Genomic DNA, 57,204 nt, shown 5'->3' with positions numbered 1-57,204 from the left:
GCCGCCAACAGTGGCTTGCCAATGATGTACAGGTCGCCCATGGCGTCCAGGATCTTGTGTTTGACGAACTCGTCGTCGTAGCGCAGCCCGTCGGCGTTGAGCACCTTGTAGTCGTCCATCACGATGGCGTTGTCCAGACCGCCGCCCAGGGCCAGGCCGTTGGAGCGCATCATTTCCACGTCTTTGGTAAAGCCAAAAGTGCGCGCCCGCGCAATGTCGCGCGAGTAGGAACCCGTGCTCAGGTCAAACTCCACGCGCTGGCCGGTGGAGTCCACCGCGGGGTGGTTGAAGTCGATCTCAAAGCTCAGTTTGTAGCCGTGGTAGGGCTCAAGGCGTGCCCACTTTTCGGTGGGACCACTGCCCTCGCGCACTTCCACGGGCTTCGTCAGCCGGATAAAGCGGCGCGGCGCATTCTGCATCTCGATGCCCGCGCTTTGCAGCAGGAAGACAAAAGACGCCGCCGAGCCGTCCAGAATCGGAATCTCCTCGGCCGTGATGTCCACAAACAGGTTGTCCACCCCCAGGCCGGCGCAGGCCGACATCAGGTGTTCCACCGTGTGCACCTTGGCATTGCCGCAGGACAGCGTGGACGCCAGGCGCGTGTCGGTCACCGACTCGGCCGAGACCACAATGTCCGGCGCATTCGGCAAATCCACCCGGCGAAACACGATGCCCGTATCCGGCGCCGCCGGGCGCAGCGTGATTTCCACACGCTGGCCGCTGTGCAAGCCCACGCCTACGGCGCGGGTCAGGGATTTGAGGGTTCGTTGTTTCAGCACGGGTCTATTGTAAAAGTAGCGCAAATAACCTCCGGAGCGCGTGCCTCAGGCCAGAAACACCGTGGAACCGGCTAGGCCGGGCCACAGGTGTTGCCCCCTGCAAGGGGGAAAGCGGCCACACGCAGTGGGCAAGCCGGGGGGTGTGCCCGATCAGTCTGCCTGCTTGCGCAGGAACGCAGGGATTTCGTAGTCATCCATGCCACCGCTGGACAGCGCGTCCACCTTGGCCGCCGCTTGTGTGCGGTTGGTGCGCCACACGCTGGGGGTGGCCATGCTGCCGTAGTCGGGCTGGGCCGCGCTGGCACCTGTGCCACCCAAAGCCGTTGCCGCGCCGGAGGGCGATGCAATGGTGTTGAGCGTAGGCACATGGAACGGCACATTGTCAGTACCGGTGCGCAGCACTTGCAGCGGGGGGGCAGTACGGCGTGCGCCTTGGCGGCTCAAACCGGTGGCCACCACGGTCACGCGGATTTCTTCGCCCAGCGAATCGTCATACGCGGTACCGTAGATCACGTGCGCGTCGGGCGACGCGTAGGCACGGATGGTGTTCATCGCCAGCTTGGACTCGGACAGCTTCAGGCTGCCCTTGGCTGCGGTGATCAGCACCAGCACGCCCTTGGCACCCGACAGGTCGATGCCTTCGAGCAGTGGGCAGGCCACGGCCTGTTCGGCGGCGATGCGTGCACGGTCCGGGCCCTTGGCCACAGCGGTACCCATCATGGCCTTGCCGGGCTCACCCATCACGGTGCGCACGTCTTCAAAGTCGACGTTCACATGGCCGGGCACGTTGATGATTTCGGCAATGCCGCCCACGGCGTTTTTCAGCACGTCGTTGGCATGGGCAAAAGCTTCGTCCTGGCTCACGTCGTCGCCCAGCACTTCCAGCAGCTTTTCGTTCAGTACCACGATCAGCGAATCCACATTGGCTTCCAGCTCGGCCAGGCCGCTGTCGGCGTTGGTCATGCGGCGGCCGCCTTCGAAGTCGAATGGCTTGGTCACCACGCCCACGGTCAGGATGCCCATCTCTTTGGCCACTCGCGCAATCACGGGGGCTGCGCCGGTGCCGGTGCCGCCACCCATGCCAGCGGTGATGAAGAGCATGTGTGCGCCATGGATGGCGGTGCGGATGTCGTCTTCGGCCTGTTGGGCGGCGTCACGGCCCTTGTCGGGCTTGCTACCGGCACCCAGACCGCTGCCACCCAACTGGATGGTCTTGTGCGCGCTGCTGCGGGACAGGGCTTGCGCGTCGGTGTTGGCGCAGATGAATTCCACGCCGCCCACGGCGGTCTGGATCATGTGCTCGACCGCGTTGCCGCCGCCGCCGCCCACGCCGATGACCTTGATTTGGGTGCCTTGGTTAAACGCTTCTTCTTCGATCATTTCGATTGGCATGTTGTTACTCCTGAAAAACTATTTGAATCAATGAAAACTAATGAAAACGGGGTGGGGGTTTGGAGGTACGTGTTCATTTATGAAGGCGGACTCCCCCGTGCAAGCCAAAGTCTGTGTTTCATGGTTAGAAGTTCCCCACGAACCAGTCCTTGACGGAACCGAAAGCTGTTTTCATCGAGCCGGCTTTTTGCGCCACCTTGTAGCCACGCATGCGGGCCAGGCGGGCTTCTTCCAGCAGGCCCATGACGGTGGCAGCACGCGGCTGGGCCACCATGTCGGCCAACGCACTGTTGTATTTGGGGATGCCGCGGCGCACGGGCTTGAGGAAGATGTCCTCGCCCAGCTCGACCATGCCCGGCATGATGCAGCTGCCACCCGTGAGCACGATGCCGCTGGACAGCACTTCCTCGTAGCCCGACTCGCGCATCACCTGGTTCACCAGGCTGAAGATTTCTTCGATGCGCGGTTCGATCACACCGGCCAGCGCCTGGCGGCTCAGCATGCGCGGGCCGCGGTCACCCAAGCCGGGCACTTCCACCTGGGTCTCGGGGTCCACCAGCAATTGCTTGGCGTGGCCGCTTTCGACCTTGATGTCTTCGGCGTCCTTGGTGGGCGTGCGCAGCGCCATGGCGATGTCACTGGTGATCAGGTCACCGGCAATCGGGATCACGGCCGTGTGACGGATCGCACCGTTGGTGAAGATCGCCACGTCCGTCGTGCCCGCGCCAATGTCCACCAGCGCCACGCCCAGCTCGCGCTCGTCTTCGGTCAGTACGCTGAGGCTGCTGGCCAACGGGTTCAGCATGAGCTGCTCCACTTCCAGGCCACAGCGGCGCACGCATTTGATGATGTTCTCGGCCGCGCTTTGCGCACCGGTCACGATGTGCACCTTGGCTTCCAGGCGGATGCCGCTCATGCCGATGGGCTCGCGCACATCCTGGCCGTCGATGATGAATTCCTGCGGCTCCACCAAGAGCAGGCGCTGGTCGGTGCTGATGTTGATGGCCTTGGCGGTTTCCACCACGCGGGCCACATCGGCCTGCGTCACTTCGCGGTCTTTCACGGCCACCATGCCGCTGCTGTTGATACCGCGAATGTGGCTGCCGGTGATGCCGGTGTATACCCGCGTGATCTTGCAGTCGGCCATCAGCTCGGCTTCTTTGAGGGCCTGCTGGATGCTGGCCACCGTGGCGTCAATATTGACCACGACCCCACGCTTGAGGCCGTTGCTGGGCGCCACGCCGAAGCCCGCGAGCTTGAGTTCGCCACCGGGCATGACCTCGGCCACCACGGCCATGACCTTGGCGGTTCCGATGTCCAGCCCGACGACTAGATCCTTGTATTCTTTTGCCATAGTTGCACCTGGTACTTCTGTTGTCGCTACTTCTTGGGCGCATCCGCTGCCAGCGTGGTCACGCCGCGCAGTCGGATGGCATACCCGTTCTCATGCCGCAGGTCCGCCGACTCCACAGCCGTCAACGGCCGTGCGTAGCGGGTGGTGACCTGCGTCAAGGTTTTCAAAAATCGATCCACGCGGGCATTCACTTCGTCCGCATGGCCGCGGCCCAGCTCCAGCACCGCGCCGCTGTCCAGGCGCGCGCGCCAGCTGCCACGGCCGGTCAGCTCCAGCTGCTCCAGCGGCAATTCCATCTTGTCAAACTGCGGTGCCAGCACGCGGTACAGCGCCAACACCTCGGCACTCTGGCCCTCGGGGCCATTCAGGCGCGGCAGCACGTCCTGCTCGACCTCGCCCACGTTGGCCTCAAACACTTCGCCGTAGTTGTTGATCAGGCGCAGCTCGGGGTCGGCACCCCAATAGGCCACGGGTTGGTGCTCCTGCAGGTCCACACGCAGGCGATTGGGAAACTCGCGCCGCACCACCGCATGCCGCACCCAGGGCACGGCCTCGAACGCCGAGCGCACGCGCGCCAGGTCCACGGTGAAGAAAGTGCCATTCAGGCCCGGGGCCACGTTGGCACGCAGGGTCAGCGGGTTGTTGTGGTTCATGTCGCCGGTGACGCTGATGCCCTGCAGGTCAAACACCGGCAAGCGCGAAACCCAGCGCGCCGCGGCCACCATAGCCAGACCGGCAAACGCCAGGAACAGCACCGCAGCGGTGGTGTTCATGAGTTTGACGTCCAACGGGGTGGCCGATGCATTCATACAAAAGCCCTGGCATCAGTGGCGGTGCTTTGCAGCAGGCGCACGCACAGGTCTTCGTAGCTGATGCCGGCGGCACGCGCCGACATGGGGACCAGCGAGTGGCCAGTCATGCCGGGCGAGGTGTTGATCTCCAGCAGGTAGGGCGTGCGCGTCGTCGCGTCGATCATCACGTCGGCACGCGCCCAGCCGCGGCAACCGAGCACCTGGTAGGCCTTGCAAACCAGGGCTTGAATCGCGGCTTCTTCGCCAGCCGGCAATTCGGCAGGCACCAGGTACTGCGTCACGTCGGTGAAGTACTTGTTCTGGTAGTCGTAGTTGCCATCGGGTGCAACGATGCGGATCACGGGCAGCGCTGCGGGCGCGTCCGTCGGGCCCCAGATCGGGCAGGTGACTTCATCGCCGGCAATGAACTGTTCGCACAGCACCATGGGGTCGTGCTGCGAGGCCAGGGCATAGGCCGCATCGCACTGGTCGGCCGACATCACCTTGGTGAAGCCGATGCTGGAGCCTTCGCGCGCGGGCTTGACGATCATGGGCGCGCCCAGGGCCGCAAACGCGGCGTGCGTTTGCGCGGCGCTGGTGACCTGCTGCCAGGCCGGGGTGGACAGGCCCTCAAAGCGCCAGATGCGCTTGGTCATGACCTTGTCCATGGAGATGGCGGACGCCATGACGCCGGAGCCGGTGTAGGGGATGCCCAGCAGTTCCAGCGCGCCCTGCACCGTGCCGTCTTCGCCAAAGCGGCCGTGCAGCGCAATGAAGCAGCGCGCAAAGCCTTCGCGCTTGAGGTCGTCCAGCGGCCGCTGGGATGGATCGAACGCGTGCGCATCCACGCCCTTGGAGAGCAGGGCCTTGAGCACGCCGCCGCCGGACATGAGGGACACCTCACGCTCCGCCGAGGCACCGCCCATGAGCACCGCCACTTTTCCGAGATTCAAGTCAGTTTGAGCCATAGCCCTCATCCACGCTGCGCGAGCAGCTCCTGTTTTTGTAGCATGTCAGCAATCTTTCCGGGGACGGCACCAATCGACCCGGCGCCCATGCACATCAGCACATCGCCATCGCGCGCGTTGTCGATCGCGGCTTGCGGCATGTCGCCAATCTCGTCCACAAAGATGGGCTCCACCTTGCCGCCGATGCGCAGCGCGCGCGCCAGCGAGCGGCCGTCTGCCGCCACGATGGGCGCCTCGCCCGCGGCATAGACCTCGGCCAGCAGCACGGAGTCGGCGCCTGCACCAATCACCTTCACAAAGTCTTCAAAGCAATCGCGCGTGCGGGTGTAGCGGTGCGGCTGAAAGGCCAGCACCAGGCGGCGGCCCGGAAAGGCACCGCGCGCGGCGGCCAGCGTGGCGGCCATTTCCACGGGGTGGTGGCCGTAGTCGTCGATCACGGTGACCGTGCCACCCTGGGGTAACAACAAATCGCCGTAGCGCTGGAAGCGGCGGCCCACGCCCTTGAACTCGGACAGCGCCTTGACCACGGCGGCGTCGGCAATGTTGAGTTCCACCGCCACGGCGATGGCCGACAGCGCGTTGAGCACGTTGTGCAGGCCCGGCAGGTTCAGCACCACGTCCAGGTCAGGCAGCACCACGCCATTGCGGCGCTGTACGGTGAAATGCATCTGGCCGCCCATGGCGCGCACGTTCACGGCGCGCACCTCCGCGTCTTCGTTGAAGCCGTAGCTGGTGATCGGGCAGGTGACCTGCTCGCTGATCTCGCGCACGGCCGCATCGTCGGTACACAGAATGGCAGTGCCGTAGAACGGCATGCGGTGCAGAAAATCGACAAAGGCCTTTTTCAGCTTGCCGAAGTCGTGCCCATAGGTTTCCATGTGGTCGGCGTCGATATTCGTCACCACCGCCATCACGGGCAGCAGGTTCAGGAAGGACGCATCCGACTCATCGGCCTCGACCACGATGTAGTCGCCTTGCCCCAAGCGCGCGTTGGCGCCCGCGCTGTTCAGGCGGCCACCGATCACAAAGGTGGGGTCCAGCCCGGCCTCGGCCAGCACGCTGGCCACCAGGCTGGTGGTGGTGGTTTTGCCGTGGGTGCCGGCAATGGCAATGCCCTGCTTCAGGCGCATCAGCTCGGCCAGCATCAGGGCACGCGGCACCACGGGAATCTTCATCTCGCGGGCGCGAATGACTTCGGGGTTGTCGGACTGCACGGCGGTGGACGTGACGACCGCATCGGCGCCCGCCACGTTGTCGGCCGAGTGCCCCACATAAGTGCGGATACCCAGGGCCGTCAGGCGCTGCGTGATAGCGTTGTCGGCCAGGTCGGAGCCCGAGATGGTGTAGCCCAGGTTGCTCAGCACCTCGGCAATGCCGGACATGCCAGAGCCGCCCACGCCCACAAAGTGGATATGTTTGACAGCGTGCTTCATCGTGCGAGCTCCTCGCAGGCAGCCACCACAGCCTGGGTGGCGTTAAGTTTTTGCATCTTTTTGGCCTCTAGCCCCCGTTGAATCAGCGCAGGGCGCTCTGTTTTTTGTAGCAATTCGGCCAATACCTCGGGCGTCATATCCGCCTGCGGCAGCAGCCAGCCGCCGCCCTGGTCGACCAGGAAGCGGGCGTTGAAGGTCTGGTGGTCGTCCACCGCGGCGGGGAATGGCACGAACACGGCGGCGGCACCCACGGCGGCAATCTCGGTCACGGTGCTGGCACCAGCGCGGCAGATCACCAGGTCGGCGTCGGCAAAGGCCTGGGCGGTGTTGTCGATAAAGGGGGTGAGCGTGGCCTGCACGCCAGCAGCGGCGTAGTTGGCGCGTAACTCGTCGATCTGTTTCTCTCCGGCCTGGTGGGTCACCACGGGGCGCTGCGCTTCGGGGATCAGCGCCAGCGCTTGCGGCACCACGGTGTTGAGCGCGCGCGCGCCCAGGCTGCCGCCCACCACCAGCACCTGGAGCGGACCACTGCGGCCGGCAAAACGGGCTTGCGGCTCGGGTTGGTTCAAGAATTCGGTGCGCAGGGGGTTGCCCACCCACTCGGCCTTGGCCAGCACCTGGGGGAAGGCCGCGAACACGCGGTCCGCCACCCCGGCCAGCACTTTGTTGGCCATGCCGGCCACCGAGTTTTGCTCGTGCAGCACCAGCGGCTTGCCCAGCAGCACGCCCATCATGCCGCCCGGGAAGGTGATGTAGCCGCCCAGGCCCACCACCACATCGGGTTTGACACGGCGCACCACCTGCAGGCTTTGCCAGAACGCGCGCAGCAGCTTGAACGGCAGCAGCGCCAGCGTCGTCAGCCCCTTGCCGCGCACACCGCCAAACGCCACCAGTTCCAACGGAATGCCGCGGGCCGGTACCAGGCGGCTTTCCATGCTGCCGGGCGCGCCCAGCCAGTGCACGCGCCAGCCCTTGTCCAGCAAGGCTTGCGCCACGGCCAGCCCCGGGAAGATGTGGCCGCCGGTGCCGCCTGCCATGATAAGGGCGCACTTCTGTGTCATACACGCCCTCCATGCATCAACTGGCGGTTCTCGTAATCGACACGCAGCACCACGGCAATCGAAATCAGGTTCAGCAGAATGGCCGAGCCGCCGTAGCTCATGAGCGGCAGGGTCAGGCCCTTGGTGGGCAACGCGCCCAGGTTCACGCCCATGTTGATGAAGGCTTGAAAGCCCATCCAGATGCCCACGCCCTGCGCCACCAAACCGGCAAACACGCGGTCCAGCGCGATGGCCTGGCGGCCGATGTGCATGATGCGGCGCGTCAGCCACAGGAACAGGCCAATCACCATCACCACGCCCACGAGGCCAAACTCTTCGCCAATCACGGCCAGCAAGAAGTCGGTGTGGGCTTCGGGCAACCAGTGCAGTTTTTCCACACTGCCACCCAACCCCACGCCAAAAATCTCGCCACGCCCGATGGCGATCAGCGAGTGCGAGAGCTGGTAGCCCTTGCCCAGCGTCAGCTTTTCGTCCCAGGGATTCAGGTAGGCAAAGATGCGCTCACGCCGCCATTCCGAGGTGGCAATCACCAGCGCAAACAGCAGGACCAGAATGGTGGCGATCAGGAAGAACATGCGCGCATTCACGCCGCCCAAAAACAAAATGCCCATGGCGATCACGGCAATCACCATGAAGGCACCCATGTCGGGTTCGGCCAGCAGCAGCAAGCCGACAATGGCCACCGCCACGCCCATCGGCAGCACGGCGCGGAAGAAGCGTTCCTTCACATCCATCTTGCGCACCATGTAGTCGGCTGCGTACAGCAGCACGGCGAACTTGGCCAGCTCGGACGGCTGGAAGTTCATGATGCCCAGCGAGATCCATCGGCGTGCACCGTTCACGCCCTTGCCGATGAAGGGCACCAGCACGGCGATCAACAACACCAGCGACAGCACAAACAACCAGGGCGCCACCTTCTCCCAGGTGGCGATCGGAATCTGGAACGCAATCAGAGCGGCCACAAACGCCACCAGCAGCGACAGCACATGGCGCACCACAAAATGCGTGTGTGCGTAGAACGCGAACTTGGGGTTGTCGGGCATGGCAATCGAGGCCGAATACACCATCACCAGGCCCCACAGCAACAGCGTCACTGTGACCCAAACCAGCGGCTGGTCAAACCCCTTCACCTGCGTGGGCGTGGTGCTGGCCGCAAACGAGCCACGGCCGCCCAGGCGCACCGGCAGTGCGCCCGTGGCGGCTTCGGCCTCGGCACCGAACCAGCCGGCCAGACGTTGGCGCAGCGCGTTCATGCGGTGTGCTCCATGTCCACGCCGTTGGCCAGGGCCAGCGCGCGCACGGCGTCGCAGAAGACCTGGGCACGGTGTTCGTAGTTCTTGAACATGTCAAAGCTGGCGCAGGCCGGCGACATGAGCACCGCGTCGCCCGCATGGGCACGCGTGTTGGCCAAGGCCACGGCCGACTCCATGGAATCGGCATCCAGCAGCGGCACCTCGGCGGCGGCAATCGCCTCGCGGATCAGCGGCGCATCACGGCCGATCAGCACCACGGCGCGCACATAGCGGGCGATGGGGGCGGCCAGCGGCGTGAAGTCCTGGCCCTTGCCCTCACCACCCAAAATCACCACCACCTTGCGGTCGGCGCCCAGGCCCTGCAACGCGGCCACCGTGGCCCCCACGTTCGTGCCCTTGCTGTCGTCAAAGAATTCGACTTCGTTGAGGATGCCAATGGGCTCCACACGGTGCGGCTCGCCGCGGTACTCACGCAGGCCAAACAAAATGGGGCCCAGTGCGCAACCGGCCGCAGCGCACAGTGCCAGTGCGGCCAACGCGTTGCTGGCGTTGTGGCGGCCGCGGATGCGCAGTGCGTCGGCCGGCATCAGGCGCTGAATGTGCAGCTCTTCCACATCGTCGCGGCGCTTTTTGCGCGTCTCGTCAGCTTCCAGCGCACGCACCAGCCAGACCATGCCGTTGACTTCTTCCAAACCAAAATCACCGGGGCGCTGGGGCATGTCGCTGCCAAAGGTGGCGTGGGCGCGCTCCTGTGGGCGCTGCAGCTTCACGCGCAGCGGCGCGGGCAGCATGGCCATCACGCCCGCATCGTCGCGGTTCAGCACCATCAGGCCCTGCTGACCAAAGATGCGTGCTTTGGCCGCGGCATAGGCTGGCATGCTGCCGTGCCAGTCCAGGTGGTCTTGCGTCACGTTGAGCACCACGGCCGCTGTGGGCTCAAAGCCCGCTACGCCGTCGAGCTGGAAGCTGGACAGCTCCAGCACCCAGACCTCGGGCAGCGTGTCGGCATCCAGATGGCTGCCCAGCGTGTCCAGCAGCGTGGGGCCAATGTTGCCAGCCACGGCCACGGTCTTGCCTGCGTGGGCGACCAGTTGGCCGGTCAGCGAGGTGACCGTGGTCTTGCCATTGGTGCCCGTGATGGCCAGCACCGCGGGGGCATAGGCCCGGGCCGTGCGCAGCGCTTGCAGGGCCATGGCATACAAGTCTAATTCGCCTCCAGCCCGCACAGAATCTGCACCGGCAGCTACTAAAACAGGAGCGATCTCTGCGGGACTCAGACCGGGCGAGCGGTACACCGCCTGCAGGTTCTGGCCTTCGACCAGCGCCGCGTCGAAGGCTCCGGGCACAAAGCGCACCTGCGGCAGCTCCTGCTGCAGCGTGGCCAGCTGGGGTGGTGCTGCGCGCGTGTCCGCCACCGTGATGCTGGCGGCACCCGTGCGGGCGCACCAGCGCGCCATGGCCAGGCCGGAGGCACCCAGCCCCAGGATCAGGATGTTCTGGCCCAACAGCGGCTGGAAGGGTGCATCCACCAAAGGCTCCGGCGCCAAGGCCTCTTCCAGTGCTACCTGCGTGTCGTCCACTGGCACCACGGGCTCGGCCTTCTCGGCATGCGTGTCCGCAAAAATCTGCGCCACAAAAGCCGCCGCGTCGCGCGCGGCCGTCAGCGTGGTAGGCAGGCCGCGAGCTTCCTTGGGCGGCTCCGCCACAGCAGGTGCCGCGTCTGCCACCGGCGCCTGTGCGTCGGGCACCTCCAGCTCAGGCACAGAGGCCTGAGACATTTCGGGCACAGGCACCACTTCCGACACCACTTCTGACACCTCTTCTGGCGTAGCGGGCTGCGCGTCGTGCACAGACGCCTGCACCCCGCCGTCCGGAATGGACGCTGCGGGGTGTTCGCCGGGGAGGTGCGCTTCGTGTTCGTTCATCGCAATTTCAGGGTGGACAGGCCCACCAGGCAGAGCAGCATGGTGATGATCCAGAAGCGGACCACTACCTGGGTTTCTTTCCAACCCGATTTTTCAAAGTGGTGGTGCAGCGGCGCCATCTTCAGCAGGCGCCGGCCTTCGCCAAATTTCTTTTTGGTGTACTTGAAGTAGGTCACTTGCAGCATCACCGACACGGCTTCGGCCACAAAGACACCGCCCATGATGGCCAGCACAATTTCCTGGCGCACGATGATGGCGATGGTGCCCAGAGCACCGCCCAGCGCCAACGCACCCACATCCCCCATAAACACTTGGGCAGGATGCGTGTTGAACCACAGAAACGCCAAGCCTGCGCCAGCCATGGCCGAGCAGAAAATCAGCAGTTCACCCGAACCCGGGATGTAGGGAAAGAAGAGGTACTTGGAATACACCACGCTACCCGTCACGTAGGCAAACACGCCCAGCGCCGAGCCCACCATCACCACGGGCATGATGGCCAGGCCATCCAGGCCGTCGGTCAGGTTCACCGCATTGCTGGAGCCTACGATCACCAAATACGTCAGCACCACAAAGCCCAAAACCCCCAGGGGGTAGGTCACTTCCTTGATGAAGGGCAGCAACAGTCCAGCCTTGGGCGGCAGGTTCACATCGAAGCCGGAACGGACCCAGTTGAAGAACAGTTCGATCACCCGCAGGTTGGAGCTCTCGGAAATGCTGAACACCAGGTACAGCGCGGCCAAGAGGCCAATCACCGATTGCCAGAAATACTTCTCGCGTGAGCGCATGCCCTCAGGGTCTTTGTGTACCACCTTGCGCCAGTCGTCGGCCCAGCCAATGGCACCAAAACCCAGAGTCACCAGCAGCACGATCCAGACAAAGCGGTTGGACAGGTCGGCCCACAGCAGCGTGGACGTGGCAATGGCCAACAGGATTAACACACCGCCCATGGTGGGCGTGCCGCTCTTGCTGAGGTGCGACTCCATGCCGTAACCGCGGATGGGCTGGCCAATCTTGAGTTCACGCAGGCGGCGAATCACATAAGGGCCTGCCGCCAGGCCGATCAACAAGGCCGTCATGGCGGCCATCACCGCACGGAAGGTGAGGTACTGGAACACGCGAAAAAACCCGAACTCGGGCGACAGGCTTTGCAGCCATTGGGCCAGGCTCAGCAGCATGAAAACTCTCCAAACAGATCAGGCCACATGGGATGGGGCCTCCGGTAAAACAGGGGGGGCCGACAGGGCCTCGACCACGCGCTCCATGCGCATGAAGCGCGAGCCCTTGACCAGCACGCTGGCCACACGGGGCAGCAAAGCCAGGGCGGCGTCGTTGAGCGCGTGCACATCGTTGAAATGGCGGGCCACGGCACAGGTCTGCACCACATGCACGCTCAAGGCGCCCAGCACCAGCACGTGGTCGATGCCGCGCGCCTGGGCATAGGCCCCGGCTTCGGCATGGAACTCGGGGCCTTGTTCGCCCACCTCGCCCATGTCGCCCAGCACCAGCAGGCGCGGGCCCGGCAAGTCAGCCAGCACATCGATGGCGGCACGCACGGAGTCGGGATTGGCGTTGTAGGTGTCGTCGACCAGGGTGGCGTCCACAGACGCGGCGGACAGCTGCATCGCACGGCAGCGGCCCTTGACCGGCAGGAAGGCGTTGAGGCCCTGCTCGACCGCGGCCACGGGCACACCGGCCGCCAACGCGCATGCAGCAGCGGCCAAAGAATTTTTCACGTTGTGGCGGCCCGCAATGGCCAGCCGGTAACGCAGTGCGCCTTGCGGTGCCGTCGCTTGCACGTCCCAGGCACCAGCCGCCCACTGTGCGTGCTGGCCTACCACCTGGGCGGTGGGTGCATCAACCGCAAACTGGCTGCTGGCGCGCACGCCGGCCAGGCCTTGCCACAGCGGGGTGAAGGCGTCATCGGCCGGGAACACCGCCGTGCCATCGACAGGCAGGGACTGGATCACCGCGCCGTTTTCCCAGGCTACAGCTTCCACGGTTTGCATGAACTCCAGGTGTTCGCGCTGGGCGTTGTTCACCAGGGCCACGGTGGGCTGCACCATGGCCGCCAGCACGGGGATCTCGCCGCGGTGGTTCATGCCCAGCTCGACCACGGCGATGCGGTGCGCGGCGCGCATGCGCAGCAGCGTCAGCGGCACGCCGATGTCGTTGTTGAAATTGCCCTGGGTGGCCAGCGCCGCGCCGTTGGGGGCGTAGGCATCCAGAATGCTGGCCAGCATCTGGGTCACGGTGGTTTTGCCGTTGCTGCCGGTCACGGCAATCACTGGCAGGCTGAACTGGGCACGCCATTGCGTGGCCAGCTGACCCAGGGCGGCTTTGGTGTCGGCCACCTCCACACGCGGCAGGCCTGCGGGGTAAGACGCAGCATCCAGACCGGCATGGCACAAGACCGCCGCCGCGCCTTGGGTCTGCGCGTCCTGCAAGAATTCGTTCGCATCAAAGCGTTCGCCACGCAGCGCAACAAACAGGTCGCCGGGGGCAACCGTACGGGTGTCGGTGTGCACGCGCACGATGCGGGTGCCGGCATAGCCCACAGCGGTGCCGCCCACCCAAGCCGCCAACTGCGCCAGTGTCATCATGGGGCTCATGCGCGCGCCTCCAGGGCCAGGGCTACGTGGGCCCGGTCAGAAAACACGTGCTTGGTACCGGCGATGTCCTGCGTGGCTTCGTGGCCTTTGCCGGCCACCAAAATCACGTCCTGGCTTTGTGCGCCCAGTACCGCCTGGCGAATCGCCTGGGCGCGGTCCACGTCCACATCTACCCCTTTGGCGTCGACCATGCCTAACAAGATTTGCGAGAGGATGGCCTCGGGTTTTTCGCTGCGCGGGTTGTCACTGGTGACCACCACACGGTCGGCCTGCTGCACGGCAATCGCGCCCATCAGAGGGCGCTTGGAGGCATCACGGTCACCACCACAGCCAAACACGCACCAGAGCTGCCCACCGCGCTCCTGCGCAATCGGGCGCAATGCCAGCAGGGCCTGGGCCAGCGCATCGGGCGTGTGCGCGTAGTCCACCGCCACCAGGGGCGCTTGCACCCCACCCAGGCACTCCATGCGGCCTGGCACGGGCTGCAGCGCAGCGCAGGCCTGGACCGCCGCATCCAGCGCCACACCCAAGCAGCGCATGGCAGCGATCACACCCAGCAAGTTGGATACGTTGTACAGGCCTACGGCCTGGGACTGCAGTGTGTGCACCGCAGCGCCCTCCACCACGTCAAACACCATGCCTTGGGCGTTGTGACGCACGTGGCGTGCCTGCAGGCGCGCAGGCTGCTGCACCGAGGTGGTCCACACGTCCAGCGCACTGTCGGCCAGCTCATCGGCCAACACCAGGCCCTGCGGGTCATCGATGTTGAGCACCGCATGGGCCAGACCCGGCCAGCCAAACAGCTTGCGCTTAGCCTGCCAGTAGGTCTGCATGCTGCCGTGGTAATCCAAATGGTCCTGGGTGAAATTGGTGAGCACGGCCACGCGCACGGCCACGCCCTGCAGGCGATGCTCCTCGATACCAATGGACGAAGCTTCGATGGCACACGCACGCAGGCCATCGTCCACAAACTGGCGCAGGGTTTTCTGCAGCAACACAGGGTCGGGCGTCGTTAAACCGGTGGACTCCACCACGGGCGGGCGGCCCACCCCCAGGGTGCCAATCACGCCGCAGGGCAGCGCCTGCCCAGACGGCAGCGCAGACAGGGCTTGTGCCAGCCACCAGGCCGTACTGGTCTTGCCGTTGGTACCCGTGATCGCCACCATGGCCAGAGACTGCGACGGTTCGCCATAAAACGCCGAGGCGATGGCGCCGGTGTCAGCCTTCAGACCTGCATAACTGCCCACAGCGTCAGTCGGCAGGTCAAACGCGCTGGCACCGTCTTGTTCGACCAAGCACGCCAGCGCCCCTTGGGTCAGTGCCTGCGGCACAAAGCGGCGCGCATCTACTGCGGCGCCGGGCCAGGCAATGAAGGCATCGCCAGCGCTGACGGCGCGGCTGTCTGAGGCCAGGGCGGTGCAACCCCGGCTGCGCAACCACTGCACCGCGTCAAGAGGCGTGCCTAGCGTGTGCATCAGAAGCTTTCCTCCACGGTGTCGGCCTGGATTTGGGGGCGCACGGCCATGTCGGGCTGAACGCCCAGCATGCGCAGGGTCTGCTGCACGGTTTCGCTAAATACGGGGGCAGCCACATCGCCGCCGAAGTACTTACCGTTGCTGGGCTCGTCCAACATCACGCCCACAATCACACGCGGCTGGTCAATGGGCGCCATGCCCACAAACCAGCTGCGGTACTTGCGGTTGCCATCGGTGCCATAGCCCTTGCCGACCTGCTTGTAGGCCGTGCCAGACTTGCCGCCCACCGAGTAGCCAATGGTTTGGGCCTTGGGGCCGGTGCCGCCGGGGCCCGCCGCCATCTGCAGCATGTGGCGGATTTTGGCCGCGGTCTGCTCCGAGAACACGGGCACACCCACGGCGGGCTCGCTGGTCTTGAGCAGCGTGGCGGGGATGATGTTGCCGCCGTGCGAAAACACGGTGTAGGAACGCACCATCTGGAACAGCGAGGCCGACATGCCATAGCCGTACGAGATGGTGGCCTGCTCGATGGGGCGCCACGATTTGTAGGGGCGCAGACGACCCGACACCGCACCCGGAAACTCAATCTGTGGCTTTTGGCCAAAGCCAGCTTGCGAGAAGGTTTGCCACATCTCGCTGGCGGGCATCTGCATGGCGATCTTGGTGGTGCCCACGTTGCTGGACACCTGGATCACCTGCTCCACCGTCAGCGCGCCATGGGGATGCGAATCATGGATGGTGGCACCGGTGATGGTGACCGAGCCAGGGGCCGTGTCAATGATCGTAGTGGGCTTGACCCGACCGGTCTCCAGCGCCAGGCCCACGGTAAAGGGCTTCATCACCGAGCCAGGCTCAAAGGTATCGGTCAGCGCGCGGTTGCGCAGCTGAGCGCCGGTGAGGTTCTGGCGCTTGTCGGGGGTATAGCTGGGGTAGTTGGCCAGCGCCAGCACTTCACCGGTGATCGCATCCAGCACCACCACGCTGCCTGCCTTGGCCTTGTTGGTCAGCACCGAGTCGCGCAGCTTCTGGTACGCAAAAAACTGGATCTTGCTGTCGATGCTGAGCTGCAGGTCGCGCCCCGCCACGGGTTGCACCACCTCGCCCACGTCTTCCACGGCACGCCCCAGGCGGTCCTTGATCACATGGCGCATGCCGGGACGACCCAGCAGCTCCTTGTTGAACATGAGCTCCACACCCTCCTGGCCGTTGTCCTCCACATTGGTGAAGCCCACAATGTGCGCGGCGGACTCGCCCTCGGGGTACTGGCGCTTGTATTCCTTGCGCTGGTAAATGCCCTTGATGTTGAGGTCGCTGATTTTCTTGGCAACGTCCGCGTCCACCTGCCGCTTGAGCCAGACGAAGGACTTGTCCTCGTCGTCCAGCTTTTTGGACAGGTCAGCGGCCGGCATCTCCAACAGCTTGGCAAGTTGGCCCAGCTGGCCTTTTTCCAACTCCACATCCTCGGGAATCGCCCAAATGCTGGGTGCGGGCACGCTGGAACCCAGGATCAGGCCATTGCGGTCCAGAATGCGGCCGCGGTTGGCGGGCAGGTCGATGGTGCGGGCAAACCGCACCTCACCCTGGCGCTGGAAGAAATCATTGGCCACCACCTGGATGTAGGCGGCACGCGCCACCAACCCCGTGAAGCCCAGCGCAATCGCGCCCACCACAAACTTGCTGCGCCATACCGGCGTGCGGCTGGCCAACAGCGGGCTGGAGGTGTATTGAATTCCGCGGCGCGTCATTTGCCGCCCTGCCCGGCAGATGCATTGGCGGCCACACTGGCAGCCGCCTCAGGGGCGCTGTAGGTCACATAGCTGGTGATGGCGGGCGTGACCTGGCGCATCTGCAGCTTCTCGCGCGCCAGGCGCTCGACCCGAGCAGAAGTCGCTTGCTCACGCTTTTCCACTTGCAAGCGGCCGTATTCGGTTTCCAGGCGGCGTGCGTCAGCACGGGATTTGTCCAGCTCGGTGAATACGCGGCGCGACTCGTACTGCACCCCCACCAAATACAGGGCGCTGGCCACCACGGCCAATACAAGCACGAGGTTGATGCGCATCATGCGGCCATCCTTTGCGCCACGCGCAGGATGGCACTGCGCGAACGCGGATTGCCCGCCACCTCAGCGGCGCTGGGCTTGATGCGGTCCAGCGCCTTGAGCTTCATGACCTTGGGCACGGCAAACGGTGCGCGGCGGTCGTATTCCTCTTTGGAATGCTTGGCAATGAACTGCTTGACGATGCGGTCTTCCAGCGAATGGAAGCTGATCACCGCCAGGCGTCCGCCCACCTCCAGCACATCCAGACTGGCGTCTAGCGCTTGTTGCAACTCCTCAAGCTCGGCGTTGATGAAAATCCGAAGAGCCTGAAATGTGCGCGTTGCAGGGTTCTGGCCCTGCTCGCGGGTTTTGACCGTGTCAGCCACGAGTTGGGCCAACTCGGAGGTGGTTGAAATTGGCCCCCGTTCCTGTCGGCGAGCAGCAATCGCCTTTGCAATTGGCCCAGCAAACCGTTCTTCACCATATTCACGTATCACCTCCGCGATTTGATTGATCTCGGCCGTTGCCAGCCACTGGGCCACACTCTCGCCGCGCGTGGTGTCCATGCGCATGTCCAGAGGACCTTCAAAGCGAAAGCTGAAGCCCCGCTGTGGGTTGTCGATTTGGGGGGAACTCACGCCCAGGTCCATCAGTACGCCGGCCAGGCTGGCCGCGGGCAGCTCACCCAGATGGGAGAAACCTTCGTGGCGGATGGAGAAACGGGGGTCGGTGATGCTGGCGGATTGCGCCACGGCGTCGGGGTCGCGGTCAAAGGCGACCAGGCGACCGGCAGGGCTCAATTGCTCAAGAATGCGGCGCGAATGGCCGCCGCGACCAAAGGTGGCGTCCACATAGGTGCCGTCGGCCGCACCCGCGAAGGGCTGACCGTCGTTGCTGAACAATGCGTCTACTGCTTCGTTCAACAAGACGGTGGTGTGGGTCCAAGGAGCTTCCACCGTCACACCTTAGAAAGAAAAGTCTTTGAAGACGTCGGGCATCTCGCCCTGCATGGCCTTGGCCTCTTGGGCGTCGTAGGTGGCCTTGTCCCAGAGCTCAAAGTGGTTGCCCATGCCCAGCAGCATGGTGTCTTTGGCAATGCCGGCCGCTTCGCGCAGCTCGGGCGACACCAGCACGCGTCCGGTGGCGTCCATTTCCACGTCCATGGCATTGCCCAGGAAGATGCGCTTCCACCACTGGGCAGACATCGGCAAAGCGGCAATGCGCTCGCGGAATTTTTCCCACTCAGGGCGGGGAAACACCATCAGGCAACCGTGGGGGTGTTTGGTGATCGTGAGTTGGCCAGCCGCCGTCGCGCTCAAGACGTCACGATGCCGGGTCGGTACTGATAACCGCCCTTTCGCATCCAGACTGAGAGACGAGGCCCCTTGAAACACGCTAAAACACCCTTTTTCTACTGCGACAGCTTGGAATAGCAATTGCGCGGCACTTTTCACCACTAAATTGCACTTTTTTGCACTGTATCAGCAAAAGCCATGTTCGCAAGAGGGCTTGCGCGAATTTTTTCCAATGAAATCAAGGACTTAGAAGCGATTCCGCAGGAGATAAGCGCCTGAAAATCGTTCTAAATTAAGCACTTAGCGCACCTTATGAAAGTGATGCTTGAAGCGCCAAGCCCGATACCGTTCGTCCGGGACGGGTTACAGGATGTAACGCGAAAGGTCCTCGTTCTGGCTGAGCTCTCCCAGACGCGCATCCACATAGGCCGCATCCACCTGCACGGTTTGGCCTGCCAGGGCCACCGCGCCAAAGCTTACCTCATCGAGCAAGCGCTCCATCACGGTAGACAGGCGCCGGGCGCCGATGTTTTCCGTGCGTTCGTTCACCTCAAAGGCGATCTGCGCCAGACGCGTGATGCCTTCGGGTGTGAAGGTCAGCGTCACCTGCTCGGTGGCCAGCAGCGCCTGGTATTGCTTGACCAGCGAGGCATGGGTTTGTGTGAGGATGGCTTCAAAGTCCTGCACCGAGAGGGACTGCAATTCCACGCGGATCGGGAAGCGCCCCTGCAGCTCCGGGATCAGGTCGCTGGGCTTGCTCAGGTGGAATGCGCCCGACGCCACAAACAGAATGTGGTCGGTCTTCACCATGCCGTATTTGGTCGACACCGTGGTGCCCTCCACCAGCGGCAGCAAATCACGCTGCACGCCCTGGCGTGAGACTTCGGCGCCACTGCTTTCGCTGCGCGAGGTCACCTTGTCGATCTCGTCAATGAACACAATGCCGTTCTGTTCCAACAGGTGCAGGGCCTGGCTTTTGATGTCGTCCTCGTTGACCAGCTTGGCGGCCTCTTCGTCCACCAGCAGCTTGTGGGCTTCGCTGATTTTGAGCTTGCGGGTTTGGCGTTTGTTGTGCCCCATTTGGCCAAACATGCCGCGCAGCTGCTCGGTCATTTCTTCCATGCCCGCCGGCCCCATGACTTCGAGTTGGGGCGCAGGCGCTGCCACATCGAGTTCAATCTCGCGGTCTGCCAGTTCGCCTTCGCGCAGCTTTTTGCGGAAGGTCTGACGTGCCGTGCTCTCAGGGGCATCGCCGGCCGCCGCAAAACCAAACTCCGCGCGTGGTGGCGGAACCAGTATGTCCAGAATGCGCTCCTCCGCCGCATCTTCGGCGCGGGCGCGCACCTTGGTTTTTTCGGCTTCACGGGTTTGCTTGACGGCAATGTCGGCCAGATCGCGGATGATGGAATCCACGTCCTTGCCCACATAACCCACCTCGGTGAATTTGGTGGCCTCGACCTTGATGAAGGGGGCATCGGCCAGGCGCGCCAGGCGACGGGCAATTTCGGTTTTCCCCACGCCCGTGGGGCCAATCATCAGGATGTTTTTGGGCGTGATCTCGCTACGCAGTGCAGCGTCCACCATCTGCCGGCGCCAGCGGTTGCGCAGAGCGATGGCTACCGCGCGCTTGGCCTGGGCCTGTCCAACGATGTGTTTGTCGAGTTCGGCAACGATGTCTTGGGGAGAGAGGGATTGCATGGTCTCAAAGCGTTTCGATGGTGTGGTGCATGTTCGTGTAAATGCACAACTCGCCAGCAATTTCGAGGGAGCGTTTCACGATGTCCGCAGCGGGCAGCTCGGTGTGGTTGAGCAGGGCAACCGCCGCGGCCTGCGCGTAGGCGCCGCCAGAGCCTATGGTCACAATGCCGTTCTCGGGCTCCAGCACATCGCCATTGCCCGTGATGATGAGGGAAGCGTCCTTGTCGGCCACGGCCAGCATGGCCTCCAGCCGGCGCAGTACACGGTCGGTACGCCAGTCTTTGGTCAGTTCAATGGCGGCGCGCACCAAATGGCCCTGGTGTTTGTCCAGCTTGGCCTCGAAGCGCTCAAACAGCGTGAAAGCATCGGCCGTGGCACCGGCGAAACCCGCCAGCACCTTGCCATGGTGCAGCTTGCGCACCTTGCGGGCCGAACCCTTGACCACGATATTGCCCAGGGTGACTTGCCCATCACCGCCAATGGCGACCTGGTCGCCTTGCGGGGTTTTGCGGCGAACGCTGATGATGGTGGTGCCGTGAAATTGTTCCATGCTGTCTGACATGCGGTGGTTGGCGCCGAATTCAAGCCGCGGCAGCCGCCGCGACATCTATTCAGATGGCGCGCGGGATGACACGGGCATGCTCGTTGATGCCGATGACGTTGAAAAATGCAGCGACCAGGCGGTGTACATCCTGGAACTGCACGAGGCAGCCTTCGGATTCGCGCATGGCCACCCAGTTGAGAATACTGCCAGCTGCCGAAAAATCCACCCGGATCAGGTGTCGGCAAGACACCGCGATGCGGCCGCCGTCCTCGCGGGCCGCATCCAGCCCCGCCAGTGCCTGGGTGGCATCGCCCAGCACATCGCCGCGTAACTCCAAGCCGGTGGTCTGGGGACTGTCCAGCCCCATGGGCACGGTGGCCGCATTGTCAAAACCACGCCCGCCGTCACGGGCTCCCACTGCGCCAGTGGCCGCACCGCTGTGCACCAATTCAAAGGTGCAACGGGCCGGCTCCCATGCGGGCGGCGAGACTTCATAGGTAACACAGTAATCCAGCGCCACCAGTTCAAACTCATCGAGCATTTCCATGGCACGCAAGGCATTCAGACGCACACCCCACCAGGCAGAATCCACGCCGCGGTCACCTGACGGGGTGACGCTACGCAAAGCCTGCACCAGGCTGTCCGCACCGCTGAAGCACAACGACACCGGCTCATCGCACAGGCTGGCAAACAAACCGCCCAGCAAGGGCATGGCCTGTGCATCAATGCGCGTGAGGTGAGACCAGCCAATCACCCAGGGCGGTGGCTGGAAGGACATGGCATCGCGCAGGTCTTCCATGGCTTGCACGGTGAGCTCGGCAGGACTGTGCCAAATGGCATCCACATGGGCTTCGCTTGGCGCAGAAGCCAAGGGTGCCGAAGACGTAGGGCCGGCACTTTGCGCGGCGTTTGGCAACGACTCCCAGCTGGGGACGGCGGCACCCCACCACTGGGCAAACTCCACCACGGCCCAGTCAAAGCGCTCGCGGTTGTTGGTCGCACGGTACAGGTCCAGCAGCGCGGCGGCCCACGACAAGGCGACGTCCGGCAACAACCCACTCCCGCGCAAGGCCATCAACAGCCCGCTTTCTGCGCCACCATCATCTCCGTTGGCGAAGCGAATGGCCGCCTCTTCCAGCTCGGGATCGGTGGCCATATCGTCCACCTCGATTGCAAACAGCTTGGAGGTGGAAAACGACAGATCGGAGTTTTCATCGCCCGTCAGGCCCTGGCCCACCGGTGGCATGGGCATGGGGGTACGCGTGCGCGGCACGGCGTGCAAAGGCACATGGGACGACATGGGGGGTGGCATGCCGACACCCATTTCGGTGGGGGCATATTCCGAGAGCTGACCGCTGGGTGGGCTGGAGCCCAGATCAGAGGACTCTGTGGCGTCAAAATGGGACGACAGAGTGGCAGGCAGCGTGGGATCAGATCCGGGGTGCGGCTGCATGGGCAGGGACAAGTCCGCAGACGCCCCAGCATCTGGTACGGCGGACACGCCATTGGCCAGCGCCGCAGCCGCATCCTGCTTGCCCTTCCACCACTGCTTGGACATCTGGGCCTCAATCTCGTCGATTTTCTTCAACGTGACAGCGCGGCCATCCGGATCGGTGGGAATGCTGGTTTGGAAAAACGAGGGACGCGCCAGACCCGCAGCGGCGGACGGATCGCGATTGCGCAGCTTGCGCAGTTGATCGAACTCGCGCTTGCGGACAAAGTCGTTTTGCCGCTTGCGCTCGATCATGGCCTTCAGGGCCTGTTTGTCATAGCCACTTTCCTGCTCGGGCTCGGCGCGGTCCAGTTCCGACCAGTCTTTGGTCGGATTGCGGACAAACATCGCCACCTTGGACAACAAACCGGGTCGATCGTCTTTGGTCGCCATAGAGTAATGAAAGGGGCTGGTTCGGCTCAGGCGCGATCAGTCGCCAAACATTTTTTGCTTGAGTTCGCGGCGCTGCTGCGCCTCCAGCGACAGCGTGGCCGTGGGACGCGCCAGCAAGCGGCCCACACCGATGGGTTCACCGGTTTCGTCGCAGTAGCCATAGTCGCCCGCATCGATGCGCACAATGGACTGCTCGATTTTCTTCAGCAGCTTGCGCTCACGGTCACGGGTGCGCAGCTCCAGCGCGTGTTCTTCTTCAATGGTCGCGCGGTCGGCGGGGTCGGGCACGACAGAGGTGTCTTCGCGCAGATGTTCGGTGGTTTCACCTGCGCTGTTCAGGATGTCGCGCTTGAGGATGGAGAGCTTGAGGCGAAACGCGGCCAGTTGCACGTCGTTCATGTACTCGGAGTCGGGCATGGCCAGCAACTCGGCATCGGTCAACTCAGCGACGGGCTTGGACTTCCAGTTGTTGGCAAGCTTGGCGTCCTTCTTGGCAATGGACGGAATAACAGGGGCAATCACGGGGGAGGACATGGTAAGGGTGTAGGTGGCTTTGGCGGCTGTGGAGGCCACAGATTGCGCCATGGATGGCACGGTGAGTTGCGCCAACCGGGAAGAAGGGCGTCCTGATTTCGCAGGAACCGCGGGCGCTGGCGCCGCTGCCACCACAGCAGCCGCTTTAGCGGGACTGGGTTTGCTGGCAGCGGACGTCGGCGCCTTGGCGACGGACTTGGCCACCGGTTTCTCGGCAGGTGCCTTGATTTTAACTGCTGGCTTGGGCGCGGCTTTGGGGGCCACCTTCGCAACAGGTTTGGCAGGGGCTTTGGCCACTGTTTTTGCTGGGGTTTTGGCGGCCGCTTTCACGGGGGCCTTGGCCACAGGCTTGCTAGCCTTCACCGCTTTGACGGCGGGTTTGGCTGCTGGCTTGGCAACGGCTTTGGGCGCGGCCTTGGCTGCGGGTTTGGCCACAACTTTGGCGGACACCTTCACCGCCGGCTTTGCTGCAGGCTTGGCAGGTGCTTTGGCACTGGGTTTTGCGCTGACCTTGGCTTTGGCGTCCTTAGCGTTGACGGCTTTGGCTTTGGTATCTTTCCCGGAATTCGCTTTCACTTCTTGTCTCCTGGCAGTACTCGCCTGCGCATGGTCCCTGGTGGCTGCAGCCCCTTTTGCCGCCTTTGCAGACGGTGAAACGGGGGTTTCTTCGGCGCGCGAGTGTACAGGTTTCCCCATCGGGAAACCCATCAGTTGCAAAAGCGAGACAATCATTTGGCTCCCAGCCGGTAATTGGTGTGTATCTAGAGGGCAGCCGCGGTCAGACCAAGGATTGCTCCATGCCCTGCAGGAATATGTCCTTGGGCAGATCAATGCCTATGAAGACCATTTTGCTGCACTTCTGTTCGCCTTCGGCCCATGTGGGGCCCAAATCGCTGCCCATGAGCTGGTGCACGCCCTGGAAGATGACCTTGCGTTCGGTGCCTTGCATGAAGAGCACGCCCTTGTAACGCAGCATGCGCGGTCCGTAGATGTTGACGATGGCGCCCAAAAAGTCTTCCAGCTTGGCCGGGTCAAACGGCCGGTCGGACTTGAAGACGAAGCTTTTCACATCGTCATCGTGGTGATGGTGGTGGCCTTGGCCGCCGTGGTCACCATGCGCGTGGTCGTGCTGGTGCGAGGGGTGGTCGCAATGCTCGCCGTGTTCATGGTCGTGGTGGTCGTGTGCGTGGTCATCTTCCTTCAGGAAGTCGGGGTCAATGTCCAGTTTGGCATTGAGGTTGAAGCCGCGCAGGTCAAACACCTCTTTCAAAGACACCTCGCCAAAGTGCACCGCCTTTTGCGGCGCACGCGGGTTCATGTGCTTGATACGGTGCGTCAGCGCATCGAGTTCGTCCTTGGACACCAAGTCGGACTTGCTGATGAAAATCTGGTCGGCAAAGCCGATCTGGCGGCGTGCTTCCTGGCGGTCATTGAGTTGCTGCTCTGCGTGCTTGGCGTCCACCAGCGTGAGGATGGAGTCCAGCAGGTAGGTTTCGGCGATCTCTTCGTCCATGAAGAAGGTTTGCGCCACCGGGCCGGGGTCGGCCAGGCCGGTGGTCTCGATCACCACGCGCTCAAAGTCCAGCTCGCCCTTGCGTTTTTTCTCCGCCAGGTCGATCAGGGTGGCGCGCAGGTCTTCGCGGATGGTGCAGCAGATGCAGCCGTTGCTCATCTGGATGATCTGCTCATTGGTGTCGCTGACCAGAATGTCGCTGTCGATGTTTTCTTCACCGAACTCGTTTTCGATGACGGCAATCTTCTGACCATGGGCCTCGGCCAGCACGCGCTTGAGCAGTGTGGTTTTGCCGGAACCCAGAAAGCCGGTCAGGATGGTGGCGGGAATCAAGCTCATCGTTCAATCCAAAAATGGTGCAGTGCAAAAAGAGGACAACTGCGAAGTGTAGTCAGCAATTCAAAGTTTGGTAGGCCCGCTGCTTATAGGGCTATAGGGCGCGCCGCATCACCACCAGACCCTTGAGGTACTCCCCTTCCGGGAAGGCAATGGTCATGGGGTGGTCAGGGGCGCCCCCCATGCGCTCGGTGATATAGCCGTCCACCCCTGCGTCCGAACCGGCCCCGGCGATGATTTTGTGGAACAGATCGGCACTGATGCCACCCGAACAGCTGTAAGTGAACAACACGCCGCCAGGCTCCAGCAGCTTGAAGGCCAGGCGGTTGATGTCCTTGTAGGCGCGCGCCGCACGCTCGGCATGCGCCACGGTGGGGGCGAACTTGGGCGGGTCCAGGACGATGGCGTCAAACGTGCGGCCCTCGGCGCCAAAGGCGCGCAGACTGGCGTTCACATCGGCGTCCATAAAGCTGGCGCGGCTGGCATCAAACCCGTTGAGCGCCACATTGGCTGCGGCTTTTTCAATCGCCGGGCCGCTGGAGTCGATGGAGGTGACATGGCCTGCGCCGCCCGACAGGGCCGCCACAGTGAAGCCACCCGTGTAGCAGTAGCAATTGAGCACACGCTGGAAGCCCAGGCGCCGCGTGGCATCGGCAAAGCGTTTGCGGCTGTCGCGCTGGTCCAGGTAGAAGCCGGTCTTGTGACCATCGGCAATGGAAAGCGCCAACTTCCAGTCGTGCTCCTGCAGCACCAGGTCGGTAGCGCCCTCACCGCGCAACCAGCCCTTTACCTCGGGCAGGCCTTCCAGCGCCCGGCTGCTCGCGTCCGAACGCTCGTACAGCTTGGTCAGGCCCGTAGCGGCCAACAGCGCATCGGCAATCACCCCTTTCCATTTCTCCACACCGGCCGAGGTGAACTGTGCCACCAGCGTGTCGCCGTAGCGGTCCACGATCAGGCCAGGCAGGCCGTCGGACTCGCCGTGGACCAGGCGCACGCCATCGCTTTTAATGTCAAATCGCCCCCTAGCCCCCACCGACGCAGCGCAAGCAGCTATGAAAAAGCTAGCATCAATACGCTGCGCCTCGTCAAAGCTCCAGACCCGTGCACGGATTTTGGACTGCGGGCTGAACGCAGCCCAACCGAGGAATTGGCCCTCGGCCGACTCCACGCGCACGGTCTCGCCGCTGTCGCCACTGCCCTTGGCAATGGCGGACTCAAAAATCCAGGGATGGCGACGCAACAGGGAGCGCTCTTTGCCGGCGCGCAGACGAATGGTTTTCATGGGGGCGATTGTGCGACAAGCGGGGCCCGACACTTGTTTACAAGACTTACAGACTCTCCTATATTGGGACGCGTCAACATTGGGTACCTAACCTGTGCTGATCGACGCTCAGCCAGAGGCACCCACAACAAATTTCTAACAAAGGGGCACGCCATGGACCTGAACAACGTGAAGTTCTCAACCCGATTGACCCTCGGCTTTGTCTGTCTGGTTGCCATGGTCGCCTTCATGGCGGCGTTTGGCCTCTACTCGGTGCGCAATATCAACATCTCGATTGGCAGCATCTATGCCGACCGGGTGGTGCCCCTCAAGCAGCTCAAAATCGTGTCAGACATGTACGCCGTGAACATCGTGGACGGTGCCAACAAGGTGGCGGCCGGCATGTACGACCCCAAAGCGGCACTGACCCAGGTCAACCAGAGCACTGGCGCCATCACCGAGCAGTGGAAGGCCTACATGGCCACCGACCTGACCACCCAGGAAGCGAAAGACGCGGCCAAGGTGGCGGAGTTGATGGCCAAGGCCGAGCCCGTGGTGGCCACGCTGCGCGCCGCCCTGGAGGCGGGTGACAAGGACAAGGTCGCCACGCTGATTCGCCCGATTTACGAGGCGGTGGACCCGCTGACCGGCGCCGTGGGCAAGCTGGTGGACCTGCAGCTGACCGAGGCCAAGGCCGAGTACGACAGCTCCACCGCCAGCTACCAGCACACCATCGCGCTGTTCAGCGTCGTCGTCGTCGTGGCCATTGCCATCGGCAGCGCCATTGGCGTGCTGCTGATACGCGCCATCTCGCGCCCGCTGAACCAAGCGGTGGACGTGGCACGCGAAGTGGCCGGCGGCAACCTGACCCAGCACATCGAGGCCAACGGCAAGTCCGAAACCGGGCTGCTGCTGGGTGCGCTGCGCGATATGCAGGACAGCCTGGTCTCCGTGGTGTCCACCGTGCGACAGGGGTCTGAGGGCGTGGCCAGCGCCAGTGCCGAGATTGCCCAAGGCAACAACGACCTCAGCGCCCGCACCGAGCAGCAGGCCAGTGCCCTGGAAGAAACCGCGGCCTCCATGGAAGAACTCAGCGCCACCGTGAAGCAAAACGCCGATGCCGCCAAACAGGCCAACCAGTTGGCCACCACCGCGTCCACTGTCGCCATCAAGGGCGGCCAGGTGGTGGGCCAGGTGGTGGAGACCATGAAGGGTATCAACGAGAGCAGCCGCAAGATCGCCGACATCATCAGCGTGATTGATGGCATCGCCTTCCAGACCAACATCCTGGCGCTGAACGCAGCGGTAGAGGCCGCACGCGCTGGCGAACAAGGCCGCGGTTTCGCCGTGGTAGCCAGTGAAGTGCGTTCGCTGGCCGGGCGCAGTGCTGAGGCCGCCAAAGAGATCAAGACCCTGATTGGTACCAGCGTGGAGCGTGTGGAGCAAGGCTCCCTGCTGGTGGACCAAGCGGGTACCACCATGACGGAGGTGGTCACCGCCATCCAGCGTGTGACCGACATCATGGCCGAGATCAGCGCCGCCAGCAGCGAACAGGCTATGGGCGTGGAACAGGTGGGCGAGGCCGTGGTGCAGATGGACCAGACCACCCAGCAAAACGCCGCCCTGGTGGAAGAAATGGCCGCCGCGGCCAGCAGCCTCAAGGTGCTGGCCGGTGAGCAAGTGCGCGCTGTGTCGGTATTCCAGCTGCCCACTGGCGACCTGCGCTTGAGCCGCTAACCCCGGACGCTGAGAGGCCGCACGCCACCATGGACTGGCTACGCCGATTCAAGCTCGGCCAGCGCCTGCTGTTGCTTCTGGCCACCTTGTCGCTGGGCTTTTTGGCCTATGGCGTCTGGACCTACCGCACACTGCAGACCGTGCAGGTGGGCGGTCCCCTGTACGACCGCATTGAGACCAGCCAAAACCTGCTCTCCGATGTGCTGCCACCGCCGGCCTACATCATTGAGTCTTACCTGACCTGCCTGCAGATCGTCGCCGCCATCGACAGCCAGCAGCAGGGCCGGCTGGTGGATCGCCTGCGCCAGCTGCAGGCCAGCTACCTCGAGCGCCACCAGCACTGGATGGACGCGCCGCTCGACCCTGCACTGGCCGACGCGCTGCTGCGCACAGCCCATGCCCCGGCACTGGCCTTCTATGCCCAGGTGAACGAAGACTTTCTGCCGGCCGTCTTCCGCAATGACCGGGGTGCAATCACGCAGGCACTCAAAGCCATGACGCACGCGTATGAAGCCCACCGCCAGGCCATCGACCAGGTGGTGGTGCTGGCGCGGCGCAATGCACAACAGCACGAGCAAAGTGCCCTGGCAGAAATTCGCACCGCCAGTGCCCAGCAACTGGTGATCCTGATGGTCTCCCTGGTCATCACGGTGGGCCTGGCCGTGCTGATCCGCAGCAGCGTGCTGCGCCCGTTAAACCAGGCGGTGCAGATCGCCAAAAACGTGGCGGCGGGCAAATACCAGGTGGCCCAGCAACCACAGGCGCACCGCTACGCGGATGAGGTGGGGACTTTGCTGGAGGCGCTGCGCGAGATGGGCGCCAGCCTGAACAGCTCGGTCGCGGCGCTGCACGAGGCCAAACAATCCGCCGAAGCGGCCAACCGCAGCAAGAGCGAGTTTCTGGCCAATATGAGCCACGAGATCCGCACGCCCATGAACGCCATCATGGGCATGACCGACTTGGCCCTGCGCACCGATCTGAACCCCAAGCAACGCAACTACCTGGAAAAGGTCCGCGCGGCGGCCCAGGGCCTGCTGGGCGTGATCAACGATGTGCTGGACTTCTCCAAGATTGAGGCAGGCAAGCTGCAATTCGAATCCCTCGCCTTCAGCCTGGAGCACGCGCTGGAGCAGCTGTCTGCGCTGACGGTGGGTAAGGCCCAGGCCAAGGGCCTGGAGTTGCTGTTTGACGTGGCGCCCTCGGTGCCCATGGCCCTGGTGGGTGATGAGATGCGCCTGGGCCAGGTGCTGCTGAACCTGGTGAGCAATGCCATCAAGTTCACGCACCAGGGAGAAATTCGCCTGCGCGTGCGCTGTGTGGAGCGCACCGAACACGCCGCCCACCTGCAGTTCGAGGTACAGGACACCGGCATTGGCATCAGTGCGGAGCAACATGCGAAGCTGTTCTCCGCCTTCCAGCAGGCCGATGCCTCCACCACGCGGCAGTACGGCGGCACCGGGCTGGGCCTGAGCATTGCGCGCCAGCTGGTGGAGCTGATGAACGGCCATATCGGGCTGAAGAGCACGCCGGGCGTAGGCAGCCGCTTTTTCTTCACCGTGCGGCTGGGCCTGCAAGCGGCCACGGCAGCCGGCCAAGTGGCCGTGGCGGACGCCCCGCTCCAAGGCCGGCGCGTGCTGGTGGTAGACGACAACAGCAGTGCGCGGGAAATCCTGTGCGGCATCTTGCAAACCCTGCCCCTGCAGGTGCACGCAGTGGACAGCGGCGCCGCAGCCCTGGCTGCGCTGGAAACGGCGCACCGGGACGCCCACCCTTTTCACCTGGTGTTGATGGACTGGCAAATGCCAGGCATGGACGGCGTGGAAACCCTGCGCCAAATGCGCCAGCAGGAACGGTTTGCCGACATTCCCGCCACCGTGATGGTGACGGCCTACGACCGCGACCTGCTGCAGGAGCGGGCGGGCGAGGTTCGCTTGGGCGCCATCCTCGAAAAACCCGTAAGCCCTTCCGCAGTATTGGACGCCATCCTCTCGGCATTGGGGCGCCAGAGCCAGGCAGACACCACCGCCCCCATGTTGGGCGCCCACCCCGACTGGCAAACCGCCCTGGCCGGCACCCAGGTGCTGCTGGTGGAAGACAACGAGGTGAACCAGGAACTGGCCGCTGAGATTCTGGGCGAGGCCGGGGTAGTGGTTACGCGGGCCAGCAACGGCCAGCAGGCGGTGGAGCGGGTGCAACAGCAGTACTTCGATGCCGTGCTGATGGACTGGCAAATGCCGGTGATGGATGGCTTTGAGGCCACCCGGCGCATCCGCGCCCAGCCGCGCTTTGCGCAACTGCCCATCCTGGCCATGACCGCCAACGCCATGGCCGGCGACCGCGAACAGTGCCTGGCCGTGGGCATGAACGACCATATCTCCAAGCCCATTGCGGTAGACCGTCTGCTGGACACCCTGGCCCGTTGGGTAGGGGCTACGCGCCCCACGCTCGCCGCTGCACCACCCGCATCGCAAGGGCCCACGCTGCCGGGCGTGGATGTGGCTGCGGCTTTGCAGCGCATGGACCACAGCCTGCCACGCTACAACACGCTGCTGGCGCGCTTTGCCCAGCACCAGGTAGATGCGGTGACGCGCATCCGTGACGCCGTGAACCACGGTGCGCTGGACGACGCGCACCGCCACGCCCACACCCTCAAGGGGCTGGCTGCCACGCTGGGTGCCGAAGCGCTGGCACGCGACGCGCAAGCGGCTGAGCAGGCCCTGCACGAACGCGCCTTGGCGCCCCTGGACGCCCTGTTGCCGCGCCTGACCGAGCAGCTCACGCCCTTGCTCAGCGCTATTGCGCAGTGGCTGCAAGCGCAACAGGCTGACGCTCCCGCCCTCGCGCCGGACGCCACCGCCGCGCCGCTGCAGGGTGAAGCCTTGCACACCGTATTGGCGCAGCTGGACCAGCTGGCGCAGCGCCTGGCGCAGGATGACAGCCAGGCGCTCAAATGGCTGCCCCTGCTGGCACCGGCGCTGCAGGGCAACCTATATGCTGCGGCGTTTGCGCGCGTCAGCGTGGCGGCACAGGACTATGATTTCCCCACTGCCCTGGCCGCCCTGGCGCCACTACGCCAGACCTTGCAAGCCCACGCAGCCCTTTGACCAAGGCCCCGCCCATGTCCGCTGACGACGCCCTGCCGACTCCTCGCAAGCACACCGTGCTGGTGGTGGACGACACGCCCGAAAACATCGACCAGCTGTGCGCCCTGCTGGAGCAGGACTACGTGGTGAAGGTGGCCACACAGGGTGAGCGGGCGTTGCAGATCGTGCTGTCAGACACCCCACCGGACCTGATTTTGTTGGATGTGCTGATGCCCGGCATCAGCGGCTTTGAGGTTTGCCGCCAGATCAAGAGCAACCCGGCGCGGCGCCACATTCCCATCCTGTTTGTGAGTTCGCTGGAGCAGTGGGGCGACGAGGCCTTGGGTCTGTCACTAGGCGCGGCCGACTACATCGTCAAACCCTATCGCCCGCCCATCGTGCTCGCCCGCGTGCGCACGCATCTGGCCCTGTTCGACCAGACGCAGCAGCTGGAGCGCCAAGTGCTGGCCCGCACGGCGGCGCTGCGCCAGAGCGAAGCCCGACTGCAGTTGGCGGCCAGCGTATTCACCCATGCCAAAGAGGGCATTTTCATCATCGACCAGGACAGCCGGGTGGTGGAGGTGAACGATTCTTTCACCCGTATCACGGGCTACAGCCGTGAAGAGGCCATGGGCCAGGACCTGCGCACGCTCGTGTACTCCGAACGGCAAAGCGAAGAGTTTTACGAACGCCGCCGCCAACTGGTGCAGGAGAACGGCAGCTGGACCGGTGAGGTCTGGAACCGCCGCAAGAATGGCGACATTCACCCCGAACAGCTCACCCTCAGCGTGCTGTACGACGCGCAGGGCGAGGTGCTCAACGTCATCGGCCTGTTCACCGACCTGACCGACGCCAAGGCCCACCAAAGCCAGCTGGAACATATCGCCCACTACGACACCCTGACCGGCCTGCCCAACCGCGTGCTGCTGGCTGACCGCCTGCAACAGGCCCTGGGCCATTGCCAGCGCCTGCAAACCACGCTGGCCGTGGTGGTGCTGGACCTGGACGGTTTCAAGTCTGTGAACGACCGCTTTGGCCAGAACGCCGGTGACGAGCTGCTCATGGCGCTGGCGCGGCGCATGGGCGAGGTGCTACACGACGGCGACACGCTGGCCCGCATTGGGGGCGACGAATTTGTGGCCGTGCTGGTGGGCGAAGACGCGGCCCAGCGCTTTGAGCCCTTGCTGGAGCGGCTGCTGCAGGCGGCCTCCAGCGCGGTGACATTGCAGGGCAACACGCTGCAGATCTCGGCCAGCATGGGTGTGACGCTGTACCCGCAAGACCTGACCGATGTAGATGGACTGCTACGCCACGCCGACCAGGCCATGTACCTGGCCAAGCAGGCCGGCAAGAACCGCTACCACCTGTTCGACATTGCACAGGACGCCGCAGCCACCACCCAGCACCAGACACTGGAGCACATCCGCCAGGGGCTGATTGCCCGGGAGTTTGTGCTGCACTACCAGCCCAAGGTGAACATGCGCAGCGGCAAGGTCATCGGCGCCGAGGCCCTGATCCGTTGGCAGCACCCGCAACGCGGCCTGCTGGCCCCCTGTGTGTTTTTGCCGGTGATTGAAAACCACCCGCTCAGCGTGGACCTGGGGGAGTGGGTGATTGCCACCGCGCTGCAGCAGATGCGCCAGTGGCAGGCGCAGGGTCTGGAGCTGGCGGTGAGCGTGAACATCGGTGCGCGCCAGCTGCAGCAGGAAAACTTTGCCTCGCGGTTGGCCGTCCTGCTCGCGGCCTCTCCCGGCATAGACCCGTCGCGGCTGGAACTCGAAATTCTGGAAACCAGCGCCCTGGAAGACATTGCCTGGGTGTCGCAGGTCATGGCAACCTGCCAGACGTTGGGGGTGCGCTTTGCGCTGGACGACTTCGGCACCGGCTACTCCTCGCTCACCTACCTGAAACGCCTGCCGGCCGAGTTACTCAAGATTGACCAGAGTTTTGTACGCGACATGCTGACCGACCGCGACGACCTGTCCATCGTCAAAACCGTGATCGGCCTGGCCGCGGCCTTCCACCGCAAGGTGATTGCGGAGGGCGTGGAAACCGTGGAGCACGGCGCCGCACTCTTGCAGATGGGCTGCGAATTGGCGCAGGGCTATGGCATTGCGCGCCCCATGCCCGCGCAGGAACTGCCCGCCTGGGTGGCACGCTGGCGCCCGGACCCGAGCTGGACCGCGGAAGACAGCCCAGTGATCTTCGCGGCCTGAACAACCCGCCGTCTTCAGTCTTTCTTGGGGGTGCGCAGGCGCGCACGCGGGTGGGCCGCGTCGTAGGCTTTGGCCAGGTGCTGAAAGTCCAGCCGTGTGTAGACCTGCGTGGTGGTGATGTTGGCGTGGCCCAGCAGCTCTTGCACGGCACGCAGGTCGCCACTGCTTTGCAGCACATGGCTGGCAAACGAGTGGCGCAGCATGTGGGGATGCACCGGGGTGTTCAGGCCCGCCAGCTGGCTGCGCCGCTTCAGGCGCTGCCACACGCTTTGCGCGGTCAGGCGCGTGCCGTTGCGCCCCGTGAACAGTGCGGCTGCGGCATCGGCCTGCGTGGCGGCTGTAGGCGCGCCCGTAGCGGTGCCCAGCGGCCCGCGCAGCTCCAGCCAGCGCGCCAAGGCCTCCAGCGCGGTGGTGCCCACCGGTACGGTGCGGCGCTTGCTGCCCTTGCCCAGCACATGGGCCTCGGCCGCTTGCAGGTCCACCCAGCCTTTGGCGTCTTTGCTGGCCACCACGTCCAGCCCAACGAGTTCGCCCACACGCAGGCCGCTGCCATACAGCAGCTCCACCATGGCCGCGTCGCGCGCTTCCAGCCAGGCGTTGTCGTCGCTCTCAAAATCAGCAAACTGCACCGCGTCGTCCACGGCCAGGGCCTTGGGCAGGGGCTTGGGGGCCTTGGGGGAACGCACGTCCTGCACGGGGTTGCTGGCCACCAGGCCCTGGCGGCCCAGCCAGGTATAGAAACCGCGCCAGCCGGAGAGGATGAGTGCAATGCCGCGACCGCTGCGCCCGCCGCTGTGCATCTGTGCCACCCAGCGGCGGATATGGTTATTTTTAACCTCGACCAGGGCCACCGGTACCTTAGCGGCGTTGGCGCCGAGCTTGCCCAGGTCCAGCGCATACAGCTCCACGGTGCGGGCCGCCAGGCGCTTTTCTACGCGGACGTACTCCAGGTATTTTTCAACCAGCGAGGCGTCGTCCGTGTTCACGGCCAGTGGGGGTTAGCGCAAGCGCGAGAGCGCCGCGCTGGCCAGGTCGCCGATGCGGGCCAGGAAGTCGGTGCCCATGCCGCTGTTGAAACGGTGCGCGTCACTGGAGGCCAGCACCAGGATGCCGAACACGCTGCCACCAGCTTCACCGCTGCGCAGGGGGATCAGCGCCAGCGAGCTGACGTGCGCGGTATCGTCCAGCCAGCCCACGGCTTCAAAGCCGGTGTTCAGGCCACAGAAGGGCTCGGTCAGCGAGGCGGCAAACACCTTGGCGTCGTCGCTCACGCCCTGCGCAAAGGGCAGGTCGGCATACGTGGCGGCCACGTCCCACAAGCGCAGGCCCACCTGGGGCACGGTGAACTGGTCCTGGATTTCCTGCACGATTTGTGCGGGCAGGGCCTGCAGGTCGTTAGTCAGAAACAGGGTGCGCGCCCAGCGCAGGATCTTGTCGGACAGCATGACGTTTTCGTTGCCGTTGCGGATCATCTCCATGATGCGCTGCTCCAGCAGCTTGATCTTCTCGCGCAGCATCTCGGCCTGGCGCTCTTGCAGGCTCACGGCGCGGTGGCTGTGCGGGCTGGTGAATTGCACCGTGGCCAGCAGCTCGGCGTGGCGCTGGAAGAAGTCGGGCGTATTGGCCAGGTAGTTGGCGATGTCGTCTTCGGTGATGGGGTTGGCCAGGGCTTGGTTCACGAGAGTGGTCATGGTGCGATCAGTTGGTTATTCGGGGAGGTCAATTTCACCGTGAAACACGGTGGTGGCGGGGCCGGTCATGAACACAGAAGCGTCGCCGCCGGCCCATTCAATGGTGAGTACCCCGCCGTGGGTTTGGACCGCCACGCTGGCGTCCAGCAGGCCCAGGCGGATGCCGGACACCACGGCCGCGCAGGCGCCGGTGCCACAGGCCAGGGTCTCGCCCACGCCACGCTCAAAGACGCGCAGGCGCACATGGCTGCGGTCCACGACCTGCAAAAAACCCACATTCACGCCCTGCGGGAAGCGCGGGCTGGCCTGCACGGCCGGGCCCAGCGTGGCCACAGGGGCGGTGTCCACGTTGTCCACCAGCGTCACCGCGTGGGGGTTGCCCATGGACACGGTTGCTACCAAAAGAGGAGCTACTGGCGCACTGTCCACGGGGGCTAGAGGCCATTTTTCCCATGCACCCATGGGCTGCAGCGTGAGGCCGCTGGCGTCAAACGGAATGTCCGCCAGCGCGAACACCGGCGCGCCCATGTCCACGGTCACCCGGCCATCGGCATTCAGACGCGGCTCAATCACGCCCATCATGGTCTGCACGCGGATGCGGTCTTTGGTGGTCAGGCCTTTGTCGTGCACAAAACGGGCAAAGCAGCGCGCGCCGTTGCCGCACTGCTCGACCTCGTTGCCGTCGGCGTTGTGGATCACGTATTCGAAGTCGATGCCCTCGGCCGGCGAGGGGCGCACCGTGAGGATCTGGTCGGCGCCCACGCCAAAGTGGCGGTCGCCCAGAAAGCGGTAGTGCGCCTCGGTCAAGCCCAGGCGGCCGCGCGTTTCGTCAAGCACAACAAAGTCGTTGCCCGCGCCCTGCATTTTGGTGAACTGGATTCGCATGGCCGAATTATCCGCGTTTGGCCGCACAATCCTGCGCATGGTTAGACCCGCCCACATCCTGCCTGCGGATACTTCACCCGCAGCCGCCTCGCTGACCGACGCCTGGCAAACCGACCGCCCCACCCCGTTGCTGCGCAATGTGCTGCGCCTGACCGCCCCGAATCCGGGCGTGATGACCGGCCCCGGCACCAACAGCTACCTGGTGGGCGAGCCCGCCACCGGCTATACGGTGATCGACCCCGGTCCGGCCGACGCCGACCATGTGCAGCGCCTGTGGCAGGCCGCCGCGTTTGAAGACGGCAGCGGCGGCAACATCCTGCGCATCGTCTGCACCCACTCGCACCCCGACCACTCGCCGGGCGCCGCGCCCCTGCAGGCGCTGTGCCAGGGCGGCCCACCCATTCTGGGCCTACCCTCAGCCCCCACGGCCCGCGCCGCCAGCGACTTCACACCCGACCGTCCGCTATTAAATCAGGAGCTGCTCGCGCATATGCTGCCGGGGCTAGACGTGCAAAGTGCCCTGAAACCGGTACACACGCTACAGGTGATTTACACACCGGGTCACGCGGCCAACCATGTCTGCCTGCTGCTGGAAGAGGACGGCCTGCTGTTCAGCGGCGACCACATCCTCAACGGCAGCACGACGGTGATCGACCCACCCGACGGCAATATGCGCGACTACCTGGATTCGCTGAATGCGCTGACCACCGCCTGCACCGAACTGGGCGTGCAGTACATCCTGCCAGCCCACGGCCATGTGATCGACGGCGCACTCGACGCTATTGCCAAGCTCAAAGCGCACCGCCTGGCGCGCGAGGCCAAGATTGCCGCGGTGATGCGCGCCAACCCGCTGGGCAGCCTGGACGACTGGCTGCCCCTGGCCTACGACGATGTGGACCCACGCATCTGGCCCGTGGCCAAGCGCTCGCTGCTGGCCCACGTGGAACGTATTTACGCCTTGGACAACCCAGGCGGCCCCCAAAACCAAGAAGGCCAGCCATGAGCACCTCAGACGCCAAACCCCCACGCCCCACGCTGCGCAAACCCGTTAAACCGCCGCGCGCCGCAGTGGCACCTGCCCCGATGGCGCCCAGGCCCAGCCCGGTCGCCACTGCCCCCGTGCCGCCCCCCTCCACCAAGAAGCCGCGTTTTCGCAAACCCCGCAAAGAGCCTGTAGCGGAGGCGCCGGCGGCGGCCGTGGCCGGTGAACGCCTGTCCAAGCGCGTAATGGTGCTCAAGGACTGCTCGCGCAAAGAGGCCGAGCAGTACATCGAGGGCGGCTGGGTGCGCGTGAATGGTGTGGTGGTGGAAGAGCCTGCGCACCGCGTGGACAATGAGGCCGTCACCCTGGACCCGGACGCCAGCCTGCTCAGCCTCAGCGACGTCACCCTGCTGCTGAACAAGCCCGCGGGCTACTCCGACGGCACCGAGGAAATGGAGCCCGTACGCGGTCGCAAGGCTGCGCCCGACGCGCGCAGCCTGCTGACCCCGCAAACCCATTGGGAACACGACCCCACGGAGACGCCCGTGCTCAAGCGCCATTTCAACCACCTGGAAGCCGACGTTGAGCTCGAAAACGGGGCCACGGGGCTGGTGGTCTTCACCCAGGACTGGCGCACCACGCGCAAGCTGACCGAAGACATGGGCACCATGGAACACGAGTTTCTGGTCGAGGTAAGGGGCGAAGTGGCACCCGAGGCGCTCAAGCCGATTGGCTACGCGCTGAAAGACGAGCGCAACGCCCTGCCGCCCGTGAAGGTCAGCGTGAGCAGCAGCACGCCTGAGATGAGCCGCCTGCGCTTTGCCATCAAGGGATCACACCCCGGCCTGGTGGCCTACCTGTGTGCGGAAGCGAAACTGGAGATCCTGGCCATGCGCCGCATCCGCCTGGGACGCGTCACCATCGCCGACTTGCCCGTGGGCCAGTGGCGCTTTTTGGCGGGCTACGAGAAGTTCTAGGACGCGATGTAGTTCTGCAGCTGGGTGATGGTGAGCTCGCGGTCCTTGATGATGTTGTCCATCAGGTCGCGGATCGAAATCATGCCCAGCACCTTGCTGCCCTCCACGACCGGCAAGTGGCGGATCTTCTTCTGGCTCATGAGGGCCATGCAGTCATCGGTCGAAGTTCTGGGAGTCACCGTCAGCACCTGGGCGGTCATGATGTCGCGGACCTTGGTGTCTTTGGAGGAACGCCCCGCCAGGGCAATTTTGCGGGTGTAGTCGCGTTCGGAAAACACGCCTACCAGCTTGTCGCCCTCCATCACCATGAGGGCACCCACATTGCAGTCTGCGAGCATTTCGAGGGCGTTGTAGACGCTGTCCTCGGGGCTCAGGCTCCAGATGGCGCCACCTTGCTTTTCCAACAGTTCAAGAATCGGTCGCATGGTCCCATCTCCCAATGACTGTGAAGACTCGACCATACAACAAAATAAGTGTGAAGCCCACCGATAAGCCGGATTCTGTGCATGGGGGTTTCCCCCCATGTGACCACCATTACTCTGGGCCGCTGGTCACCCAAACGGCTCGATGCTACCTACCCGCCAACTCCGGGGGCCCCGTCAACGTTGGCCTACTTGGTATTGCTGCGCGTAGAGATTGCCCGTTTCACCCGAACTAAATCGGCTCGTCTCTGTTGCTCTAATCCTCACCTTAGGGCCACGTACTTGCGTACACAGCTTGTCAGTGGACAGTCGTTAACTGCTACGCTGCCCTATGCAGTCCGGACGTTCCTCCAGTGCTTGGTTTCCCAAATTGCACCAGCGGTGGTCTGGCGGGCTTCACACCTCCGATTATCAGGCCTGCGGTGCCCGGGCATATCGATATGCCCAAACAGTCGTTCGCCAGTCACACATTTGGCAGAGAATGGTTGCGTTCTTTTCCTCCCCGGAGACCCTCCATGGCTTTCGACAACGTCCTGCAAACCATTGGCAACACGCCCCATATCCGCATCAACAAGCTGTTTGGCAGCACCCACGCGGTGTATGTGAAGAGCGAACGCAGCAACCCCGGGGGCTCCATCAAGGACCGTATTGCGCTGGCCATGGTGGAAGATGCCGAGAAGAGCGGCGCCCTGAAACCGGGCGCCACCATCATCGAGCCGACCTCGGGCAACACCGGCGTGGGCCTGGCCCTGGTGGCCGCGGTCAAGGGCTACAAGCTGATTCTGGTCATGCCCGACAGCATGTCCATCGAGCGCCGCCGCCTGATGTTGGCCTATGGCGCTACTTTTGACCTCACCCCGCGCGAGAAAGGCATGAAAGGCGCCATCGCCCGCGCCCAGGAGCTGGCCGAGCAAACGCCGGGATCGTGGATTCCCCAGCAGTTCGAGAACCCCGCCAACATCGACGTGCATGCCCGCACGACGGCGCAGGAAATCCTCAAAGACTTCCCGAACGGCGTGGACGTCATCATCACCGGCGTGGGGACGGGCGGTCATATCAGCGGCGTAGCCCAGGTGCTCAAGGCCAAGTGGCCCAAACTCAAGGTCTACGCCGTGGAGCCCACGGCTTCGCCCGTGATCAGTGGCGGCGCACCCGCGCCCCACCCGATCCAGGGCATTGGCGCAGGCTTTATCCCTAAGAATTTGAAGACCGAGTTGCTGGACGGCGTGATCCAGGTGGACGCCGAACCGGCCCGCGAATACGCACGCCGCAGCGCACGTGAAGAGGGCCTCTTGGTCGGCATCTCCAGCGGCGCCACACTGGCCGCTATCGCGCAAAAGCTGCCCGAGATTCCCGCGGGTAGCACCGTGCTGGGCTTCAACTACGACACGGGTGAACGTTACCTGTCCGTAGACGGATTTCTACCCACATGACCGCCCGTACAGCCCGCTGGATGGCTGCTGTCGTTCTTGGCATGGCGTCCCTGATACCGGCCTACGCGCTGGAGGCCGGCGATGCTGCCAACCTGAAAGCGGGGGCTGTGCTGAGTCTGCCCTCAGCGGGCAACAGTGCGGCACGCACATTGACCATTGCCCACGTCCATCCCGTGCGCAGCGACGATGGCGTCTGGTACCAAATCCTCGGCACCGCTGCCGATGGGCAAGAGCAACTGGTCTACGCCGACCTCTCGGCCAAACCGCCCAAAGTGGAAGTCATGGTCAGGCGGGTCAACCTGCGCAAGCTGGTGGACCGTCCGCGCAAGTTTCTGGACGCCGTGGAAGACGATGAAAAGGGCGAGCTGACACTGGATGGCGTGGTGTACCGCTACAACGACAAAGAATCCGATGACGGCTCTCTGGAGCCCGACGGCAACGCGTCCCAGGCACAGGCCTTCAACTACCTGGTGTTCACCTCGACTCAAGACCCCAGCCTCAGTATCCAGGTGATGCGCTGGACGGAAGAAAAGTTTGACGCCTACCTGATCCAGCAGGTGTCGGCCGCCGACGCCAAACTCCAATAGCTTAAGAGCCGCCAAAGCGCGCGACCGAGCGAACTTTGGCCTTTGCCGCCTCCACCTCACGGTTGCGAGGCTCCGCGCTGGTCACCAGTGAGGCGATCAGCGTGCGTGCTACCTCTGCCACCTGCGCCACTGCCAAGTCAAACGCTTCGCTGTTGGCCTGCGAGGGTACATTGAACCCACTGAGCTTGCGCACAAATTGCAGCGACGAGTCGCGGATTTCGAGTTCGGTGGCGGGTGGCTCGAAGTTGAACAGGGTCTTGATGTTGCGGCACATGGCAGTAGCTCCGGTGGCAGTTACGGCGGCATCTTACGTCTGCGCTGGCCCAGCCCACGTGGAACCTAGCGCAGCAGAAAGTTGCTCTGCTCCGCCACCGGCACCCGTGCGCTGCCATCCGTCTCGTCCTTGAGCTCCACGCCCGAGAGCTGGCGCTGCCGTGCCTGGGTCAACAGGTAGTGCAGCTTGAAAGCCGCATCCTCATACGCCAGCCCCGCAGGGCGCACGTTGGAGATGCAGTTGCGGCTGGCGTCGGTCAGCCCCAGGCGGGGCATCCAGGTCAGGTACAGGCCCATGCTGTCGGGCGAGCTCAGGCCCGGGCGCTCGCCAATCAACACCACGACGGCCTTGGCGCCCAGCGCCTGCCCGATTTCGTCGCCAATGGCCACGCGGGATTGCTGGGCGATGCACAGCGGCGCTACGCGCCAGCTCTCACCCGCCATGCGCCGGTGCAGGGCCTGCAAAAAAGGGGCGGCATTTTGTTCGATGGCCAGAGCGGACAAACCATCTGCCACCACGAAGGCCAGGTCATAGGGGCGCTCCTGCTGCACGCCATCCGCGGGTGCGGGCAGGTACAGCTGCGACAGCAGGTCCAAAGAAGCCGCATCCAGCCGGCGCCCCAGGTCCGGGCGCTGCAGGTAGTGGTTGCGGTCGGTGGCGGCGCTATGCAGCAGCACACACGGCGGCGGCGCATCGGGCCAAGCGGCAGTCAGGGCCTCCGCCAACTGAGGCACATCCAGGCCGCGGTGCACGGCGTCGCGCGCCCGGGCGTGGGCCAGTTGGAAGGCCAGGTGTGCACCGGTCGGCAGGCTCACACCCGAGCGCCCCAGCGCAATGCGCGCGTCGGTGAACTGGCGCAGCACCGACCAGGGGTTGGCGGTCACGGGGGACAGGGGTTCGCTCATGGGCTCAGGCCAGTTGCAGAAGGGCTTTGTGGAATGCCGGGGGCAGCGTGGGGTGCAGGGCAAAGGCCGGGCCCGCCTCGCTGAAGATTTGCATGCGCTGCAGCCAGGCCTCGAACTCGGGCGCGGGCCGCAGGCCCAGCACCCGGCGGGCGTACAGCGCGTCATGGAAGGAAGTGGTCTGGTAGTTCAGCATGATGTCGTCCGACCCCGGAATACCCATCACGAAGTTGCAGCCCGCGGCCCCCAGCAGGGTGAGCAACACATCCATGTCATTCTGGTCCGCCTCGGCGTGGTTGGTGTAGCAGACGTCGCAGCCCATGGGCAAGCCCAGCAGCTTGGCGCAGAAGTGGTCTTCCAGCCCGGCACGAATGATTTGCTTGCCGTCAAACAGGTACTCGGGGCCGATGAAGCCGACCACTGTGTTGACCAGCAGCGGCTTGTAATGGCGCGCCACCGCGTAGGCACGTGCCTCGCAGGTCTGCTGGTCCATGCCATGGTGCGCGTTGGCCGACAAGGCGCTGCCCTGCCCGGTCTCGAAATACATCACGTTGTCGCCCACCGTGCCGCGCTGTAGTGACAAGGCGGCGCTGCGGGCTTCTGCCAGCAGCGCCAGGGATACGCCAAAGCTGCTGTTGGTGGCCTCGGTGCCGCCAATGGACTGGAACACCAGGTCCACCGGCGCGCCGCGTTCGATGGCCTGCACCGTGTTGGTCACGTGCGTCAGCACGCAAGACTGGGTGGGGATGCCGTACTGTTCAATGATGTCACCCATCATGTGCACCAGCTTGACCACCTGGGTCACGTTGTCGGTGGCGGGGTTGATGCCGATGACCGCGTCGCCACTGCCATACAGCAGGCCATCCAGCAGGCTGGCGGCGATGCCAGTGGTGTCGTCGGTAGGGTGGTTGGGCTGCAGACGCGTGGCCATGCGTCCGGCCAGGCCGATGGTGTTGCGAAAGCCGGTGACCACGCGGCATTTTTTCGCCACCAGAATCAAATCCTGGTTGCGCATGAGCTTGCTGACCGCGGCCGCCATCTCGGGCGTGATGCCCGGGGCCAGCGCAGACAGCGTGAGGCTGTCTACCGCGTCGCTCAGCAGCCAGTTGCGAAAGTCGCCCACGGTCAGGTGGCTCACGGGGGCAAAGGCCGCTGCGTCATGGCTGTCCATGATCAGGCGCGTGACCTCGTCCGTCTCGTACGGCACCAAGGCCTCGCTCAAAAACGTGCGCAACGGTACCTCGGCGAGCGCCATTTGCGCCACGGCCCGCTCTTCGGCGCTGTGCGCCGCCACGCCCGCCAGCACATCGCCAGAGCGCAGCGGCGTGGCCTTGGCCATCAGGTCTTTGAGATCGCGAAAGCCGTAGGTGCGGTGACCCAGGGTGTAGGAGTAGGAATGGCTTGGCACATGGATACCCAAGCAATCAACGTGCCTGCGCGCAGCGGGGCGCTCGCCCCTTTAAAATCGCGGCCTTGCTTGATAACCACGAGCCCCTCCATGATTCGACTCACTGAACTCAAACTCCCCCTGTCCGCCCTGCCCGTGGAGGCACGCCGCGCCGCGGATGCCCCCACCGAGACCGAGGCCGACCGCGCGCCCGTGGCGCACCCGATTGACGCGCTGAAACGCCTGTGCGCCCAGGCACTGGGCATTGACGTGGCGGCCATTGCCGACCTGCAGGTGTTCAAACGCAGCTTTGATGCACGCAAGGCAGACCTGCTGGCCGTCTACATCGTGGACATCAGGCTGACCGATGCCGCGCAGGAAGCCCCGCTGCTGGCGAAGTTCCCCAACCACCCGCACATCAACGCCACGCCCGACATGGCCTACCGCTTTGTGGCGCAGGCGCCGCTCGACTCGACAGAACGCCCCGTGGTGGTGGGCTTTGGGCCCTGCGGCATGTTTGCGGCGCTGGTGCTGGCGCAGATGGGGTTCAAACCCATCGTGCTGGAGCGTGGCAAACCGGTGCGCGAACGCACCAAGGACACCTGGGGCCTGTGGCGCAAGAAAACGCTGAACCCCGAGAGCAATGTGCAGTTTGGCGAAGGCGGCGCCGGCACATTTTCGGACGGCAAGCTCTACAGCCAGATCAAGGACCCGCGTTTTCTGGGCCGCAAGGTCATGCACGAATTTGTGCAACACGGCGCCCCGGCCGAGATCCTGTACGAGGCGCACCCGCACATCGGTACCTTCAAACTGGTGAAAGTGGTGGAAGGCATCCGCGAGCAGATCATTGCGCTGGGTGGCGAGATCCGGTTTGAACAGCGCGTGGCGGACGTGCTATTGAATCAGGAGCAAGACGCGCAATCGCTACGGGGGCTAGAGGTCGAAAACCTTCAAACCGGCAGCCGCTACGCGCTGCCCGCCCGCCACGTAGTGATGGCACTGGGCCATAGCTCACGCGACACCTTTGCCATGCTTTATGAGCGTGGCGTCGCCATGCACGCCAAGCCGTTCTCGGTGGGCTTTCGCATCGAGCACCCGCAGGGCGTGATCGACCGCGCGCGCTGGGGTCGCCATGCGGGCCACCCGCTGCTGGGTGCGGCCGACTACAAGCTGGTGCACCACGCAGCCAATGGGCGCGCCGTTTACAGCTTCTGCATGTGCCCCGGCGGCACCGTGGTGGCCGCCACCAGCGAGCCGGGCCGCGTGGTCACCAACGGCATGAGCCAGTATTCGCGCAACGAGCGCAATGCCAACGCTGGCATGGTGGTGGGCATCGACCCGCCGGACTACCCGATTGATGCGGCCGCCTTTGTGCACGCCTTCGGTGAAGAGAAAGGCCAGCGCTACGCCACCGAGGCAGCGGCGATGAAAGCCCAAGACCCGAAAGCCGCGCATCCCATGTCCGGCATTGCGTTTCAGCGCCAGCTGGAGAGCGGCGCCTACACCCTGGGCGGCGGCACCTACGAGGCACCGGGCCAACTAGTGGGCGACTTCATTGCCGCCAAACCGTCCACCGAATTTGGCAGCGTCACCCCGTCGTACAAACCCGGCGTGAAGCTGGGCGACCTGGCCCCCAGCCTGCCCGACTACGCGATTGCGGCGCTGCGCGAGGCGCTGCCCGCGTTTGGCAAGAAGATCAAGGGCTTTGACATGGCGGACGCCGTGCTGACCGGAGTGGAAACCCGCACCTCCAGCCCCATCAAAATGCCGCGCGGCGATGACCTGCAAAGCACCAATGTGCGCGGCCTGTACCCGGCGGGTGAAGGTGCGAGCTATGCGGGCGGAATTTTGTCGGCAGGGGTGGATGGCATCAAGGTCGCGGAGGCCTTGGCGTTGGACTGGCTCAAGCTGCGCGCTTGAAGAACGCCAACAGCGTGCCCGCCACCACAAACAACCCACCAAAGGTGCGGTTCATGGCACGCAGGTGCGACTCGGATTTGAGTGCGCGCAACACCTTGGCAGCCAGTGCGGTGTAGCCCCCCATCACCACCAGATCGGTAAAGCCCAGCGTGGCGGCGATGGTGAGGTACTGCGGTGCCAGGGGCTGCGCCAGGTTCAGGAACTGCGGCACCACGGCCAACAGAAATACCGTGCCCTTGGGGTTCAGCGCGTTGATCACCCAGGCCTTGAACACCATGGTGCGCACGCTGACTTGGCTGCCTTCTTCGGTCTTGGCCGCCAGCGGCACGGCCGGCGCACGCCATTGCTGGATGCCCAGCCACACCAGATAGGCCACGCCTGCCCATTTGATGGCCAGAAATGCGGTGCCGCTGGTGGCCACCACAGCCCCCAGCCCCAAGCCGACCACCAGAATCTGTGTCCAGATACCCAGCACCAAACCCAGGGTGGTGATGTAGCCACGCGCAAAGCCGTGGTTCAGCCCCGCGCTCATGGCAGCTACGGCACCCGCCCCGGGCGAAATGCTAATGGCCCAAGAGGCCGCAAAGAAGGCCAGCCAGGTGGACAGTTCCATACGGGCTCAGCCCTGCGCGTTTTGCAGGGCGGCGATGCGCTCTTCAATCGGCGGGTGGGTGGAGAACAGCTGGCCAATGCCACCGGCAATGCCAAATGCGGCCACGCTCTTGGGCAGCTCGCCCGGCGTCATGCCGCCCAGGCGGGCCAGCGCGTTCATCATGGGCTGCTTGCGACCCATCAGTTGCGCAGCACCGGCGTCGGCACGAAACTCGCGCTGGCGGCTAAACCAAGCCACCACGATGGCGGCGGCAAAGCCGAGCACGATGTCCAGCACGATGGTGCTGATGTAGTACCCAATGCCGGGGCCGCTGCTGCGGTCATCGCCTTTGCGCAAAAAGCTGTCCACCGCGTAGCCGATCACACGGCTCAGGAACACCACAAAGGTGTTCATCACACCCTGGATCAGCGTCATGGTGACCATGTCGCCGTTGGCAATGTGGGCCACCTCGTGGCCAATCACGGCCTCGATCTCTTCGCGCGTCATGCCCTGCAACAGGCCGGTGCTCACCGCCACCAGGGCCGAATTTTTGAACGCGCCGGTGGCAAACGCATTGGGCGCGCCGTCAAAGATGCCGACTTCGGGCATGCCAATGCCGGCCTTGTCGGCGAACTTGCGCACGGTCTCCACGATCCAGGCCTCGTCGGCGTTTTGCGGCTGCGCAATCACCTGCACACCTGAGGTCCACTTGGCCATGGGCTTGCTGATCAAGAGGGAGATGATGGCGCCGCCAAAGCCCATCACCAGCGCGAAGCCCAGCAGCGAGCTCAGGTTCAGCCCATTGGGCGTGAGGTAGCGGTTGACCCCCAGCAGGCTGGCCACAATGCCCAACACGACCACCACGGCCAGGTTGGTCAGGACAAACAAAATAATGCGTTTCATGGTTTCTTTCGGAAAGCGACCGTGTTCCAGTCGTTGCCCAGGATGGTAGGGGCGATGGCGAGGTTTTCAAGCATTTCGGCTGCTTGGGCCCTAGAAATTTATGGGCTTTTGCCCGAACCACCCAGCGGGCGTGGGGCGCGAAACACGCTGGCATCCGCGTAAAACGCCGGATCGGCATTGCCCGCCCACCAGCCCGGCACCCCCAGCACCGGCAGATGGGCAAACGGCTTGGCCGCGAGCATGGGAGCCGAGAGCGTATCGGCCAGCCAGGCGTCCAGGTCCGCTATCGAATTGCTAGCTGCTTGCGCACGAAACACGTGGGCTGTGATCGGTTTTCTGGGTGCAACCAGCTTTTCCAGCAGCGCATGGCCAAACAACAGCAAGGTGGACTCGGCCCACAGCGGGCGCAGCGTGCCGAAGACCGCCTGCCAGTCTTTCGCCACCAGCGCTTGCCACAGTGCGTCAGGCGCCAGCAGCAACGCGGCGTTTTCGTCAAACACGGTCAGTGCATCGCGGGCCGGGCCGCGCACGGGCTGGATGCCGGTCTGCGCAATCTGCTCGGCCTGCAGGTGGTTGAGGCGCTGTTTGGCCAGCGGAAACTGCAGCCAGCACAGGCCGTTGAAAAAGTCGTGCAGGCCGTCACGCGTCGGTACGCGGCCGGTGTCGAAGATGTGCTGCTCGTAGGCCGTGCCGGCGGGCAGCTCGGACTGCGGCACAAATTGCACCGGGGCGCGTTGCACAGCATTCAGTGCCTGTGCCACCGTCAGGCCTTCACCCACCTGCCCCGCCAGGCCCTCGCCCACTGCGCGCCAAGGCTGCAGCCACGGCGCAGCCCAGTCAATCGCCTCTAAACCATGCGCCACTGCAGTGCTTCGCCCGCGGCCAGGGGTTTGAGGGAGGTCTCGCCGAATGCAAAGCTCTCGGGCGGTGTCCAGCTTTCACGTTTCAGGGTGATGGTTCCGGTGTTGCGTGGCAGACCATAGAAGTCGGCACCATGGAAGGACGCAAAACCTTCCAGCTTGTCCAACGCGCCGGCCGTATCAAACGCCTGCGCGTACAGCTCCATGGCCGCGTGGGCGGTGTAACAGCCCGCGCAGCCCGAGGCATGTTCTTTCAGCTGCGTGGGGTGGGGTGCGCTGTCGGTGCCCAGGAAGAATTTGTTCGATCCACCAGTCGCCGCCTGCACCAATGCCAGGCGGTGTGTTTCGCGTTTGAGCACGGGCAGGCAGTAGTAGTGCGGGCGAATGCCACCGGTGAAGATGGCGTTGCGGTTGTAGAGCAGGTGGTGGGCGGTGATGCTGGCCGAGGTGAAGCGGTCGCTGTCCGCCACATACTGCGCGGCTTCCCGGGTGGTGATGTGCTCGAAGACGATCTTGAGTTCGGGGAAGTCGCGGCGCAAGGGAATCAGCTGGGTGTCGATGAACACAGCTTCCCGGTCGAACAGGTCGATGTCGCTGCTGGTCACCTCGCCGTGCACCAGCAGCAGCAAACCGGCCTTTTGCATGGCTTCCAGCGTCTTGTAGGTGTTGCGCAGGTCGGTCACACCGGCATCGCTGTTGGTGGTGGCGCCTGCGGGGTAGAGCTTGGCGGCCACCACGCCGGCCTCCTTGGCGCGTACGATCTCGTCGGCGGGCAGGTTGTCGGTCAGGTACAGCGTCATCAAGGGTTCGAAATCCACTCCGGCCGGCACGGCCGCCTGGATGCGCGCCTTGTAGGCCAGCGCCTGTTCCGCGGTGGTCACCGGCGGCTTGAGGTTGGGCATGATGATGGCGCGGCCGAACTGGGCGGCCGTATGCGGTACCACGGTGTTCAACGCGGCGCCGTCGCGCACATGCAGGTGCCAGTCGTCCGGGCGGGTGATGGTAAGTGTGTTGGTGGGGGTGGCGTGCGTCATGGGCGCTATTGTCCCAAATCGCCCGCCCCACGGCGGAAAGTTGCCTCAGGCAAGCAGCCTGGGCCCCCTAGCGCCAGGTGCGCCGGTTTCAAACGCGCTCACAATGCGCGTCAATTGCTCGGCTTGGTCTTTCAGGCTTTCGGCGGCGGCGGCGCTCTGCTCCACCAAAGCGGAGTTCTGCTGCGTCATCTGGTCCAACACCGAGATCGCAGCGTTCACCGTAGCGATGCCCTCGCTCTGCTCAGACACGGTCGCGCTGATATCCCCAATGGTGTGGGTCACGCGCTGCACCGATCCGACGATCTCACTCATGGTCTGACCAGCAGCAGCTACCAGCTGGGTGCCACGCTCGACGCGCTCCACGCTGGCACCGATCAGGATCTTGATCTCCTTGGCGGCCTCGGCGCTACGCCCGGCGAGGCTGCGCACCTCAGAGGCCACGACGGCAAAGCCCCGCCCCTGTTCGCCAGCCCGTGCGGCCTCCACCGCCGCATTCAGCGCCAAGATATTGGTCTGAAAGGCAATACCATCGATCACCGAAATAATGTCGGCGATCTTGGACGAGCTGGTGTTGATCTCCTGCATAGTGGCCACCACCTCCGACACCACAGTGCCACCGCGCTGCGCCACCTCGGCCGAACCACCTGCTAACTGGTTGGCCTGCCGGGCCGCATTGGCACTGTTCTGAACGCTGTCGGTAAGTTGCCCCATGGAGAGGGCGGTCTGCTGCAGATTGGCGGCCGTCTGCTCGGTGCGATTGCTCAAATCCAGGTTGCCCGCGGCCACCTCTTGGCTGGAGCGGTGGATGGAGCCCGCCGCTTCCCGAATACTTTCCACCACACCACGCAGATTGCTCTGCATAGCCGTGACGGCCTGCAACAGACGACCAATTTCGTCATTGGCGCCCAGAGGTACCTGGGTGGTCAGATCGCCCGCGGCAATCCGCTCCGCCATGCCCACGGCTAGCCTCACCGGGTGGGTCACGCCCACAGTAATGCGCCAGGCAATCAGCCCCCCTGCCACCAGCGCCACGGAGACCAGCCCCCCTAACAGCAGTAACATCTTGCGTTGCAATGCCTCGGAATCGGTATTGGTTTCGTGCGTCTGTGCCAGTTGCAGCGCGATCAGGCTGGCCGCATCCTTGCGCAGCGCTTCTTCCGCTGGGCGCACCCGGTTCATCAGTGTCAACACGGCCGCTACCGTGTCGCCGTCGTTGGCCTGCTTCAGGGCATCGGCCACCTCGGGCAGCACCTTTTTGGTCTGTTCGGAAATTCGCCCCATCAAGGCGCGCTCCTCGGTGCTGGCATGGTCCGCCGTCAGCAGCGCGCTCAAGGCCGCCTCCGCCTCGCTAAGCCGGGCAATCGCAGATTCCGCCGCCTTGAACTCCACCTGCAACTGCTTGGGGTCCAACTCAGTGAACAGGGCGACAGAACGGCTGTGGATCGTGACACGGTTGATGCTGTCCATCAGTTCGTTGGTCAGCTCCGTCTGCCGGTTATTCACCCGCACGATGTGCTCCAGCGAGTTGCCAATCTGGCCCACCGAATAGACGCCCGTGGCGGCCACGGCCAGTAACAACAAGAGGATGGCCACGAAGCCCAGGGTCAGTTTGCGCGCCAACGACGGCTGCCCGATAAAAGATGTGGACATAAGTGTCTCTTGTTGCCTGCGTGCCGCCAGTGGCGGGCCTGGATGGGTCAGTGCTGGAGGATCTTGTTGAGGAAGTCCTTGGTGCGCGGCTGGCGTCCATCGGGATTACCAAAGAACTCATCCTTGCTGCAGTCCTCCAGGATGCGACCGCCGACGTCAATGAAGATCACACGGCTGGCCACCTTGCGGGCAAAGCCCATCTCGTGGGTGACCACCATCATGGTCATGCCTTCCTTGGCCAAAGACACCATGACGTCCAGCACCTCGCCGACCATCTCGGGATCCAGCGCGGAGGTGGGTTCGTCAAACAGCATCACTACGGGGTCCATGCTCAGGGCACGGGCGATCGCCACGCGCTGCTGCTGGCCGCCTGACAGTTGTCCAGGGAACTTGTCTTTGTGGGCCATCAGACCCACGCGGTCCAACATCTTCAATCCGCGCACCTTGGCGTCGTCGGCGCTGCGGCCCAGCACCTTGATCTGCGCAATGGTCAGGTTCTCGGTGACACGGAGATGGGGGAATAACTCAAAATGCTGGAACACCATGCCAACACGGCTGCGCAGCTTGGGCAGATCGGTGCTGGGGTCGTGCAGCGGAACGCCGTCCACCGTGATATTGCCCCTCTGAATGGGCTCTAAGCCGTTGACCGTCTTGATCAACGTGGACTTGCCCGAACCCGAAGGGCCGCACACCACGACCACGTCACCCTTGTTGATGTTGACTGAGCAGTCATTGAGCACCTGCACAGGGCCGTACCACTTGGACACATTCTTGATTTCAATCATGTTCTATCTCTTCTTGTTCAACGAACGATGGCAATGCGGGTCTGCAGGCGTTTGACGGCCCAGGACAGCGCAAAACAGATCACAAAGTAAACGACGGCTGCCAGCAGGTAGGCCTCCTCGGGACGGCCATACAGTTTGCCGGCCAGCGTGAAACCCTTGAGCAGGTCATAGGCGCCGATGGCGTATACCAACGACGTGTCCTGGAACAGGATGATGGTCTGGGTAAACAGCACCGGCAACATGTTGCGAAAGGCCTGTGGCAGCACCACCAGTGTCATGTTCTGGCGGTAGGTCATGCCCAGGGCCTGGCCGGCAAACACCTGACCACGCGGGATGGACTGGATGCCCGCCCGCATGATTTCGCTGAAGTAGGCCGCCTCAAACGCGATGAAGGTAATGGAGGCCGACAACTCCGCGCCAATGGACTTGCCAATCAGGAGCGGGATGAGCAGGTAGAACCACAGAATCACCATCACCAGCGGCACAGAGCGCATGCCATTGACGTAAAACGCCGCGGCACGCCCCAATGCCTTGTTGCCCGAGAGACGCATCAGCGCCAGCAGCGTGCCAAATACCACCCCACCCACGGTGGCCACAATAGTTAACAGCGCACTGAAGCGCAGGCCGCCCAGTACAAACTTGTTGATGATTTCCCAGCTCAGAAACGAAATATCCAATCCCTGCATGTCAGTGCCCCCCGCCGGTGCCGGCCACAATGAAGCCGGGGATTTGCAAGGAGCGCTCCACCAGGGCCAGCACGCGATTCACCGCGAAGGCAGAAATCGCATACAGCACGGTCACACCCAGGTAGATTTCCACACCACGCGAGGTCTCTTCCTGGGCCTGCATGGCAAACATGGTGAGCTCGGAAATCGAGACCGCAAAGGCCACCGATGAGTTTTTCAGCAGGTTCATGGACTCACTGGTCAGCGGCGGCAGGATGATGCGAAACGCCATGGGCAGGATCACGTAACGGTAGGTCTGGGCCGTGGTGAAACCCATGGCCATGCCAGCGTAGCGCTGACCCTTGGGCAGCGCCTGGATGCCAGCGCGCACTTGCTCCGCAATCCGCGCCGAGGTGAAGAAGCCCAGACCAAAAACCACCAGCAGGAAGCCGGGGACGGCCTGAAAGGAGGGGAACATCTTGGGCACCACAAAGTACCAAAGAAAGATCTGCACCAGCAGCGGAATATTGCGGAAGAACTCCACCCAGACATTGGCGATGCGCACCAGCCAAGGGCTGTTGGGCAGAGTTCGCAGGGTGCCTACCAAGGCCCCCACGCCCACCGCCACCAGCCAGGAACAGCCAGCAACCGCGAGCGTCCACCGCCAGGCCTCCATCATCCATTGCAAGTACGTACGGCCACTGCCGTCGTCACTGAAAAAAATCTGCCAATCCCAATGCATACCACCTCCACAGCAAATTGCGCGCCATCCTAAAAACAAAACCCGCTGGCATGCTGTCCAGCGGGTTCACACTCAGACTAGAGGTACGGATTACTTCTTGGCGTAGTCTTCAGCGGGCTTGTCGTTAGGCGTAGCCCACGCTGCCTTGGTGCTATCGCTTGCGGGCAAGCCCACACGGGTGTTCTTGGGAGGGATAGGCTGCACAAACCACTTGTCGTAGATTTTGGCCAACTCGCCTGACTTGGCCAAGGCAATAACAGTGTCATCCGCCAATTTCTTGAACGCGGGGTCGTCCTTGCGAATCATGATGGCGATGGGCTCCACCGACAAGACTTCACCCACGATCTTGTAGTCGCCGGGAGCCTTGGAGTTGGCAATGTTGCCAGCCAGGATCTGGCCGTCCATCACGAAGGCATCGGCGCGGCCGGATTCGAGCAGCAAGAAGCTGTCGGCATGGTCCTTGCCGAACACTTCCTTGAAGTCCACACCGGTGGCACGCTCATGCTTGCGCAACAGTTGCACAGAGGTGGTTCCGGTCGTCGTTGCCACGTTGCGGCCGTTCAGCTGCGCAATGGAGGTGATGCCAGAGCTGCCCTTGGTTGCAATGCGTACTTCCTCCACATACGTGGTCACCACAAAGGCCACGTCTTTCTGGCGGGTTGCATTGTTGGTGGTGGAGCCACATTCAATGTCTACGGTGCCGTTCTGAATCAACGGAATTCGGTTTTGCGAAGTGACCGATTGGTACTTGGTTTCAATCTTTTTGCCCACGGCCTTTTCTACGTTGGCAACGATCCGCTGGCACACTTCCACATGGAAGCCTGCGTATTTGCCTTCACCCAGGGCGTACGACAGGGCGCCGGAGGAATCACGCACACCCATGGTGATGGCGCCGTCAGCTTTCACCTTGGCCAAGGTGTCGTTGCTCTGCGCGTAAGCACCGAAGATGCTGGCAGACAACAGGCCCAGAATGAGAACGTTCTTTTTCATGTTTTTCCTTCAATAAAAATCACTGTGATGAAACCCGCAACCTGGCAAGCATGGTGGGCTGACGGTGAACTGTACTGCCGCCGCCCTGAATCCTGGACACCTGCTTACCCCTAGAAACCATGCAAATGGTAAATAACTTTATTCCTCTTTAGAACGGAACGACATCCGTAGGGTACTTCCAGAAGTCTTTGAGCAGGTAGCTCACGGGCAGGTTCAGCGGCCTCTCGTTGGGCGGGATGGCCTTGAGGAACCAGCGGTCGTAGATGGGCTGGATTTCCTTGCTCACGATGAGGCGGCGCATTTCCTCGTCAATCAGTTTTTTGAACTCGGGGTCATTCTTGGGCAGCATGATAGCCAGCGGCTCGGTGGTCAGGAACTTGCCGACCACCTTCAGCGCCTCCGGGTGGGGCCGGTTGGCGGCCAGGCCATAGAGCAGCACGTCGTCCATGACAAAGGCGTCGGCCTCGCCGCTCTCCACCATCTCCACGGCCTTGGCGTGGTCCGGGGCTTCTAGAATGGTGAGGTGCAGCAGACGCTCGCGGTTGGCTTGCTCCGCCGCCTTCAGCGGCGTGGTGCCCTTGGTGGACACCAGCTTTTTGCCATACAGGTCTTCAATGCGCTCAACCTTGCTGTCGGCGCGCACCAGCATGCGCGCGCCGGTAATGAAGTGGGGGATGGTGAAGGCCACCTTTTGGCGCCGGTCGGCGTTGTTGGTGGTCGAGCCGCACTCCATATCGGCTTTGCCTTCCTCGATGGTGGCGATGCGGTTGGCCGGGGTGACCTGCATGAATTCCACCTGCATGCCCTTGGCACCGGTCTTCTTGCGCACGGCCTCGGCCAGCTTCAGGCACAGGTCCACGGCATAACCCACCGGCTTTTTGTCCGTGTCCAGGTACGAGAACGGGATGGACGACTCACGGTGCGCCACCACCAGCTTGCCGCCAGCGGCCACGCGCTCCAGCACGGTGCCAGCTTGCGCCGTAGCGCCCAAAAGCACAGAGGCGATCAACGCCCCACCACGAACCCATAGTTTGGTTTGCATACCCACTCCAACGACACGTTTTCCGCCCAGGGCGCGACTCTAGCCACGCCGGGCACCGACCGCCAATGCTGATTCATTCGCGCGGTATGCAAAATAGGAATGCAATGTCTATGCCACTGTGCCCTGGGTCAGCAGGTAGTCCCACAGCGCCTGGGCTGAGCCCTTGGGTGTGCGGGTTTGGGCGCGTTGCGCCGCGGTCAGGCCGCGGGCTGCCTCTTTGCCGGAGAGGCGTTCGCGGTAGGCGCGCACCTCCATGGTGATTTGCAGGCCCTTCATCTGGGGCGGCAAGGCACTCACCAGCTTTTTGGCGCGCAGGTCTTTTTTCACCGCACTGAAGGGCAGAAACGCCACGCCGTGGCCCTCCAGCGCCATGGCCTTCAGGCCTTCGGCCATGTCGGTTTCGTACACACGGTCGAAGTGGATGGCTACATCGGCCTGCTTGAGGATCAGCTCCACCATCTGCCCCAGATAGGCGCCCGGCGCATAGCCTAGGTAGGGCAAGGGCTGACCGGCCTTGCCGGGCAACATGAACATGGGCTGGCCATCGGCATCGGGCTTCACATAGGGCGCCACCACCTCCTCACCCAGGCTAACCATCTCGTAGCGGTCGGCATCCAGTTGGTAGGGCTGCGAGGGGTGGTGGTAGGCGATCAGCAGGTCGCAGCTGCCCTCCACCAGGCGCAACACCGCGTCGTGCACGTTCAGCGCAATCAGGCGACTTTTGAGCGGGCCAAACTTTTCCCGCAGACCGGACACCCAGGCCGGAAAGAAGGTGAAAGCCAGCGTGTGCGGCACGGCGAACTCCACCACGTCTTGCGCGGCGGTGGTATGCCCGCGCAGCATGGCGCGCGTGCTTTGCAGGGCTTGCAGCACTTCCAGCGATTGGTCGTACAGGGTTTCACCCGCCGGGGTCAGGCGCGTGGGGTAGCTGCTGCGGTCCACCAGATCGGTGCCCGCCCAGGCCTCCAGCGACTGGATGCGCCGCGAGAACGCGGGCTGGGTAACGTGGCGCAACTGCGCGGAGCGGCTGAAACTGCGGGTCTCAGCCAAAGACACAAAGTCTTCAAGCCATTTGGTTTCCATGGGCCGTGATTATGCGCGAATTGCATGGATTACGCAGCCACTTCCGGTCGTACCCCACGCCGGGCCATCATGTCCTCCGCCATGGCCTGCAGCGCGGTAGCCGACAACATGGCCTGTGCAGCCGGGTAAGCCAGGCCGTCTTCGTGCACCATATGCTGGCCATACAGCGCGGCAAACCGGTCCAGGGCCGCGGTCTGCTGCGGGGTCAACGTGAAAGCGCCCGTGCTGTCTTCGGCAACCGCCAACAACGCCACGCGGGCCGCGGCCCAGGTGGCTTCCATGTCGCGGTGGTCTTGCATGAGCTGGCGCACCAGGGTGCGCAGCGCGGCGTCGGCGCGCAGCAGCAGCAGCGGGGGAAACACATGCAGCTCTTCGTCCTGGTGGTGCAGCGGGGCAGCCACGTCAAAATAGCGCAGCACATCGCGTGCGGCCTGGCGGGCGTTGTCGTCACAGCCTACGTCCACCAGGTGCTGTTGCAAGCGCTGCAACAGCGCCAGGCTGCGGTGCACGCGCTCGTGGCAGGCGGCCAGCATCTCAAACGGCGCCTCAAACCCCGCCTGCGGCGCGGGATGGGCGATCAGCGGTAACTGGGAACGGGCCATGGCGGCATTATCCGGCGCACCGCACAATACGGCCCCATGCGTGTATTGACCTGGCTCCGCACTTCGGCCCCGTTGGCCACCCTGGCCACCGCTCTGTTGTACGGCGGCGCACTGGCACAGACACGGCTGGACGAAACCCTGCTGCACCTCAGCGAAACCGAGCTGCAGGCACGCCTGCCCGAGCTGCGACGTGCACTCAAACCCGTGGTGGGCCCGCGCGGGCTGCGCGGCACCTGGACCGCGCCCGGCGCGCACCTCCAGGGGCTGGCACTGGACACCACGTTTTACCTGCGTGCCAAGAGCGTGCAGCGCATTGAGCAGCGCTGGACATCGACCTCGGCACAGGACTGCACGCCGCAGCTGGAGCAGGCATTGGCGAATGATCTGCAAACCCACTGGGGACCTAGCGTGTCCACCACGGAAGACACGGGCACACCCGAGTGGCAGCGCGCCACGCTGTGGACGCAGGGCGACGCCGAGGCGCGGCTGCTGTTCTCGCAAACCAGTGGGCAATGTGCGGTGATGCTGGTGTACGCGCCCTACCTGCCCAAGGACGCCGCCACGCTGTGAACGCGTGAGGCGGTGCAGGCCTCTAGGCCGCGCCGCTGACCAGTGCGGTGTAGGCCCCGCGCGTGGCGGGTGAGACCGAGGCCAGCACCTGCGCATACGGTGTTTTGTGGCGTGCCAGCAGCCGGGCCGAGGCCACGCTCTTGGAGCGGCAAAACCAGTGGCAGCTGTGTTGCATCAAAAACAGCTCGGCCGACAGCGTGAAGGCCTTGCGCTTGGGGCTGAGCTGCTGCGCGTTCTCCACCACCTGGGCCAAGCCCTGGGCATGGATGGCGAACGCGCGGCGCAGATCAAAGGTGGCGGCGGGCAGAAACGCGGCGGCATAAGGAATCGCCACCGGCAGCTTGCTCACGCGGGTGGCCGCTGCGTCTTCGCGCGCAAATTCGGCGGCAAAGCCCTGGAACTGCTCCACCAGCTTGGCCTCCTGCGCGGCCAGAAAGCTCCACACCTGCGCCTGGCGCTCGGCGTTCTCTTCGCCCAGCGCACGCAGGTAGCCGTCGGTCAGCCCCTCCATCAGACGCTCAATGTCGTAGCGCGACAGCGCCTGGCCCAGTAGCACGATGCGCTGGCGTTGGTCGCGTTTTTTGAGGAACAGAATGCCGCCGGCAATCAGGGCAATGAGGATGAGGTCCATGGGGAAAAAGTGGGGGCGTGACAGCAGGGCGGCAGTGTACGCGGCCGCCAATTGCCCCTACGTTTTGGACTTGATTGCTATGGTTTTAGGAGCTTCTAGCGCAATAGATACGAGGGCTAGAGGCCAAAAATACCCTCAACTCACTCCGCACTCTGCTGCAGCGCCCACATGGCGGCATAGCGGCCATTCGCGGCCAGCAGTTGGGCGTGGTTGCCGCGCTCGATGATGTGGCCGGCGTCCATCACCAGGATCTCGTGGGCGTCCACCACGGTGGAGAGGCGGTGGGCGATGACCAGGGTGGTCTTGTTCTGCGCCACGCTCTGCAACTCGGCCTGGATGGCGCGCTCGTTGGCACTGTCCAATGCGCTGGTGGCCTCGTCAAAAATCATCACGGGCGGGTTCTTGAGCAGCGTGC

The 57,204-nt window shown here is 63.9% G+C and carries 51 protein-coding genes, 1 other RNA gene and 2 pseudogenes (2 of these 54 cut by a window edge); 9 read left to right on the top strand and 45 right to left on the bottom strand.

Annotated features, from left to right (window positions below):
- From lpxC to AC097R_RS04940, 23 genes and pseudogenes are all read right to left on the bottom strand, one after another.
- Positions 1–779, bottom strand: the 5' portion of a protein-coding gene (lpxC, locus tag AC097R_RS05050; RefSeq protein ID WP_479596512.1) for a UDP-3-O-acyl-N-acetylglucosamine deacetylase. It extends 145 nt beyond the left edge of the window; the window shows 779 of its 924 coding nt (coding positions 1–779); its start codon is at positions 777–779; its stop codon lies off the left edge, out of view.
- 150 nt (positions 780–929) lie between these two features.
- Positions 930–2,171, bottom strand: coding sequence for a cell division protein FtsZ (gene ftsZ / locus AC097R_RS05045; protein ID WP_479596511.1), 1,242 nt, complete (start codon positions 2,169–2,171; stop codon positions 930–932).
- Between the two features lie 124 nt (positions 2,172–2,295).
- Complete coding sequence (ftsA, locus tag AC097R_RS05040) at positions 2,296–3,525, bottom strand: cell division protein FtsA (protein ID WP_310340352.1); 1,230 nt, start codon at positions 3,523–3,525, stop codon at positions 2,296–2,298.
- 26 nt (positions 3,526–3,551) lie between these two features.
- Positions 3,552–4,334, bottom strand: a complete 783-nt coding sequence (locus tag AC097R_RS05035) for a cell division protein FtsQ/DivIB (protein WP_479596510.1) — start codon at positions 4,332–4,334, stop codon at positions 3,552–3,554.
- The gene (locus AC097R_RS05030; RefSeq protein ID WP_479596509.1) at positions 4,331–5,284 is read right to left on the bottom strand and encodes a D-alanine--D-alanine ligase; all 954 of its coding nucleotides are present in this window, start codon (positions 5,282–5,284) and stop codon (positions 4,331–4,333) included. Before AC097R_RS05030 ends, AC097R_RS05035 begins: the two co-directional genes overlap by 4 nt.
- 5 nt (positions 5,285–5,289) lie before the next feature.
- Positions 5,290–6,717 (bottom strand): UDP-N-acetylmuramate--L-alanine ligase, encoded by a 1,428-nt coding sequence (murC, locus tag AC097R_RS05025; RefSeq protein WP_479596508.1) that lies wholly within the window; start codon positions 6,715–6,717, stop codon positions 5,290–5,292.
- A complete protein-coding gene (murG, locus tag AC097R_RS05020; RefSeq protein ID WP_479596507.1) occupies positions 6,714–7,778 on the bottom strand; it encodes an undecaprenyldiphospho-muramoylpentapeptide beta-N-acetylglucosaminyltransferase in 1,065 nt (354 codons plus the stop codon). Before murG ends, murC begins: the two co-directional genes overlap by 4 nt.
- The gene (gene ftsW / locus AC097R_RS05015; RefSeq protein ID WP_479596506.1) at positions 7,775–9,031 is read right to left on the bottom strand and encodes a putative lipid II flippase FtsW; all 1,257 of its coding nucleotides are present in this window, start codon (positions 9,029–9,031) and stop codon (positions 7,775–7,777) included. Before ftsW ends, murG begins: the two co-directional genes overlap by 4 nt.
- A complete protein-coding gene (murD, locus tag AC097R_RS05010; RefSeq protein ID WP_479596505.1) occupies positions 9,028–10,956 on the bottom strand; it encodes a UDP-N-acetylmuramoyl-L-alanine--D-glutamate ligase in 1,929 nt (642 codons plus the stop codon). The genes ftsW and murD overlap by 4 nt, the downstream gene beginning before the upstream one ends.
- Positions 10,953–12,131 carry a phospho-N-acetylmuramoyl-pentapeptide-transferase gene (mraY, locus tag AC097R_RS05005; RefSeq protein WP_310340366.1) on the bottom strand — a complete coding sequence of 393 codons (1,179 nt, stop codon included), beginning with the start codon at positions 12,129–12,131 and terminating at the stop codon, positions 10,953–10,955. The genes murD and mraY overlap by 4 nt, the downstream gene beginning before the upstream one ends.
- 18 nt (positions 12,132–12,149) lie before the next feature.
- Entirely contained in the window at positions 12,150–13,556 is a 1,407-nt protein-coding gene (locus tag AC097R_RS05000) for a UDP-N-acetylmuramoyl-tripeptide--D-alanyl-D-alanine ligase (protein WP_479598095.1), read from the bottom strand.
- A 5-nt stretch (positions 13,557–13,561) separates the two neighbouring features.
- Positions 13,562–15,040, bottom strand: a complete 1,479-nt coding sequence (locus AC097R_RS04995; protein ID WP_479596504.1) for a UDP-N-acetylmuramoyl-L-alanyl-D-glutamate--2,6-diaminopimelate ligase — start codon at positions 15,038–15,040, stop codon at positions 13,562–13,564.
- Positions 15,040–16,785 (bottom strand): peptidoglycan D,D-transpeptidase FtsI family protein, encoded by a 1,746-nt coding sequence (locus AC097R_RS04990; RefSeq protein ID WP_479596503.1) that lies wholly within the window; start codon positions 16,783–16,785, stop codon positions 15,040–15,042. Before AC097R_RS04990 ends, AC097R_RS04995 begins: the two co-directional genes overlap by 1 nt.
- Complete coding sequence (gene ftsL, locus AC097R_RS04985) at positions 16,782–17,102, bottom strand: cell division protein FtsL (RefSeq protein WP_479596502.1); 321 nt, start codon at positions 17,100–17,102, stop codon at positions 16,782–16,784. Before ftsL ends, AC097R_RS04990 begins: the two co-directional genes overlap by 4 nt.
- On the bottom strand, positions 17,099–18,034 hold the full coding sequence (gene rsmH / locus AC097R_RS04980; protein WP_479596501.1) for a 16S rRNA (cytosine(1402)-N(4))-methyltransferase RsmH: 936 nt from the start codon (positions 18,032–18,034) through the stop codon (positions 17,099–17,101). The genes ftsL and rsmH overlap by 4 nt, the downstream gene beginning before the upstream one ends.
- Positions 18,035–18,043: 9 nt before the next feature.
- Positions 18,044–18,472: a division/cell wall cluster transcriptional repressor MraZ gene (mraZ, locus tag AC097R_RS04975; protein WP_094482051.1), complete on the bottom strand. Its 429-nt coding sequence runs from the start codon at positions 18,470–18,472 to the stop codon at positions 18,044–18,046.
- Between the two features lie 264 nt (positions 18,473–18,736).
- Positions 18,737–20,071 (bottom strand): ATP-dependent protease ATPase subunit HslU, encoded by a 1,335-nt coding sequence (gene hslU, locus AC097R_RS04970; protein WP_479596500.1) that lies wholly within the window; start codon positions 20,069–20,071, stop codon positions 18,737–18,739.
- Positions 20,072–20,075: 4 nt separating this feature from the next.
- Positions 20,076–20,621 (bottom strand): ATP-dependent protease subunit HslV, encoded by a 546-nt coding sequence (hslV, locus tag AC097R_RS04965; protein WP_105262083.1) that lies wholly within the window; start codon positions 20,619–20,621, stop codon positions 20,076–20,078.
- 61 nt (positions 20,622–20,682) lie between these two features.
- Positions 20,683–22,500: an STAS domain-containing protein gene (locus tag AC097R_RS04960; protein ID WP_479596499.1), complete on the bottom strand. Its 1,818-nt coding sequence runs from the start codon at positions 22,498–22,500 to the stop codon at positions 20,683–20,685.
- A 36-nt stretch (positions 22,501–22,536) separates the two neighbouring features.
- On the bottom strand, positions 22,537–23,610 hold the full coding sequence (gene dksA, locus AC097R_RS04955; RefSeq protein ID WP_479596498.1) for an RNA polymerase-binding protein DksA: 1,074 nt from the start codon (positions 23,608–23,610) through the stop codon (positions 22,537–22,539).
- Between the two features lie 202 nt (positions 23,611–23,812).
- Positions 23,813–24,352, bottom strand: a complete 540-nt coding sequence (locus AC097R_RS04950; RefSeq protein ID WP_479598094.1) for a GTP-binding protein — start codon at positions 24,350–24,352, stop codon at positions 23,813–23,815.
- Positions 24,353–24,394: 42 nt separating this feature from the next.
- Positions 24,395–24,886 (bottom strand): annotated as a pseudogene (locus AC097R_RS04945) (CobW family GTP-binding protein); the annotation flags it as partial.
- Between the two features lie 91 nt (positions 24,887–24,977).
- Complete coding sequence (locus AC097R_RS04940) at positions 24,978–26,165, bottom strand: class I SAM-dependent rRNA methyltransferase (RefSeq protein WP_479596497.1); 1,188 nt, start codon at positions 26,163–26,165, stop codon at positions 24,978–24,980.
- A gap of 153 nt (positions 26,166–26,318) precedes the next feature.
- On the opposite strand from AC097R_RS04940, the gene AC097R_RS04935 reads away from it, so the two are divergent.
- Genes AC097R_RS04935 through AC097R_RS04925 form a run of 3 tightly spaced genes read left to right on the top strand, consistent with a single transcriptional unit; the run spans position 26,319 to position 33,180 of the window.
- Entirely contained in the window at positions 26,319–27,881 is a 1,563-nt protein-coding gene (locus AC097R_RS04935; protein ID WP_479596496.1) for a methyl-accepting chemotaxis protein, read from the top strand.
- A gap of 29 nt (positions 27,882–27,910) precedes the next feature.
- Positions 27,911–30,985: a response regulator gene (locus AC097R_RS04930; RefSeq protein ID WP_479596495.1), complete on the top strand. Its 3,075-nt coding sequence runs from the start codon at positions 27,911–27,913 to the stop codon at positions 30,983–30,985.
- Between the two features lie 14 nt (positions 30,986–30,999).
- Entirely contained in the window at positions 31,000–33,180 is a 2,181-nt protein-coding gene (locus AC097R_RS04925) for a putative bifunctional diguanylate cyclase/phosphodiesterase (protein ID WP_479596494.1), read from the top strand.
- 14 nt (positions 33,181–33,194) lie between these two features.
- On the opposite strand, the gene AC097R_RS04920 is transcribed toward AC097R_RS04925, so the two are convergent.
- From AC097R_RS04920 to dapF, 3 genes are read right to left on the bottom strand one after another with little or no spacing between them, the layout of a single operon-like run.
- A complete protein-coding gene (locus tag AC097R_RS04920) occupies positions 33,195–34,166 on the bottom strand; it encodes a tyrosine recombinase XerC (protein WP_479596493.1) in 972 nt (323 codons plus the stop codon).
- A gap of 12 nt (positions 34,167–34,178) precedes the next feature.
- Positions 34,179–34,871, bottom strand: coding sequence for a DUF484 family protein (locus tag AC097R_RS04915; RefSeq protein WP_479596492.1), 693 nt, complete (start codon positions 34,869–34,871; stop codon positions 34,179–34,181).
- Positions 34,872–34,886: 15 nt separating this feature from the next.
- Positions 34,887–35,756: a diaminopimelate epimerase gene (gene dapF, locus AC097R_RS04910; RefSeq protein WP_479596491.1), complete on the bottom strand. Its 870-nt coding sequence runs from the start codon at positions 35,754–35,756 to the stop codon at positions 34,887–34,889.
- Between the two features lie 103 nt (positions 35,757–35,859).
- On the opposite strand from dapF, the pseudogene AC097R_RS04905 reads away from it, so the two are divergent.
- A pseudogene (locus AC097R_RS04905) lies at positions 35,860–36,759 on the top strand (MBL fold metallo-hydrolase); the annotation flags it as partial.
- Positions 36,756–37,715, top strand: coding sequence for an RNA pseudouridine synthase (locus AC097R_RS04900; RefSeq protein ID WP_479596490.1), 960 nt, complete (start codon positions 36,756–36,758; stop codon positions 37,713–37,715). The pseudogene AC097R_RS04905 and the gene AC097R_RS04900, both read left to right, overlap by 4 nt.
- Here the strand turns inward: AC097R_RS04900 and AC097R_RS04895 are convergent.
- Together AC097R_RS04895 and rnpB are read right to left on the bottom strand one after the other, a co-directional pair.
- Positions 37,712–38,140, bottom strand: coding sequence for a CBS domain-containing protein (locus AC097R_RS04895; RefSeq protein ID WP_479596489.1), 429 nt, complete (start codon positions 38,138–38,140; stop codon positions 37,712–37,714). The two genes, AC097R_RS04900 and AC097R_RS04895, sit on opposite strands and share 4 nt — an antisense overlap.
- A 48-nt stretch (positions 38,141–38,188) precedes the next feature.
- Positions 38,189–38,535: RNase P RNA component class A (gene rnpB, locus AC097R_RS04890), an RNA gene on the bottom strand.
- Positions 38,536–38,652: 117 nt separating this feature from the next.
- Between rnpB and cysK the strand changes: the two genes are divergently transcribed.
- Entirely contained in the window at positions 38,653–39,570 is a 918-nt protein-coding gene (gene cysK / locus AC097R_RS04885) for a cysteine synthase A (RefSeq protein ID WP_479596488.1), read from the top strand.
- Positions 39,567–40,157 (top strand): hypothetical protein, encoded by a 591-nt coding sequence (locus AC097R_RS04880; protein ID WP_479596487.1) that lies wholly within the window; start codon positions 39,567–39,569, stop codon positions 40,155–40,157. Before cysK ends, AC097R_RS04880 begins: the two co-directional genes overlap by 4 nt.
- Position 40,158: 1 nt before the next feature.
- Here AC097R_RS04880 and AC097R_RS04875 read toward each other — a convergent pair whose 3' ends face one another.
- From AC097R_RS04875 to AC097R_RS04865, 3 genes are all read right to left on the bottom strand, one after another.
- Positions 40,159–40,431 (bottom strand): DUF2277 domain-containing protein, encoded by a 273-nt coding sequence (locus AC097R_RS04875; protein WP_479596486.1) that lies wholly within the window; start codon positions 40,429–40,431, stop codon positions 40,159–40,161.
- A gap of 65 nt (positions 40,432–40,496) precedes the next feature.
- Positions 40,497–41,336: an ethanolamine ammonia-lyase subunit EutC gene (gene eutC / locus AC097R_RS04870; protein WP_479596485.1), complete on the bottom strand. Its 840-nt coding sequence runs from the start codon at positions 41,334–41,336 to the stop codon at positions 40,497–40,499.
- A 4-nt stretch (positions 41,337–41,340) separates the two neighbouring features.
- Positions 41,341–42,741 (bottom strand): ethanolamine ammonia-lyase subunit EutB, encoded by a 1,401-nt coding sequence (locus AC097R_RS04865; RefSeq protein ID WP_479596484.1) that lies wholly within the window; start codon positions 42,739–42,741, stop codon positions 41,341–41,343.
- Between the two features lie 90 nt (positions 42,742–42,831).
- Here AC097R_RS04865 and AC097R_RS04860 point away from each other — a divergent pair, with 90 nt between their 5' ends.
- Positions 42,832–44,640: an NAD(P)/FAD-dependent oxidoreductase gene (locus tag AC097R_RS04860; RefSeq protein WP_479596483.1), complete on the top strand. Its 1,809-nt coding sequence runs from the start codon at positions 42,832–42,834 to the stop codon at positions 44,638–44,640.
- On the opposite strand, the gene AC097R_RS04855 is transcribed toward AC097R_RS04860, so the two are convergent.
- From AC097R_RS04855 to AC097R_RS04800, 12 genes are all read right to left on the bottom strand, one after another.
- Positions 44,624–45,253 carry a LysE family transporter gene (locus AC097R_RS04855; RefSeq protein WP_479596482.1) on the bottom strand — a complete coding sequence of 210 codons (630 nt, stop codon included), beginning with the start codon at positions 45,251–45,253 and terminating at the stop codon, positions 44,624–44,626. The two genes, AC097R_RS04860 and AC097R_RS04855, sit on opposite strands and share 17 nt — an antisense overlap.
- Positions 45,254–45,259: 6 nt before the next feature.
- A complete protein-coding gene (gene htpX / locus AC097R_RS04850; protein ID WP_479596481.1) occupies positions 45,260–46,135 on the bottom strand; it encodes a protease HtpX in 876 nt (291 codons plus the stop codon).
- A gap of 98 nt (positions 46,136–46,233) precedes the next feature.
- Complete coding sequence (locus tag AC097R_RS04845) at positions 46,234–46,998, bottom strand: DUF3025 domain-containing protein (RefSeq protein WP_479596480.1); 765 nt, start codon at positions 46,996–46,998, stop codon at positions 46,234–46,236.
- On the bottom strand, positions 46,983–48,029 hold the full coding sequence (gene pyrC, locus AC097R_RS04840) for a dihydroorotase (RefSeq protein WP_479596479.1): 1,047 nt from the start codon (positions 48,027–48,029) through the stop codon (positions 46,983–46,985). The genes AC097R_RS04845 and pyrC overlap by 16 nt, the downstream gene beginning before the upstream one ends.
- Positions 48,030–48,074: 45 nt before the next feature.
- The gene (locus AC097R_RS04835; protein WP_479596478.1) at positions 48,075–49,679 is read right to left on the bottom strand and encodes a methyl-accepting chemotaxis protein; all 1,605 of its coding nucleotides are present in this window, start codon (positions 49,677–49,679) and stop codon (positions 48,075–48,077) included.
- Positions 49,680–49,726: 47 nt separating this feature from the next.
- Positions 49,727–50,464 carry an amino acid ABC transporter ATP-binding protein gene (locus AC097R_RS04830; RefSeq protein WP_479596477.1) on the bottom strand — a complete coding sequence of 246 codons (738 nt, stop codon included), beginning with the start codon at positions 50,462–50,464 and terminating at the stop codon, positions 49,727–49,729.
- 17 nt (positions 50,465–50,481) lie between these two features.
- On the bottom strand, positions 50,482–51,150 hold the full coding sequence (locus AC097R_RS04825) for an amino acid ABC transporter permease (protein ID WP_479596476.1): 669 nt from the start codon (positions 51,148–51,150) through the stop codon (positions 50,482–50,484).
- Between the two features lies 1 nt (position 51,151).
- Entirely contained in the window at positions 51,152–51,871 is a 720-nt protein-coding gene (locus tag AC097R_RS04820) for an amino acid ABC transporter permease (RefSeq protein ID WP_479596475.1), read from the bottom strand.
- A 90-nt stretch (positions 51,872–51,961) separates the two neighbouring features.
- On the bottom strand, positions 51,962–52,861 hold the full coding sequence (locus AC097R_RS04815) for a transporter substrate-binding domain-containing protein (RefSeq protein WP_479596474.1): 900 nt from the start codon (positions 52,859–52,861) through the stop codon (positions 51,962–51,964).
- Positions 52,862–53,009: 148 nt separating this feature from the next.
- Positions 53,010–53,903, bottom strand: a complete 894-nt coding sequence (locus tag AC097R_RS04810; protein ID WP_479596473.1) for an amino acid ABC transporter substrate-binding protein — start codon at positions 53,901–53,903, stop codon at positions 53,010–53,012.
- Positions 53,904–54,011: 108 nt separating this feature from the next.
- On the bottom strand, positions 54,012–54,986 hold the full coding sequence (locus tag AC097R_RS04805) for a LysR substrate-binding domain-containing protein (RefSeq protein ID WP_479596472.1): 975 nt from the start codon (positions 54,984–54,986) through the stop codon (positions 54,012–54,014).
- A 29-nt stretch (positions 54,987–55,015) separates the two neighbouring features.
- Positions 55,016–55,588 carry a hemerythrin domain-containing protein gene (locus AC097R_RS04800; RefSeq protein ID WP_479596471.1) on the bottom strand — a complete coding sequence of 191 codons (573 nt, stop codon included), beginning with the start codon at positions 55,586–55,588 and terminating at the stop codon, positions 55,016–55,018.
- Positions 55,589–55,624: 36 nt separating this feature from the next.
- On the opposite strand from AC097R_RS04800, the gene AC097R_RS04795 reads away from it, so the two are divergent.
- Positions 55,625–56,158 carry a hypothetical protein gene (locus AC097R_RS04795; protein ID WP_479596470.1) on the top strand — a complete coding sequence of 178 codons (534 nt, stop codon included), beginning with the start codon at positions 55,625–55,627 and terminating at the stop codon, positions 56,156–56,158.
- A gap of 22 nt (positions 56,159–56,180) precedes the next feature.
- On the opposite strand, the gene AC097R_RS04790 is transcribed toward AC097R_RS04795, so the two are convergent.
- Both AC097R_RS04790 and AC097R_RS04785 read right to left on the bottom strand, forming a co-directional pair.
- Entirely contained in the window at positions 56,181–56,789 is a 609-nt protein-coding gene (locus AC097R_RS04790) for a hypothetical protein (RefSeq protein WP_479596469.1), read from the bottom strand.
- Positions 56,790–56,929: 140 nt separating this feature from the next.
- Positions 56,930–57,204, bottom strand: the final stretch of a protein-coding gene (locus AC097R_RS04785; protein WP_479596468.1) for an ABCB family ABC transporter ATP-binding protein/permease. Its footprint extends 1,561 nt past the window's final position; the window shows 275 of its 1,836 coding nt (coding positions 1,562–1,836); the start codon falls outside the window, past its right edge; the stop codon is at positions 56,930–56,932.

The organism is Rhodoferax sp. ZS1R25 (genome assembly GCF_056521335.1).
This window is presented reverse-complemented; position numbering and strand designations above follow the sequence as displayed.

Coding starts and splice junctions, on each gene's coding strand:
- AC097R_RS04895 (WP_479596489.1), bottom strand. CDS start 38,140: ATGCGACCGATTCTTGAACTGTTGGAAAAGCAAGGTGGCGCCATCTGG.
- AC097R_RS05000 (WP_479598095.1), bottom strand. CDS start 13,556: ATGATGACACTGGCGCAGTTGGCGGCTTGGGTGGGCGGCACCGCTGTG.
- ftsL (WP_479596502.1), bottom strand. CDS start 17,102: ATGATGCGCATCAACCTCGTGCTTGTATTGGCCGTGGTGGCCAGCGCC.
- murD (WP_479596505.1), bottom strand. CDS start 10,956: ATGAACGAACACGAAGCGCACCTCCCCGGCGAACACCCCGCAGCGTCC.
- murG (WP_479596507.1), bottom strand. CDS start 7,778: ATGACACAGAAGTGCGCCCTTATCATGGCAGGCGGCACCGGCGGCCAC.
- AC097R_RS04830 (WP_479596477.1), bottom strand. CDS start 50,464: ATGATTGAAATCAAGAATGTGTCCAAGTGGTACGGCCCTGTGCAGGTG.
- hslV (WP_105262083.1), bottom strand. CDS start 20,621: ATGGAACAATTTCACGGCACCACCATCATCAGCGTTCGCCGCAAAACC.
- AC097R_RS04930 (WP_479596495.1), top strand. CDS start 27,911: ATGGACTGGCTACGCCGATTCAAGCTCGGCCAGCGCCTGCTGTTGCTT.
- AC097R_RS04820 (WP_479596475.1), bottom strand. CDS start 51,871: ATGCATTGGGATTGGCAGATTTTTTTCAGTGACGACGGCAGTGGCCGT.
- AC097R_RS04900 (WP_479596490.1), top strand. CDS start 36,756: ATGAGCACCTCAGACGCCAAACCCCCACGCCCCACGCTGCGCAAACCC.
- AC097R_RS04795 (WP_479596470.1), top strand. CDS start 55,625: ATGCGTGTATTGACCTGGCTCCGCACTTCGGCCCCGTTGGCCACCCTG.
- AC097R_RS04810 (WP_479596473.1), bottom strand. CDS start 53,903: ATGCAAACCAAACTATGGGTTCGTGGTGGGGCGTTGATCGCCTCTGTG.
- AC097R_RS04835 (WP_479596478.1), bottom strand. CDS start 49,679: ATGTCCACATCTTTTATCGGGCAGCCGTCGTTGGCGCGCAAACTGACC.
- AC097R_RS04940 (WP_479596497.1), bottom strand. CDS start 26,165: ATGAAAACCATTCGTCTGCGCGCCGGCAAAGAGCGCTCCCTGTTGCGT.
- mraY (WP_310340366.1), bottom strand. CDS start 12,131: ATGCTGCTGAGCCTGGCCCAATGGCTGCAAAGCCTGTCGCCCGAGTTC.
- AC097R_RS05030 (WP_479596509.1), bottom strand. CDS start 5,284: ATGGCTCAAACTGACTTGAATCTCGGAAAAGTGGCGGTGCTCATGGGC.
- AC097R_RS04860 (WP_479596483.1), top strand. CDS start 42,832: ATGATTCGACTCACTGAACTCAAACTCCCCCTGTCCGCCCTGCCCGTG.
- htpX (WP_479596481.1), bottom strand. CDS start 46,135: ATGAAACGCATTATTTTGTTTGTCCTGACCAACCTGGCCGTGGTGGTC.
- AC097R_RS04925 (WP_479596494.1), top strand. CDS start 31,000: ATGTCCGCTGACGACGCCCTGCCGACTCCTCGCAAGCACACCGTGCTG.
- AC097R_RS04875 (WP_479596486.1), bottom strand. CDS start 40,431: ATGTGCCGCAACATCAAGACCCTGTTCAACTTCGAGCCACCCGCCACC.
- eutC (WP_479596485.1), bottom strand. CDS start 41,336: ATGAGCGAACCCCTGTCCCCCGTGACCGCCAACCCCTGGTCGGTGCTG.
- dapF (WP_479596491.1), bottom strand. CDS start 35,756: ATGCGAATCCAGTTCACCAAAATGCAGGGCGCGGGCAACGACTTTGTT.
- ftsZ (WP_479596511.1), bottom strand. CDS start 2,171: ATGCCAATCGAAATGATCGAAGAAGAAGCGTTTAACCAAGGCACCCAA.
- AC097R_RS04960 (WP_479596499.1), bottom strand. CDS start 22,500: ATGGCGACCAAAGACGATCGACCCGGTTTGTTGTCCAAGGTGGCGATG.
- ftsW (WP_479596506.1), bottom strand. CDS start 9,031: ATGAACGCGCTGCGCCAACGTCTGGCCGGCTGGTTCGGTGCCGAGGCC.
- pyrC (WP_479596479.1), bottom strand. CDS start 48,029: ATGACGCACGCCACCCCCACCAACACACTTACCATCACCCGCCCGGAC.
- AC097R_RS04825 (WP_479596476.1), bottom strand. CDS start 51,150: ATGCAGGGATTGGATATTTCGTTTCTGAGCTGGGAAATCATCAACAAG.
- hslU (WP_479596500.1), bottom strand. CDS start 20,071: ATGCAATCCCTCTCTCCCCAAGACATCGTTGCCGAACTCGACAAACAC.
- AC097R_RS04935 (WP_479596496.1), top strand. CDS start 26,319: ATGGACCTGAACAACGTGAAGTTCTCAACCCGATTGACCCTCGGCTTT.
- AC097R_RS04995 (WP_479596504.1), bottom strand. CDS start 15,040: ATGCACACGCTAGGCACGCCTCTTGACGCGGTGCAGTGGTTGCGCAGC.
- ftsA (WP_310340352.1), bottom strand. CDS start 3,525: ATGGCAAAAGAATACAAGGATCTAGTCGTCGGGCTGGACATCGGAACC.
- AC097R_RS04950 (WP_479598094.1), bottom strand. CDS start 24,352: ATGAACCCGCGTGCGCCGCAAAAGGCGGTGCACTTTGGCGAGGTGTCT.
- AC097R_RS04800 (WP_479596471.1), bottom strand. CDS start 55,588: ATGGCCCGTTCCCAGTTACCGCTGATCGCCCATCCCGCGCCGCAGGCG.
- AC097R_RS04815 (WP_479596474.1), bottom strand. CDS start 52,861: ATGAAAAAGAACGTTCTCATTCTGGGCCTGTTGTCTGCCAGCATCTTC.
- AC097R_RS04855 (WP_479596482.1), bottom strand. CDS start 45,253: ATGGAACTGTCCACCTGGCTGGCCTTCTTTGCGGCCTCTTGGGCCATT.
- AC097R_RS04990 (WP_479596503.1), bottom strand. CDS start 16,785: ATGACGCGCCGCGGAATTCAATACACCTCCAGCCCGCTGTTGGCCAGC.
- AC097R_RS04805 (WP_479596472.1), bottom strand. CDS start 54,986: ATGGAAACCAAATGGCTTGAAGACTTTGTGTCTTTGGCTGAGACCCGC.
- AC097R_RS05035 (WP_479596510.1), bottom strand. CDS start 4,334: ATGAATGCATCGGCCACCCCGTTGGACGTCAAACTCATGAACACCACC.
- AC097R_RS04915 (WP_479596492.1), bottom strand. CDS start 34,871: ATGACCACTCTCGTGAACCAAGCCCTGGCCAACCCCATCACCGAAGAC.
- cysK (WP_479596488.1), top strand. CDS start 38,653: ATGGCTTTCGACAACGTCCTGCAAACCATTGGCAACACGCCCCATATC.
- murC (WP_479596508.1), bottom strand. CDS start 6,717: ATGAAGCACGCTGTCAAACATATCCACTTTGTGGGCGTGGGCGGCTCT.
- AC097R_RS04790 (WP_479596469.1), bottom strand. CDS start 56,789: ATGGACCTCATCCTCATTGCCCTGATTGCCGGCGGCATTCTGTTCCTC.
- AC097R_RS04880 (WP_479596487.1), top strand. CDS start 39,567: ATGACCGCCCGTACAGCCCGCTGGATGGCTGCTGTCGTTCTTGGCATG.